At 34.1% G+C, this 57,671-nt stretch carries 47 protein-coding genes, 2 tRNA genes and 1 riboswitch (1 of these 50 running past the window's edge); of the genes, 8 read left to right on the forward strand and 41 right to left on the reverse strand.

Translation table 11 applies throughout. The features are described from left to right. Positions 1 to 67: 67 nt before the first annotated feature. The 13 genes from FC45_RS02650 to trpS all read right to left on the reverse strand — a co-directional run bounded on the left by FC45_RS02650 (position 68) and on the right by trpS (position 14,432). Positions 68 to 1,033, reverse strand: a complete 966-nt coding sequence (locus tag FC45_RS02650) for a ribose-phosphate diphosphokinase (protein ID WP_006588688.1) — start codon at positions 1,031 to 1,033, stop codon at positions 68 to 70. A gap of 82 nt (positions 1,034 to 1,115) precedes the next feature. Beyond that, positions 1,116 to 2,453 (reverse strand): CitMHS family transporter, encoded by a 1,338-nt coding sequence (locus FC45_RS02655; protein WP_006588229.1) that lies wholly within the window; start codon positions 2,451 to 2,453, stop codon positions 1,116 to 1,118. An 18-nt stretch (positions 2,454 to 2,471) separates the two neighbouring features. Next, complete coding sequence (gene glmU, locus FC45_RS02660; RefSeq protein ID WP_006585265.1) at positions 2,472 to 3,857, reverse strand: bifunctional UDP-N-acetylglucosamine diphosphorylase/glucosamine-1-phosphate N-acetyltransferase GlmU; 1,386 nt, start codon at positions 3,855 to 3,857, stop codon at positions 2,472 to 2,474. Positions 3,858 to 3,901: 44 nt separating this feature from the next. Further along, complete coding sequence (purR, locus tag FC45_RS02665; RefSeq protein WP_006585266.1) at positions 3,902 to 4,729, reverse strand: pur operon repressor; 828 nt, start codon at positions 4,727 to 4,729, stop codon at positions 3,902 to 3,904. A 124-nt stretch (positions 4,730 to 4,853) separates the two neighbouring features. Next, on the reverse strand, positions 4,854 to 5,087 hold the full coding sequence (locus FC45_RS02670; protein ID WP_006585267.1) for a Veg family protein: 234 nt from the start codon (positions 5,085 to 5,087) through the stop codon (positions 4,854 to 4,856). A 65-nt stretch (positions 5,088 to 5,152) separates the two neighbouring features. Then, entirely contained in the window at positions 5,153 to 6,037 is an 885-nt protein-coding gene (gene rsmA / locus FC45_RS02675; protein WP_006588228.1) for a 16S rRNA (adenine(1518)-N(6)/adenine(1519)-N(6))-dimethyltransferase RsmA, read from the reverse strand. Then, on the reverse strand, positions 6,027 to 6,590 hold the full coding sequence (gene rnmV / locus FC45_RS02680; protein WP_006588227.1) for a ribonuclease M5: 564 nt from the start codon (positions 6,588 to 6,590) through the stop codon (positions 6,027 to 6,029). The genes rsmA and rnmV overlap by 11 nt, the downstream gene beginning before the upstream one ends. Beyond that, entirely contained in the window at positions 6,577 to 7,347 is a 771-nt protein-coding gene (locus tag FC45_RS02685) for a TatD family hydrolase (protein ID WP_006585269.1), read from the reverse strand. The genes rnmV and FC45_RS02685 overlap by 14 nt, the downstream gene beginning before the upstream one ends. Beyond that, positions 7,347 to 9,335 carry a methionine--tRNA ligase gene (gene metG / locus FC45_RS02690; protein ID WP_006585270.1) on the reverse strand — a complete coding sequence of 663 codons (1,989 nt, stop codon included), beginning with the start codon at positions 9,333 to 9,335 and terminating at the stop codon, positions 7,347 to 7,349. Before metG ends, FC45_RS02685 begins: the two co-directional genes overlap by 1 nt. Positions 9,336 to 9,423: 88 nt before the next feature. Next, positions 9,424 to 12,108, reverse strand: coding sequence for a magnesium-translocating P-type ATPase (gene mgtA, locus FC45_RS02695; RefSeq protein ID WP_006588226.1), 2,685 nt, complete (start codon positions 12,106 to 12,108; stop codon positions 9,424 to 9,426). Between the two features lie 72 nt (positions 12,109 to 12,180). Further along, positions 12,181 to 12,344: riboswitch (M-box (ykoK) riboswitch) on the reverse strand. A 54-nt stretch (positions 12,345 to 12,398) separates the two neighbouring features. Then, positions 12,399 to 12,920 carry a hypothetical protein gene (locus tag FC45_RS02700; RefSeq protein WP_224783212.1) on the reverse strand — a complete coding sequence of 174 codons (522 nt, stop codon included), beginning with the start codon at positions 12,918 to 12,920 and terminating at the stop codon, positions 12,399 to 12,401. 4 nt (positions 12,921 to 12,924) lie between these two features. Then, positions 12,925 to 13,407 carry a ComE operon protein 2 gene (locus FC45_RS02705; protein ID WP_006585272.1) on the reverse strand — a complete coding sequence of 161 codons (483 nt, stop codon included), beginning with the start codon at positions 13,405 to 13,407 and terminating at the stop codon, positions 12,925 to 12,927. Further along, positions 13,407 to 14,432: a tryptophan--tRNA ligase gene (gene trpS / locus FC45_RS02710; protein ID WP_006588225.1), complete on the reverse strand. Its 1,026-nt coding sequence runs from the start codon at positions 14,430 to 14,432 to the stop codon at positions 13,407 to 13,409. Before trpS ends, FC45_RS02705 begins: the two co-directional genes overlap by 1 nt. 116 nt (positions 14,433 to 14,548) lie before the next feature. Between trpS and FC45_RS02715 the strand changes: the two genes are divergently transcribed. Continuing rightward, a tRNA-Gly gene (locus tag FC45_RS02715) sits at positions 14,549 to 14,619 on the forward strand. A gap of 39 nt (positions 14,620 to 14,658) precedes the next feature. Here FC45_RS02715 and FC45_RS02720 read toward each other — a convergent pair. From FC45_RS02720 to FC45_RS02740, 5 genes are all read right to left on the reverse strand, one after another. Further along, the gene (locus FC45_RS02720; protein ID WP_006585275.1) at positions 14,659 to 15,321 is read right to left on the reverse strand and encodes a CPBP family intramembrane glutamic endopeptidase; all 663 of its coding nucleotides are present in this window, start codon (positions 15,319 to 15,321) and stop codon (positions 14,659 to 14,661) included. Positions 15,322 to 15,395: 74 nt separating this feature from the next. Next, entirely contained in the window at positions 15,396 to 15,752 is a 357-nt protein-coding gene (locus FC45_RS02725) for a hypothetical protein (RefSeq protein ID WP_006588224.1), read from the reverse strand. Beyond that, positions 15,745 to 17,055: a Y-family DNA polymerase gene (locus FC45_RS02730; protein WP_006588684.1), complete on the reverse strand. Its 1,311-nt coding sequence runs from the start codon at positions 17,053 to 17,055 to the stop codon at positions 15,745 to 15,747. Before FC45_RS02730 ends, FC45_RS02725 begins: the two co-directional genes overlap by 8 nt. A 105-nt stretch (positions 17,056 to 17,160) precedes the next feature. Beyond that, complete coding sequence (gene greA, locus FC45_RS02735; RefSeq protein ID WP_006588223.1) at positions 17,161 to 17,622, reverse strand: transcription elongation factor GreA; 462 nt, start codon at positions 17,620 to 17,622, stop codon at positions 17,161 to 17,163. Next, a complete protein-coding gene (locus FC45_RS02740) occupies positions 17,622 to 18,209 on the reverse strand; it encodes a hypothetical protein (RefSeq protein ID WP_006585278.1) in 588 nt (195 codons plus the stop codon). The genes greA and FC45_RS02740 overlap by 1 nt, the downstream gene beginning before the upstream one ends. Positions 18,210 to 18,349: 140 nt before the next feature. Here FC45_RS02740 and FC45_RS02745 point away from each other — a divergent pair, with 140 nt between their 5' ends. Continuing rightward, positions 18,350 to 19,666 (forward strand): C1 family peptidase, encoded by a 1,317-nt coding sequence (locus tag FC45_RS02745; protein ID WP_006585279.1) that lies wholly within the window; start codon positions 18,350 to 18,352, stop codon positions 19,664 to 19,666. Positions 19,667 to 19,702: 36 nt separating this feature from the next. On the opposite strand, the gene FC45_RS02750 is transcribed toward FC45_RS02745, so the two are convergent. The 8 genes from FC45_RS02750 to FC45_RS02785 all read right to left on the reverse strand — a co-directional run bounded on the left by FC45_RS02750 (position 19,703) and on the right by FC45_RS02785 (position 29,290). Beyond that, entirely contained in the window at positions 19,703 to 21,394 is a 1,692-nt protein-coding gene (locus FC45_RS02750; RefSeq protein WP_006585280.1) for an oleate hydratase, read from the reverse strand. A gap of 144 nt (positions 21,395 to 21,538) precedes the next feature. Further along, positions 21,539 to 22,849: a C1 family peptidase gene (locus FC45_RS02755; RefSeq protein WP_006588222.1), complete on the reverse strand. Its 1,311-nt coding sequence runs from the start codon at positions 22,847 to 22,849 to the stop codon at positions 21,539 to 21,541. 66 nt (positions 22,850 to 22,915) lie between these two features. After that, positions 22,916 to 22,988 (reverse strand) — tRNA-Thr (locus FC45_RS02760). Positions 22,989 to 23,041: 53 nt separating this feature from the next. Continuing rightward, positions 23,042 to 24,283, reverse strand: a complete 1,242-nt coding sequence (gene tyrS, locus FC45_RS02765) for a tyrosine--tRNA ligase (protein ID WP_057706365.1) — start codon at positions 24,281 to 24,283, stop codon at positions 23,042 to 23,044. A gap of 360 nt (positions 24,284 to 24,643) precedes the next feature. Further along, on the reverse strand, positions 24,644 to 25,261 hold the full coding sequence (locus FC45_RS02770) for a glycerol-3-phosphate acyltransferase (RefSeq protein ID WP_006585283.1): 618 nt from the start codon (positions 25,259 to 25,261) through the stop codon (positions 24,644 to 24,646). Positions 25,262 to 25,263: 2 nt separating this feature from the next. Beyond that, positions 25,264 to 26,406, reverse strand: a complete 1,143-nt coding sequence (locus FC45_RS02775; RefSeq protein ID WP_006585284.1) for an LCP family protein — start codon at positions 26,404 to 26,406, stop codon at positions 25,264 to 25,266. A 151-nt stretch (positions 26,407 to 26,557) separates the two neighbouring features. Next, on the reverse strand, positions 26,558 to 27,250 hold the full coding sequence (locus tag FC45_RS02780; protein ID WP_006585285.1) for a 2,3-diphosphoglycerate-dependent phosphoglycerate mutase: 693 nt from the start codon (positions 27,248 to 27,250) through the stop codon (positions 26,558 to 26,560). A gap of 129 nt (positions 27,251 to 27,379) precedes the next feature. Beyond that, positions 27,380 to 29,290 carry a PTS sugar transporter subunit IIABC gene (locus FC45_RS02785; protein WP_006585286.1) on the reverse strand — a complete coding sequence of 637 codons (1,911 nt, stop codon included), beginning with the start codon at positions 29,288 to 29,290 and terminating at the stop codon, positions 27,380 to 27,382. Positions 29,291 to 29,465: 175 nt separating this feature from the next. Between FC45_RS02785 and treR the strand changes: the two genes are divergently transcribed. Continuing rightward, a complete protein-coding gene (treR, locus tag FC45_RS02790) occupies positions 29,466 to 30,179 on the forward strand; it encodes a trehalose operon repressor (RefSeq protein ID WP_006588288.1) in 714 nt (237 codons plus the stop codon). Between the two features lie 10 nt (positions 30,180 to 30,189). Continuing rightward, on the forward strand, positions 30,190 to 31,845 hold the full coding sequence (treC, locus tag FC45_RS02795; RefSeq protein WP_006585287.1) for an alpha,alpha-phosphotrehalase: 1,656 nt from the start codon (positions 30,190 to 30,192) through the stop codon (positions 31,843 to 31,845). 195 nt (positions 31,846 to 32,040) lie between these two features. Here the strand turns inward: treC and FC45_RS02800 are convergent, their stop codons facing one another. The 6 genes from FC45_RS02800 to FC45_RS02825 form a co-directional block, all read right to left on the reverse strand. Next, complete coding sequence (locus FC45_RS02800; RefSeq protein ID WP_006585288.1) at positions 32,041 to 34,584, reverse strand: ABC transporter permease; 2,544 nt, start codon at positions 34,582 to 34,584, stop codon at positions 32,041 to 32,043. Positions 34,585 to 34,601: 17 nt separating this feature from the next. Continuing rightward, positions 34,602 to 35,303, reverse strand: coding sequence for an ABC transporter ATP-binding protein (locus FC45_RS02805; protein ID WP_006585289.1), 702 nt, complete (start codon positions 35,301 to 35,303; stop codon positions 34,602 to 34,604). Between the two features lie 106 nt (positions 35,304 to 35,409). Next, positions 35,410 to 35,868, reverse strand: a complete 459-nt coding sequence (locus FC45_RS02810; protein WP_006585290.1) for a threonine/serine exporter family protein — start codon at positions 35,866 to 35,868, stop codon at positions 35,410 to 35,412. A gap of 1 nt (position 35,869) precedes the next feature. Further along, positions 35,870 to 36,637, reverse strand: a complete 768-nt coding sequence (locus tag FC45_RS02815) for a threonine/serine exporter family protein (RefSeq protein WP_006585291.1) — start codon at positions 36,635 to 36,637, stop codon at positions 35,870 to 35,872. Between the two features lie 11 nt (positions 36,638 to 36,648). After that, positions 36,649 to 38,190 carry an ABC-F family ATP-binding cassette domain-containing protein gene (locus FC45_RS02820; protein WP_006585292.1) on the reverse strand — a complete coding sequence of 514 codons (1,542 nt, stop codon included), beginning with the start codon at positions 38,188 to 38,190 and terminating at the stop codon, positions 36,649 to 36,651. Between the two features lie 58 nt (positions 38,191 to 38,248). Next, positions 38,249 to 38,617, reverse strand: a complete 369-nt coding sequence (locus tag FC45_RS02825) for a hypothetical protein (protein WP_006588289.1) — start codon at positions 38,615 to 38,617, stop codon at positions 38,249 to 38,251. A 207-nt stretch (positions 38,618 to 38,824) separates the two neighbouring features. Between FC45_RS02825 and FC45_RS02830 the strand changes: the two genes are divergently transcribed. Next, positions 38,825 to 39,427 carry an RlpA-like double-psi beta-barrel domain-containing protein gene (locus FC45_RS02830; RefSeq protein ID WP_006588290.1) on the forward strand — a complete coding sequence of 201 codons (603 nt, stop codon included), beginning with the start codon at positions 38,825 to 38,827 and terminating at the stop codon, positions 39,425 to 39,427. 69 nt (positions 39,428 to 39,496) lie between these two features. On the opposite strand, the gene FC45_RS02835 is transcribed toward FC45_RS02830, so the two are convergent. Together FC45_RS02835 and FC45_RS02840 are read right to left on the reverse strand one after the other, a co-directional pair. Then, complete coding sequence (locus FC45_RS02835; protein WP_006588291.1) at positions 39,497 to 41,284, reverse strand: cation:proton antiporter family protein; 1,788 nt, start codon at positions 41,282 to 41,284, stop codon at positions 39,497 to 39,499. A 79-nt stretch (positions 41,285 to 41,363) separates the two neighbouring features. Then, positions 41,364 to 43,517 carry a glycoside hydrolase family 73 protein gene (locus FC45_RS02840; protein WP_006588682.1) on the reverse strand — a complete coding sequence of 718 codons (2,154 nt, stop codon included), beginning with the start codon at positions 43,515 to 43,517 and terminating at the stop codon, positions 41,364 to 41,366. 247 nt (positions 43,518 to 43,764) lie between these two features. On the opposite strand from FC45_RS02840, the gene FC45_RS02845 reads away from it, so the two are divergent. The 3 genes from FC45_RS02845 to FC45_RS02855 all read left to right on the forward strand — a co-directional run bounded on the left by FC45_RS02845 (position 43,765) and on the right by FC45_RS02855 (position 47,292). Beyond that, a complete protein-coding gene (locus FC45_RS02845; protein WP_006588294.1) occupies positions 43,765 to 44,652 on the forward strand; it encodes a hypothetical protein in 888 nt (295 codons plus the stop codon). A gap of 62 nt (positions 44,653 to 44,714) precedes the next feature. Further along, a complete protein-coding gene (locus tag FC45_RS02850; RefSeq protein ID WP_006588681.1) occupies positions 44,715 to 45,146 on the forward strand; it encodes a hypothetical protein in 432 nt (143 codons plus the stop codon). 103 nt (positions 45,147 to 45,249) lie between these two features. After that, the gene (locus FC45_RS02855) at positions 45,250 to 47,292 is read left to right on the forward strand and encodes a KUP/HAK/KT family potassium transporter (protein ID WP_006585297.1); all 2,043 of its coding nucleotides are present in this window, start codon (positions 45,250 to 45,252) and stop codon (positions 47,290 to 47,292) included. Between the two features lie 43 nt (positions 47,293 to 47,335). Here FC45_RS02855 and FC45_RS02860 read toward each other — a convergent pair whose 3' ends face one another. From FC45_RS02860 to asnB, 7 genes are all read right to left on the reverse strand, one after another. Then, positions 47,336 to 49,279 (reverse strand): M13 family metallopeptidase, encoded by a 1,944-nt coding sequence (locus FC45_RS02860; RefSeq protein ID WP_006588296.1) that lies wholly within the window; start codon positions 49,277 to 49,279, stop codon positions 47,336 to 47,338. Positions 49,280 to 49,381: 102 nt separating this feature from the next. Further along, the gene (locus FC45_RS02865) at positions 49,382 to 50,596 is read right to left on the reverse strand and encodes an MDR family MFS transporter (protein ID WP_006585298.1); all 1,215 of its coding nucleotides are present in this window, start codon (positions 50,594 to 50,596) and stop codon (positions 49,382 to 49,384) included. 90 nt (positions 50,597 to 50,686) lie between these two features. Beyond that, positions 50,687 to 51,979 (reverse strand): ABC transporter substrate-binding protein, encoded by a 1,293-nt coding sequence (locus FC45_RS02870; RefSeq protein ID WP_006585299.1) that lies wholly within the window; start codon positions 51,977 to 51,979, stop codon positions 50,687 to 50,689. 171 nt (positions 51,980 to 52,150) lie between these two features. After that, positions 52,151 to 52,720, reverse strand: a complete 570-nt coding sequence (locus tag FC45_RS02875) for a metal-sulfur cluster assembly factor (RefSeq protein WP_006588297.1) — start codon at positions 52,718 to 52,720, stop codon at positions 52,151 to 52,153. An 8-nt stretch (positions 52,721 to 52,728) separates the two neighbouring features. Beyond that, entirely contained in the window at positions 52,729 to 53,445 is a 717-nt protein-coding gene (gene nrdG, locus FC45_RS02880) for an anaerobic ribonucleoside-triphosphate reductase activating protein (RefSeq protein WP_006585302.1), read from the reverse strand. After that, positions 53,435 to 55,645 (reverse strand): anaerobic ribonucleoside-triphosphate reductase, encoded by a 2,211-nt coding sequence (nrdD, locus tag FC45_RS02885; RefSeq protein ID WP_006585303.1) that lies wholly within the window; start codon positions 55,643 to 55,645, stop codon positions 53,435 to 53,437. Before nrdD ends, nrdG begins: the two co-directional genes overlap by 11 nt. Positions 55,646 to 55,863: 218 nt before the next feature. After that, positions 55,864 to 57,671: the 3' portion of an asparagine synthase (glutamine-hydrolyzing) gene (gene asnB / locus FC45_RS02890; protein ID WP_006585304.1), read on the reverse strand. The gene runs 142 nt beyond the window's last position; only the last 1,808 of its 1,950 coding nucleotides appear in the window; its start codon lies beyond the right edge, outside the window; it ends in the stop codon at positions 55,864 to 55,866.

Consider the following 57,671-nt stretch of genomic DNA (forward strand, 5'->3'; position numbering starts at 1 on the left):
ATAAACTATCAACAGGAAAAATTATAGAACCTAATTAAATAAAAGGACGGCTAAAGCCGCCCTTTTATTAGTTTTCACGATAACGAGTATTAAATAGTGGACTAACAGGTTGATGTTGTTCAATTAACTTAATTGCATCACCCATAAGTGGCCCAACTGAAACTAATTGTAATTTATCAATTTTCTTTTCTTCAGGTTGATTAATTGAATCTGTTAAAACTAAACTCTTAATTTTAGAATTGTTAAGACGATCAATTGCAGGACCAGAAAGAACTGCATGAGTTGCACTAGCATATACTTCTGTAGCACCTGCATCAATTAAGGCCTGCGCTGCTAATGTGATAGTACCTGCTGTATCAATCATGTCATCAATGATGATGGCACGCTTTCCACTAACATCACCAATAATATTCATAACTTCTGCAACATTAGCTTTCGGACGACGCTTATCGACAATTGCAATTGGAGCCTTTAAAAATTCAGCTAACTTTCTAGCACGAGTAACACCACCATGATCTGGTGAAACAACAACTGCACCCTTTTCTAAATGATTAGATAAGAAATAATCTGCTAATAAAGGTGCCCCCATTAAATTATCGACTGGGATATCAAAGAAGCCTTGAATTTGTGGTGCATGTAAATCAAGAGACAAAATTCTTGTAGCACCTGCTGCTTCAAGCATATTAGCAACTAATTTAGCAGTGATTGGTTCACGAGCACGAGTCTTTCTGTCTTGTCTTGCATAGCCATAGTATGGCAATACAATATTAATTGCTCGAGCACTTGCTCGCTTAACAGCATCAATCATAATCAAAAGTTCCATCAAATTGTCATTAACTGGAGCGCTTGTTGATTGAATTAAGTAAACATCCTTACCACGAACCGATTCATCAATATTAATTTGAATTTCTCCATCGCTAAAGCGTTGAACACTTGACTTAGCAAGGGGTACACCTATTCTATCAGCAATCTTTTGAGCTAATGGGGTATTTGAGTTGAGCGCAAAAAGTTTAATATCGTCTTTGTAAGACATTTTAATCCTCCATAAAATAACACTATCATACTCTATTTTAGCAAAATAAAAGACAAGCTCAAAGAAAAGCTTGTCTTTTTTATTAAAGAATTGGCAAATATCCCAAAATAAGGCCAACTACCATAAAACAAATAAATATTCCAATGCACCAACGGAAAATGTAACTTTGATATTCACCTAAAGTAATCTTGGTCTTGTCCATTAACAAATATATAAATGGTACCAAAGGGCTAAGGAAGTGGAATGCTTGTCCCATCAAAGCCGCAAAACCAATCTGCAAATTACTAAATCCATATGCTTTGGCAGTTGCAGCTAGTGGTGGCAAAACTCCATAGTAAAAAGCATCATTATTCAAAAGATAAGTACCTGGTGCTGAAATTACGGCAATAATAATTGCAAAGTATTTTCCAAATGAACTTGGAATCATCTGAGTTAATACAATGGCAATCGCATGTGACATCCCTGAAACATATTCGCCCTTTACATTTACAGGGCCATTTAATACCCCCATTAAGACACCAGCACCTAAAACCATAATAACCACACTAATCATTTCAGGAGCTAAAAGGCTAATCACGTGTCTTTGAACTTTTCCTTTTGGATAGTTAAATGCTAAGGCAATCGCTACACCAAAGCCAAATAAAATTGCACTATCAGCCTTACCTAAAACTAATGCTGCAACTAAAGCAATCGTTAAAATTAAGTTGAACCAAATTAAGTTAGGTCGCTTTAGATTTTCTTCCTCTTCTTCTGATTCGTAATGCTCTGCGACATGTTCAACATTTTCTTGAACACCTAGACGCCTACGTTCTTTTTTGCCCAAATAATAAGCCACACCAAGAGTATAAATAATTGAAAGAATCATTCCTGGTAAAAGTGGTGGCAAAATTTTACTTGCGTCTAAATGCATCACAGTCATTACTCGCGCAGTTGGACCACCCCAAGGAATCAGATTCATAACACCATTGGTTAAGATAATTAAAGTTGCAAGATAGATTTTTTTGATTTTTAACCGATCAAAAATTGGTATCATCGCAGTACATACGATCATAACAGTAGTCGTCCCATCACCATCTAATGAAACAAAAGCTGATAAAATTGCAGTTCCAACTAGAACTTTTAAAGGATCACCTTTTACCCATTTAACAACTTTATCAACCATTGGATCAAATAATCCTGTCAGTAGCATAATGCCAAAATACAAAATGGCAAAAGTCATCATTGCAAAAGTCGATGCTACTGACTTAATACCTGCCATTGCATAGGTCAAAGTATCAAAGAATCCATAGCCAGCTAAAACTCCAAATAAAATTGGGACTATTACTAAACTTGTAAAAGCGCTTAACTTCTTAGCCATAATTAAAGCCATGAATGTGACTATCATGGCTAAACCAAGAAACGCCATCAATGTGGTGTTCATATTTACTTATTCTCCTTGTTATTGCCAGTCCTTATCCTGGGCAAGAGGCAATTTATGCCAGTAATCTTCTTTATTTACTTGGCGACCTCTAGCAATTGCCATTTCATAGCGGGCAACATCTTTAGTAATTGTTGAATCAGCAGCAATAAATGAGTGATCTGCGACATTAATCGGATTGATAATTGTTGAACCGGCACCAATGAAGGCATGATCACCAACAGTTGAATGAAACTTCTTAACACCGTCATAGTTAGAGAAGATTACACCGCAACCTACGTTAATATCCTTACCTAAAGTTGCATCCCCAATATAAGTTAAGTGCCCTACTTTAGTATTTTCCCCAATTATAGCTTTCTTAATTTCAACAAAGTTACCAATATGAGCGCCAGACATAATCTCAGCTTTTGGTCGAAGATGAGAATTAGGGCCAATATCTGTATTATCATGCATAACCGCTTCTTGAATTGTTGAAGAAGTAACAGTTACATTATTACCAATTTCTGAATCAACGATTCTTGAGCCACTAGTTATTACACATTCACTACCAATAGTTGTTTTTCCTTTAATAACAACATTACCTTCAATAATAGTGTCATTGCCAATTTTTACATCACTGTCAATATAAGCAGTAGCGGGATCAATGAAAGTTACACCATTACGCATATGCTCTTCATTAATTCTCTTTTGCATAATTTTAGATGCATTTGCCAAGGCAACTCGATCATTAACACCTAAACTTTGGCTAAAGTCAGGCATCTTATATGCACCAACTCTCTCACCACTATTACGCAAGATTTCCAAAACATCTGTTAAATAATATTCGCCTTGGGCATTATCATTAGTAACTTTCTTTAATGCAGCAAAAAGTTTTTTATTATCAAAGCAGAATACACCTGTGTTAATTTCTTTAACTTTAAGTTCTTCAGGCTTTCCATCTTTTTGTTCGACAATCCGTAAAACATTGCCTTGTTCATCACGAATAATTCGACCATATCCAAATGGATTAGGTGCTTCAGCTGTTAAGACTGTTGCAGCATTTTCTTTTTCTTGGTGATAATTGAACAAGTTTTCAAATGTTTCTGTTGTAAACAATGGAGTATCACCAGTAACTACCAAAGTAGCACCGTCTTCATTTTTCAAAACTGGTGCAGCAGTTAGTACCGCATGACCTGTACCTAATTGTTTTTCTTGGAAGGCAAAATCACTTTTACCAGCTAAAACTTTTTTTACGTCTTCAGCTCCAGTACCTACAATAGTTACAATCTTTTCAGGTTTCATGCCGCTAGCGGCTTTAACAACATGTTCAACCATTGTCTTACCACAAACTTTGTGCAAAACCTTATAAAGCTTTGACTTCATTCTGGTACCTTTACCAGCAGCTAAAACAACTACAAATTTCTTCATAAACTTAATCCCTTTCGCATACTTATAGGCTCTAGTATACCATTTTAGAAGCGATTAAAATCAGTTTTCTCTAAGAAATTACCAAGAGAGGTTTTAATAACCATCTTTTCAGTATCTATCTCATCAATTTTTACTAAAGATAGATAATCATCAACCATTTTATCTGCATGAGTAGTTTCGCAAAGCACACAAATCCCACCAACTGTAGAATCGAACTCACGAACTAAGCCCTCCATACCAGTTAAGGTGCCTCCACCTTTCATAAAATCATCAATAATTAAAACATTTGAGCCTTTTGGTAAAACCTTAGTTGGTAATTCCATTTTTGCTACTCGAGAAGATGATGATGATAAATAATTTACAGAAACAGTTGCACCTTCAGTAACTTTTCCTCTTTTACGAGCAGTTACAAATGGAACATTTAAAAATCTAGATACTGCTTCAGCTAAAGGGATACCCTTAGTTTCGATAGTCATAACAGCGGTAATGTTTTTATAAGCATAGTGTGTAGCGACCATTTCACCAATTCTTTGCATATCGCTAGGTGATCCTAACACATCAGACAAATATACAAAGCCGCCTGGTAAAATTCGTTCGGTATCTTCAATTCTATCCGCCAATTCTTGTAAATATGCTTCTGAATGTTTTTTACCTAAAAAAGGAATATAGCGTACTCCTCCAGCAGCACCAGCCACAGTTTCTAATACACCATCTTCATTAGCAGCTAAAGTATGTTTAAGAATTGATAAGTCTTCTGAAATAGATGATTTGGCAGAACCATAACGCTTAGCAAAAAAAGGTAATGAAATAAGCGTATGCGGACGGGCCAAAAGATATTTGGTCATATCAACTAGTCTTTCTGAACGTTTCATGGTTATTCCTTCCTAATGTTTGTAAATAATCAACTTATAATATACATTAATGACAACAAAAAATCACTAGTGTTCTATAAAAAACACCAGTGATTGTTCGTAAAAAACAATGTTTTATTATATACTATTCAAATTTTAATTCAATATTTTTAGTTAACAAATCTGTATAACTGTAAGAAACTCTCTCAAAACTATTCTGATCTTGATCAAGGTCAACTACAAATACAGCAGGAAAGGTGCTTTTCAAGATACCTTTTCTTTTAGTTACCTTTTTTCTACCCGCTTGGGCTACAACAGTTAGATTCTCACCCACATGAGAATCTAATAACTTCTTAATTGATATGATTGATGTTGGCACTAGAAAACACTCCTTTGTGAAATAATTTTATCACAAATTTGTGATTTTTTCAACAAGCTTAAAAATCATTCAGCCTTCAATGCCTTAGCTAAGCCAATAAATTGATCAATTGATAACTCTTCTGGGCGTACTTTTTCTGGTAAATCCAACATTTGTAGAAGTTTTTTACGTTCTTCACTATCTTTAACTAAGGACTTTAAATTATTATTCAAAGTCTTTCTTCTTTGTGAAAAACACATTTTTACCACATGATCAAAATTATCAGTATCCCCAACATCAACTTTTTGTACAAGTGGTTTAAGAACAACAACTGCTGAATCAACTTTTGGCTGAGGATTAAAGTTTGTATGATCTACCATTACTGCCATTTTTACACTCATTTGCGTCTGAACAAAGATTGTTAAAGGACCATACTCTTTATTCCCACTACTTGCACATAGCCGTTCAGCTACTTCTTTTTGCATCATCAAAGTTAAGCTTTCAAAAGCCAAATCACTCTTAGCTAAAGCAAAAATAATTGGAGTTGTAATGTAATATGGTAAATTAGCTACAACTTTAACTGGCTTATTTAAATCAAAGAAGTTGCCAATATCTGCCTTAAAATCAGCTTTTAGAATGTCTTTCATTACCAATTTAAATACATCATCTAAATACTTGTCACCTATTTTTTGAGGCAATTCATTATGCAAAATTTCTGGCAAATCTTGGTCAATTTCGTAAGCTAAAACTTTAGCTCCACGTAAAAGCATTTGTTCTGTTAATGAACCAATTCCCGGGCCAATTTCTAAGACTTGATCATCACCATCTATTTCTGCAGCATCTAAAATGTCATTAATTTTATTTAAACTAATTAAAAAGTTCTGTCCCAAATTTTTCTTAGCGAAACCCAAATAACGATTCATTATCGCTTTGGTTCTAATTGGGTCACAAATTGGTAAATTATTTGCCATTTTCAACCTCACTTACCGTTTGCCTTAATTCAGAAAAGCCAATACCAAACATCACCAGACGCTTATAAAATTGCTTGCCATTTGCATAGCCAATACCTAATTTAACTCCAACAGCTTCGCGCAATTTGCGTGAACGAGAACTAGTAGCTAAGCCCAAACCACGATATTGATCAAAAGTTAAATCACTTATTTTTTTCATTTCATGTAAATCAACTAAAGCTCGCTCAAGTGCTTCTTTAGCGGCATGTTCAACACCTAAACTGCCACTAAATTCGGGTTCTGCTTCTTTTCTAGTTACAAAAGCTTGCTTAGCTGTTGGCACAGCTTGAGTCACAATCTTCCGAATCCGTTCTCCGTTAAAGTCAGGATCGGTAAACACAATGATGTCCCGTTTTTGGGCAACTTTTTTGATTAACGCCAAAGTTTCAGTACTGACTGCTGAACCATTTGTTTCAATCGTCTCAATTCCTGGAAAAAACTGCTTCAAACGTGCGGTATCATCTTTACCTTCAACTACTACAACGGCATCAAAGTTTTTATTATTTAATTCCATAAGCAGTCACCGTATTCTTGTAAGTAGCTTCAGCTACTTCTTCTAAGCTAACACCTTTTAACTCACTAATTGCTTTAGCAACATAATAAACATAGGCTGGTTCATTTTGCTTTCCGCGATATGGCTTAGGAGTCAAGTAAGGCGCATCAGTTTCTATTACTAATCGATCAAGTGGCACTAGTTTCACACTAGCATGAACGTCCACAGCTTTGGTAAATGAAGCAACCCCTGAAAATGAAAAAGTCACATTATCTAATGTCAAAAACTTCTTCGTCCACTTAGGTCCACCATTATAGCTATGTAAAACTGCGCCGTATTCTAAATTACTAGTTTTTAAAATCTCATAGCAATCCTTAAAAGCATCCCTAGTATGGATATTAACCGGTAATTTTAAATCATGAGCAATTTCAATTTGCCGTCTAAAGATTTCTTTTTGTAAATCACGTGGAGATTCATCCCAGTAGTAGTCAAGGCCTATTTCGCCTAGAGCAACTACCTTAGGCTCTTTTAATTGCTCAACAAGCAAGTCTTCCCATTCCTGGCAATAATCTTTGGCAACATCTGGGCAATAACCAACAATGGCATAAACGTTATCAAATTTTTTAGCTAAATCAAGAGCACGTTTGTTGTATTCTAAGTCCTGTCCAACACAAGCCATCTTAGTTACATGTAAATCTGCAGCTCTTTGCAGATATACTTCTTCTTTCCCTCTAAAAGGAGTGTCATTCAAATGTGTATGTGCGTCAAAAATCTCCATTAACCTAATAATGCCCCTAAATCATGTTCATCGCCAACAATTGCAAGCTTAACTTTCTTACCCTTTTCACTAGATAAAAGCATACCTTGGCTTTCAATTCCCATCATTTTACGTGGCTTTAAATTAGTTACAGCTAAAATCTTCTTACCAACTAACTCTTCAAAGTTAGGGTAGAATTTGTGCATCCCTGATAAGATTTGACGTTTTTCATCGCCAAAATCCATTTGAAATTTAAGCAACTTACTTGAACCTTCAACAGCTTCAACACTAACAACTTGACCAACTTTAATTTGAACTTTGTCAAAATCGTCAATAGAAATGTAGTTCTTTTCTTCTTCCATTTCTGCTGCCTTCTTTTCACTTCTAGTTTGCTTCTTGCTTACAGCTTTAGCCATTTCTTCTTTAATGTATGCTACCTCTTCATCCTTTTTTCTTCTTGGGAAAATTGGAGTTGGCTTTTCAGTAACCTTAATGTTCCAAGCAAATGCCCCAAATTCTAAGGCTTTTTGTGTTTCATCTTCAAAGTTCAAACCTAATTGGGTAAAAATCTTAGCTGGACTTTCAGTCATAATAGGGCTAATCATAATTGCAATTAAACGTAAGCTTTCAGCTAAGTTAGCCATTACTCGAGCTAATTCTTCAGTCTTACCTTCCTTGTTTAAAACCCAAGGAGTAGTTTCATCGATATACTTGTTAGCACGACCAACGAATTTCCAAATTGCATCTAAAGCCTGTGAGAAGTGGAGTGCATCCATTTGCTTTTGGTATTCAACTACTGTTTCATTAGCTGCTTTAGCTAAATCACTACCTAAGTCATCTTGACTAGCTGGCTTAGTTACAAGTCCTGCTTGGTATTGGTTAATCATAGAAACAGTTCTGTTAAGAAGGTTACCCAAGTCATTAGCTAAGTCAAAGTTAACTCTTTCAACAAAGTCTTCAGGTGAAAAACTACCATCACTACCAAATGGAATAGCTCTCATTAAGTAGTAACGTAATGCATCTAGACCAAATCGATCAACAATTGATTCTGGATAAACAGCATTCCCCTTAGACTTACTCATCTTATCCTTGTAAATTAAGACCCAACCGTGACCAAAAATTTGCTTAGGAAGTGGTAAATCAAGGGCCATCAACATAATTGGCCAGTAAATTGTGTGGAAACGAACAATTTCTTTACCAACTAAATGAACATCAGCTGGCCAGAACTTCTTAAATAAGCTGTCATCATCTGAGCCATAACCTAAAGCAGTAATATAGTTTGATAAGGCATCAATCCAAACATAAACCACGTGCTTTGGATCACTTGGTACTGGAATACCCCAGTCAATAGTAGTTCTAGTTACAGATAAGTCTTCAAGACCAGGCTTAATAAAGTTATTAACCATTTCCTTTTCACGTGAATGTGGCAAGATGAAGTCTGGATTTTCCTTGTAGTACTTAAGTAAACGATCAGCATACTTACTCATTCTGAAGAAGTATGATGGCTCTTTAACTAGTTGCACCTTGTGACCAGATGGAGCAATACCACCGATAACTTTACCGTTATCATCTTTAAATACTTCTTTTAATTGTGATTCAGTAAAATATTCTTCATCTTCAACACTGTACCAACCAGTATATTCGCCTAAGTAGATGTCGCCTTGCTTTAAAAGTTTTTCAAAAATCTTTTGTACACTCTTAACGTGGTCAGCATCTGTCGTACGAATGAACTTATCATAAGAAATATCAAGCTTTTTCCAAAGTTCTTTATATTGCTTAGCCATGTTATCAACATATTCTTGTGGCTTAATACCAGCTTTTTCAGCCTTTTGTTCAATCTTTAAGCCGTGTTCATCAGTTCCAGTTAAAAAGAAAGTGTCATAACCTTGGCTACGCTTATAACGAGCCATACTATCAGCTGCAATTGTTGTATAAGCATTACCGATAGTTAATCGGCCTGATGGATAATAAATTGGAGTTGTAATATAAAAAGTCTTTTTGTCAGCCATAATTTGTCTCCTTCACATTTTTACTAATTTAATCATACACCATGAAAAAAGGGATTTCCCTATGAGAATCCCTTCTATTGTATCAAATTTAAATCAAAAATTTTTCTTTTCTGAGATAAAGTCTCTTAACTAAACTTGTTAATAAAATATAAAGTATTAATAAACCAACTACTATTTCAATAAAAGTCCCTGGCATTGAGCCGAATTTCAAACTTGTAGCAACACGTGAATATGGTAAGTAACTACCTATTACCGCTGCACCAAAAGTTGCAAGCATTACTGGGGCTGTAGCATGTTGCTTAATTAATGGTAATTTTCTATCTCTTAAAGCATGAATTACCATTTCTTGAGTCCAAAGCGATTCAATGAACCAGCCTGTGTGGAATACTGCTATGAAAATAGCCTTTCCTGCCAAACTTAAACTTGTAAAACCGCCACCTGCAACGCTAGGACAAATCACAAAGTAAAGTAAGGCGAAAGTGATAATATCGAAGACTGATGATGTGGGGCCAAAATAAAACATAAACTTAGGTAATTTCTTAGTTGACCAAGTTCTTGGTTGTGAAAGATATTCTGCATCCATACTATCAAAAGGAATTGCCAAACAACTAGTACCATATAGTAAATCCAAAATTAATAGCTGCAAGGGTAACATTGGCAAAAATGGTAAGAAGCTTGAAGCAACTAAAATTGATAAAATATTTCCAAAATTAGATGAAAGAGTTATCTTGATATATTTCATCGTATTTCCAAAAATTTTTCGTCCAATTCTTACTCCATTTTCCAAAATTCTCAAATCTTTATGAAGTAAGATGATATCGGCACTTTCTTTGGCAATATCAACTGCAGTATCAACAGAAATAGAAACATCTGCTGCTTTCATAGCTGGAGCATCATTAATTCCATCTCCCATATAACCAACTGTATGGCCATCTTTTTTCAAAATTTCAATAATTCTAGTTTTTAGTTCTGGTGATAATTTTACAAAAATATCACTTTCTTCAATCATCTTACTTAATTCAGCATCTGTTTTTCCTTCTAAATCATTACCAGAATATATTTTAGAAACATCTAATCCGACTTGCTTTCCTACCGCTCTAGTTACGGCTGCATTGTCTCCTGTTAAAATTTTAACAGTAATACCGTCTTCTTTAAGATGGTGCAAAGCCTCTTTAGCAGTTTCTTTTGGTGGATCAAGAAAAGCTAAAAAGCCCACAATTGTTAATTCTGACTCATCTTTTACGGAAAACTCACCAACTGGTGCTGGATTTTTCTTATATCCAAGCAAAATGACACGAAGACCATCATTATTCATATCATTAATATTAGATAAAACTTTTTCTTCTTGTTCTTTAGTTAGTGGAAGTCTTTGACCATTAAATTCAACGAAATCACTTGCCTCAAGCATTTCCTCAGCGGCACCTTTAGTTACAAGTAAATGTTCGCCAGCCTTATTTTGGACAACAACACTCATCCGCCGCCGCTTGAAATCAAAAGGAATTTCATCGATTTTTTCATAATCTTGCTTAATTTTCTTAGTATCAAGTTCATTTTCAGCTGCATCAATAACAGCCTTATCAATTAAATCTTTCATCCCCGTTTGATAAAAGCTGTTCAAATAAGACAATTCTAAAACTTTTGGTTTTTCAACCATATTTAAGTCATAGTGCCGTTCTAAAACAACCTTATCTTGCGTTAAAGTTCCAGTCTTATCAGTACACAAAATATCAGCTGATCCAAAATTTTGAATTGAATTCATCTTTTTGACAATTGTGCCATGCTTAGACATTTCTACTGATCCCTTAACTAAGTTACTAGTAACAATAACCGGTAACATTTCTGGCGTTAAACCTACTGCGGTTGCTATAGCAAAAATTAAGGCATCTAACCAATTCCCTTTAGTTAAACCATTAATCAAAAAAACTAACGGTGCAATAACAGCAGTCATTGTAATTAATAGTTTAGAAATATCTTTAATCCCTGTATCAAAACTAGTTTGTTTAATTTTAGTCTGAGAAATTTGCCGAGCTAACTTTCCAAAAACAGTTTGACTTCCCGTCGCAAATACAATCCCTGTTCCTGAACCAGAAACAATTGTTGTTCCTTCATAAACTACATTTGGATAATCAATATATTCATTTAACTGATTCTTATCAGGCTTTTGCCCTGCAATCTTTTCAACAGGATTGGATTCACCATTTAGTGAACTAGAAGAACAAAACAAGTCCTTACTCTTGATTAATTTCATATCGGCTGGAACCATATCCCCAGCTGCTAAATTAACAATATCTCCTGGTACAACTTCACTTGTTGCTAGTTCTTGGTCTTTACCATCTCGGCGAATATTAGTCGTAACAGAAACCATTTTAAGCAAAGATTGAACAGCATCATTAGTTTTTACATTTTGAATAAAACTAGTTAATCCCGATATCAATACCATAGTAATCATAATAATTACTGTACTTAAGTCCTTATCACTAGCTGGAACAAGGATATAGTTAGTAAATAAAGATAAAGTAGCCAAAATGAGTAACACTACCGTAAATGGCGTCATAAAGGCCTCAAATAAAAAATGGGCTTTAGTATTATGCTCATTTTTAGCAATTTCATTTCTACCATATTTTTCACGCATTTGTTCAGCTTGGGATGTACTTAGCCCTTTACCAGAACTATCATATCGCTCAAAAGTGGTGGTTAATTCTTCCATCGCAACTTCTTGCAAAAACTTGCGATTAGTTGCATTACTGCTAGTTTTCTTTTTGATTTTAATCATCGAAAACCCCTCCTCTTTTTTGAGCAAACAAACAAAAAGAGCCCACCAAAAGGAAGGCTCTTTAAAAGGCTGCGTTATAACCAATCGTTCAGTTTTAACACTACGTGACGTAAGCACATGCTAGCTATCTGGATAGTGCCTTAACTCGACAATACCTGTTTAACCCGTTGGCATCTCTGGATGTTCCTGGGCGATAGCGTGTGTTCACGTAGGAGTCTCACCTAACAGTTTATTTGCTGTATTAAATTTACAAATTGAGTATAAACTCATAATTTCGAAGGCGTCAAGAATTATCTCTTAAATATAAATTTTCGGTAAAGGTATGTACCAGACATAAATATTAATCCAAACATAATTGCTACTGGTAAGGATAAACTTCTTGGCTTTAACATTTTGTCTAATTCAAATTGAGCTAAGTCATATTTACTCGTAATACCTTGACTTTGGTCAATTAAGGTAAAAACTGCACGCAATAATCGCTTGACTCCTTGGCTAAACTGATTTTTATTAGTGGACTTTAATAATTCTGCTTGACTGGTTAATAAGGCTGATTTTTTATTTGAAGTAATAATCTTTTGCCAGCTTTTACCAACGTACAATTGTATATTATTTCTTTTATTACTACATTTAACCAAAAGATAAATCTCTTTTGGCGCTACTTTTGCAGGCCTAGTATTAACAACTTTAATTTTAACTTCAATATTTTTTTGCTCATAAAACTGATTTTGTCTTTGAATTAATTGCTCAGTTGTTAAATCATTGGAACTAAAAGCTGTTACTATTGGAAAAAATAACAATAAAAAGAAAATCAAACATTTAGACTTCATTTTGACCAATTTCCTCAACTAGATTCTGGACATAACTAGAATCTAACTTAATTTGATTAACTTCAACACCAGTTTTCTTTAACAAATCTACTGCTAATGGGTTATCACGGTAATCAAAAAAGTAATTTACTCTTTTGATACCAGCTTGAATCAAGGCTTTTGTACAATTATAACAAGGAAAATGAGTTACATATATTTCAGTATTTAAAGTTGAAACGCCATTTTTGGCACATTGAATCAGAGTATTCATCTCTGAGTGAATCGTGCGAACGCAATGTCCATCGACCATTTGATGCCCAACATCATCACAATGTGCTTGACCCGTTACAGAGCCGTTATATCCTGTGCCAATAATTCTTTTATCTTTAACTAACACACTACCAACTAGAGCGCGATTACAAGTCGAGCGTTGACTAATAACTAGCGCTTGCATCATAAAATATTGTTCCCAAGGAATACGATGATTAGCCATTATCTTTGTCCTTTGAAGTAGTTAAATCCAATTGCATCACGAACCTCTTGCAAAGTTTCATTAGCAACTTCGTTAGCTTTTTTTGATCCTTCTAAAAGCATTTCATAAACAGCATCTTTATCTTGGGCAAACTTTTCTCTACGTTCTCTAATTGGTGCAAGTTCTTCTTCCAAAACTTCGTTTAAGTAACGCTTGATCTTCACATCACCTAAACCACCTTTTTGGTATTGCGCCTTTAAGTCCACAACTTTATCTTGATCTTTAGCAAAAACATCAAGGTAAGTAAAGACCGTATTTCCTTCAACTTGGCCTGGATCTTCTACGTGGATATGGTTAGGGTCAGTATACATTGACATTACTTTTTTGGTTAAAGTCTTAGCATCATCAGCTAAATAAATTGCATTGCCTAATGATTTACTCATCTTGGCATTACCATCAAGTCCTGGTAATCTACCTTGTCCCTTTGGTGGGAAGTAACCCTTAGGTTCTTTCAAAATATCTGTATTGTACAAGCGGTTAAAGGTTCTAACAATTTCTCTTGTTTGTTCCATCATTGGTTCTTGGTCATCCCCAACAGGAATTAAAGTTGCCTTGAAAGCAGTAATATCTGCTGCTTGTGATACTGGATAAGTCAAAAAGCCAGCTGGAATACTTTCATTAAAGTTCTTTTGCTTAATTTCAGTCTTAACAGTTGGATTTCTTTCGAGTCTTGCGACTGTAACTAAGTCTAAGTAGTAAGCTGTTAATTCAAATAAAGCTGGAATTTGTGATTGGACAAAAATTGTTGATTTTTCAGGATCAATTCCTACCGCTAAATAATCAAGTGCAACTTCAATTAAGCTGTTACGAATCTTTTCAGGATTACGTGCATTATCCGTTAAAGCTTGAGTATCAGCAATCATGATATATGGGTCGTATTTACCTTCATTTTGTAAAATTACCCGATTTTTTAATGACCCAATATAGTGTCCAATATGTAAACGTCCAGTAGGACGATCTCCCGTCAAAAGTACTTCTTTAGCCATAGTTATCTCCTTAAATTCAAATTTTCTAAACTTCAAAATTATTACCTTTATTTTAACATATCTCGCAATTTTCTCTTGGACAAAGGAAATATTCATGATAAACTTATCATGTACTTGCGGGTATAGTTTAATGGTAAAACACCAGCTTCCCAAGCTGGGGATGCGGGTTCGATTCACGCTATCCGCTCAACAAAAAAGGAATTCCAATTGGAATTCCTTTTTATTTTTATACTAGCATTACCATCAACAAGCCATTCAAAATCGCTAAGTAAAGTGGCATAACAATATTTTGACTATATAAATATGCCCAAGCAAAGATCAAGCCGAAAACCATATCAAACAAAAATACAGGTACGTTCAACTGAAAGTTAACTAAGCTAAATATCAGGCCTGAAAATACTATACCAAAAATTGCTACTGACCCCACATTATCTCTAAATAAATAATTAAATAAAAATCCTTCAGCTAAAAACACTTGTAAAAAAGGTAATACTAAGCCTTGTGCAAAAATTAAGAACCAAAACATTGATACTGATTCATGTTTAGCATAAGTTAATTGAAAGGTATAGGAGTTTATATATTGATTTACTTGTAAATAAGATACTAATCCACGTAAAAAGAAAATTAAAAACGATAACCAAAGAGTCACTTTGATATTATCTAATAAACTTACTTTATTTACTTTTTCAAAATATCTTTGTTCTCTCTTAAAACGATATACATATAATAAAAAGGTCATAACAGTTACAACAGCAAATAGAATTAAATCCCAAATATGCAACTTTGAGCTATTAGCACATAACTCTTTGGCTCCTATAACCATTAAGTACCCTACAATAAAGACCGCATATCTAATTAGATTTCCTTGTACAGATTTTGGCGAATTCAAGTGCCACACTCCTATCCTAAACCATATCTTGTTAAATTATAACAAAAATTGGTCTACATGGCTCTAATATCTAATTACAGTTCTTTAACAATCTCAAGACAATTTATTTCTGATATATTAATTATCTGTCGATTAATAACTACTTGATTATCAATCCAGCCTTCAATAATTCCTTTAATTTCAGGAAAAGGGGCTCCATCTAGGTCCACTGCTTTTAATTGTATCTGAACTATTTTTCCCTGAGTGGTTGCTTCTAACAATACTTTCTTTATCTTTTCTAAATCTAAAGCTTTTTTCAATCTATTATTTTCACATTTTTTACTTTGAGATATTTTGGCAGTATGAGCACTCAAGAAAAAGCCAGTCCATTTCTTCATTCCTCGATCTTGATAGTTTTTAAAGAAATCATATATCTGCTTATCACTAGTCATAAATCTTCCCACCATTATGTCCACCAACCAAATTTGCTCGTCTAATTGCAGTTGCTCCCGGCAAAAGACTAGATGCTTTAACTAAACTAGTTGGACCATACTTTTCTCTGAGAGAATCAATAACATAATCAAAATTTTTACGCTTTATTTGCTTAGCTGGATCTGAAAACAAATCAAGCTGTTGCTCTATATCTGGCAATAAATCCGAATAACTAATACTAATAGTTCTGACTGCTTCGCCATTCCAATATTTTCGAAATAAACTTCTTAATTCCGTAGTTAAAGCAATGTTATCATTTGTCGCTGTGATTTTTTTGCTTGCATTAATACCATTTCTCTTGTTATTTTTCAGTTTTGAAAATCCTATATGTAAAGAAATACAACTAGTAAGCAATTTATGTTTTCTAATTCTAGCTGCCACTTGTTCTGCTATTTCTCTAATTACAATCTCAATTTCTCGTTGGCCCAAATAGTCCCTCATTAAGATTTGCGAATTTCCAAAACTTTTTCGCTTAGGCTTATATTTATACCTGATAATACTCCGATCAACACCCCAACTTATTGCAAAAAGTTGCTCACCAATTATTCCAAATTCAGATTTTAACTTTTCAGGATTACAATGAGCTAATTCATTCATATCATTAATCCCTAATTTTTTTAATCGCTGAGCTGTTGATTTATTAATACCCCAAACATCTTCTAAGTTTTTTATTTGCCAAATTGTATCAGGGACATCAATATAATGCCAAAACGCAATCATTGACCATCTCTTTTTTGCATCAATATCCATAGCAAGTTTAGCAAGTAATGGGTTTTCTCCTATACCACATGTAGTATATAATCCTAGTTTTTCCTTAATTTCTTTTTGAATTTTTCTGCCAACTAAATATGGATCTGTGCCAAACAAATGCCATGATTCAGTCATATCAATCATACTTTCATCAATAGAATAAGTATGTATATCTTCTTCAGCTGCATATTTTCGAAAAATATCTAATACTTCCATACTTTTTTCGATATACAAATTCATATGTGGTTCCACTAAAAGCAAATCTTCTCTTTGAGATTTTGGCGGTAGATCTCTCGCTCTCATAACATTTGTTAAGCCATATTTTTTCTTAGCTAAAGGAGATGCGGCCATGATTAAGCTGGATTGTTCATCACTATCTGGTTGATGAGAAAGAACTGCTAAAGCTGTCGTCATCGGATTTAAGCCTAATCTCAAACACTCGCAACTAGCATAAAATGACTTATTATCAATCATAAATATTAATCTATGAGGTTCATACCTATAATCATACATTCGCTCTTCTTCCTTTTGCAAACATAAGTTCGTAATTATAATCTACACAGGTTCCATAAAAAATGCAATCTTTTTATAAAAAAAGATCAAGTTAAAAACTTGATCTCACAAAACCTCTTCAATTGTAACTTCATATGAACCAGCAGGAGCTTCAACAGTGACGCAACTACCTGCTTCTTTTTTCATGATAGCAACACCTAATGGAGAATCAAATGAAATTTTACCCGCTTCTAAATCCGCTTCCAATCTTCCCACAATTTCATAGGTATCACTTGTCTCATCATCTTCAAAACGCAGTTTAACTTTCTTACCTAAATCAACTTTTTTATCGTCATTCGGGGTTATAATTTCAGCATATTTTAATTGCTTATCTAAATAGCGAAGTCTACTTTCCAGATGACGTAACTCTTTTTTAGCTTCTGTGTATTCACTATTTTCAGATAAATCTCCCAAACTTCTCGCTTCTTGAAGTGCTTTAATTTTTATTGGGCGACTTTTCTTTAAATTCTTGATTTCTTCCTCAATCAATTTATAACCTTGAGGCGTCATTTTTTGAAAATAAACCATTAATTTACCTTAATCAGTGTATTGTTAACAATATCATAGTAGTATAGTCCATTTGCTTTTGCTACATAATTAGCCACAATATGGCCACTAGCTTTTTCAGCTACAGAAATCTGGGTTTCACTTGATGAAGAAGAAATATATGCTACTAAATCTTTATCAGTAAAACTAGCTGGGTAACCTCCACGTTTAAGCCAATCATTTACCGCAGCATTAGCAATTGATTCAGTACTGTTTGAGTTATTAGCTCTACCAGTATTTGTTTGACTGTTATTCGTTGCACCTTGAGTATTCGTTGAATTTGAATTGTTTGAATTATTTAGACTACCAGTATTTTGCCCATTAGCATTCGAAGAAGCAGTTTCATTTGCATTACTTTGACTGCTAGTTTCGGTTGAACTATTTTGATTCTCAGTTTCATCTATACGTGTTGACTTACGCTTTTTAGATTTCTTCGCCTTTTTATGATGTTTTTCTACAATTTGACTTTGCTTAGTAGAAGAAGTCGTCGATTTCTTTTGTGAACACCCTGCTACCGCTCCTGCCAAAACCAATATTAAAGCTACTGAAGTAATTATTTTTTTATACATAAATACTACCCCTTTTTCTAACTTCTATTATAAGACAATTTGACATATAAAATTAATTTTTTTAAGCATAAGACTAGCAATTAAGAAAGTTTTTGAGTTATATTAGTAATTATTATAATAGAATTAAAGGAGATTTAATTATGGCTAATGAATTAACTTTACAAGAATTAGAAGATTTTAGTCGTGAATTTAATGCTGATCCTACTAGCCAAGTTGTAGCTCGAGCTGCCAAAAGAAGCGGTGTATTAGAAGCATCATATAACGATGCTGTATCACATCGTTTAACTCACGTATTTTCAACTGAATTAGATACTGATAATGTAACTAATCAACTTCAATCTGGTCGTTGCTGGTTATTTGCCACTTTAAACGTCTTACGTCATCATTTTGGCAAAGAATACAAGGCTAAGAATTTCACTTTTTCACAAGCTTATAACTTTTTCTGGGATAAAGTAGAACGTGCTAATAACTTCTATAATTATGTTTTAGAAAATGCGGACAAGCCATTGGATGACCGTGAAGTTAAAGCTTACTTTGACTTCGCTGGTCATGATGGTGGTCAATGGCACATGGCAATTTCATTAGTTGAAAAATATGGCGTTGTTCCTACTTATGCTATGCCTGAAACTGCCAACACTAACAACACTGCCGCATTAGCTGAAGCGTTGGCACAAAAAGAAAAGAAAGATGCTTTAGTTCTTAGAAAATTGGTGCAAGCTGGTGACTTAGAAGCTGCACAAAAGGCTCGCAAAAAGTTTTTAAGCGAAGTTTACCGCATGACTGCAATCGCTGTTGGTGAACCACCTAAGAAATTTGACTTAGAATATCGTGATGATGATAAGAAGTATCACTTAGAAAAGAACTTAACTCCTGTCGAATTTTATAACAAGTACTTCAAAGATGTTGATTTGAGTGATTATGTTGTTTTAACCAACGCACCTGATCATGAATACAATAAGCTTTTTGCATTACCATCTGAAGACAATGTTCAAGGCAAGTACCCTATTAAGCTTTTGAACGTTCCAATGGAATTTCTAACTAGTGCTGCAATTGCCCAATTAAAAGATGGTGAAGCAGTTTGGTTTGGTAATGATGTTGGTAAGCAAAAAGAAAACAAGACTGGCTTTTTAGCAACTGACTTATACAAGTTAGATGACTTGTTTGGCGTTGACCTGACTATGACTAAGAAAGAACGGCTTGAAACTGGTATGGGTGAAGTTTCTCACGCTATGACTTTAGTTGGTGTTGATGAAGATAACGGTGATGTTCGTCAATGGAAAGTTGAAAATTCATGGGGCGAAAAAGTTGCAAAGAAGGGCTACTACGTTATGAGTCAAGATTGGTTTGAAGAATATGTTTATGAAGTAGTTGTCCACAAAAAGTATTTGACTAGCGAACAACAAAAATTAGCTGAAGGTCCTGCTCAACAGCTTCCTGCTTGGGATTCATTAGCATAATAAAAATGGTTCAGAATTTTCTGAACCATTTTTTCTTTAACTAAACATTCTCTTAGTTGCCTTCATCAAGGTCTTTGGATCTTTATCATATCTTGGAGTTGAAACCAATTTACTCATTGGCACACCTGCAAAGTGAAAAGCTGCCACTTCACCAGAACGAACAGCACTTTCTTCAGTAAAGATCATTTGGTAAGGTTGTTCAACAAATTCACCCGTAAAGGCCAAGTTAGTTGAATGTTTAGGAATGATTTCTGGACGATCACTCTTAGCACGGTTGTTAAACAAGGCTGAAGCATATGGCATATAACATGGGATACAGTTAATTACGCTAGCTAAGATTTTATCTTCTAGATCCTTAATATTGTGTGGTCCTGGATCAACCTTAGAAAGTTGTCCTATCAACTCTTGTAACATTTCCTTACCAGTCATCTTGATATATTGCTTGTCAATAAATTCACCCTTGCGTCTTGGATATAAGAAGTAACCCCAAATGACCGTTTCATTATGCTTTTGCGTAGTGAAGTGAGGTTGATGGTGAACTACAATTGACATATTTACATCTTTTTGTCCTAGAGGCGTAATTGGACTAGTTGAAATGAATGAGTTAAGAGCATTTCCTGGAACTTGTGTGGTAATTCTAGTAATTTCATTTAACAAAGTATGATCTTTAGTGGTTAAAGTAAAACTTACCCATTCTGAATCATTACGATCATTAAAGAACTTATCTGGACTACCTAAATTGTAGAAGTGCTCACAAGCCTTCTTCCATAATGAAGATGCTGCACCATAATCCATATTTTCAGGTGCTGGAGTGTTAAAATCACCTAAAGTTGCTGAATCAGTAATTGATCCGTTCGTAAAGAAGACCGCAGTTTGATTATCAACCTCAACTTTTTCCTCCTTACCAATCTCGGTATTTTCCATCTTAAGTGCTGTTACTGTAATTTCATCTTGCATTGGAGTGTCTTTAAATTCAAAGTCTGTAACTCTCCGATTCATTACAAATTTACAACCTTGTTTTTGCAAATACTTAATTAATGGAAGCATAATACTTTCATATTGGTTATAACGTGTCCGGTTAACACCAACTAAGTGCTCAATTTGAGTAAATTCGTAAATCATCTGATGCATATAACGGCGTAATTCTTGCGCAGATGATTGAACTCTAAAGGCAAAAGTAGTTTCCCACATGTACCAGAAGTTCGTTTGGAACATATGAGGATCATCCTTAAAGTATTCTGCAATTGTGACATTATCAAGTTTTTCTTCTTGATTATCTGGCATCATAACTAGACGACTTAAGAGGATTCTATCCATGTTATTCAGACCCAGTTTATGGCCATCAACAATACCGATGCCACCTTCAAGTAAGCGAGCTTTATCATAAGTTCTGTGCTTACTATCAAAGTCCCGTGTATCTTCTTCTGCACTCATACCTGATTCTGTCACAGAAGGAATTCTTGACAACAAATCCATTAAATCAACATAAGTACGGTAGTTAAGCATTCTACCGCCCCGGGCAATAAACCCTTTAGTGTTTTCCATTGGATGATTTTGATTCCAATATTCTTCACTAGCTTCATTTGCTGCACTACCATCATTTGACCCATGTTTATCTAATGCATAAAAAGTGATATTACTTCCAGACCATTTACCTTCTTGAATTAAATAGACTGCGGCTGCCATATTAGCAAGACCTGCTCCAATCATAATAGCTTTCTTTTTCATATTTATCGGCCTCCTTAAACCGCTTACATTTTTAATTATAAAAAGCTATAAATATTTTAAAAGTCTTAAGTAACAATATCTGAAAATCTGTATTAACTAAAAAAACTAGTTCATTTAGAACTAGTTTAATATATCAAATTTAACTTATGCCATTGAATCCCAAGGTTTAACGGCAGTTGCTGGACCTTCCCAAATCTTAACTAATTTTTCTGGAAGATATTGTTTTTTAACGACTACCTTAAATAAGTATTCATCAAACCAAGCATCATCCATGACAAAGTAGCCATTTTTACCTGCTTTTTCACCCCAAGAGTTTTCAACCTTCCATTGTCTTGGGTTGTCATTAACTAAATCCACACCAACTAAAGTCATAGCGTGAGTTGAACCAGAAGCCCTAGTTAATAACCGTTCTTTTTTAGAAAGATTAGTTTTAATACCCAAAACTAAGTCAGTTAAGTATAAATCTCTACTCAAAATACCATTTTGACGATCACTTGCTTTGCCAACATCGCAACCAAACCAAATAGTCTCTCCAGCTTTAAGTTGAGCAATAGCTGCTGCTTTTAAGTTATCAATTTTAGTATTTAAGAACTTAACAGGACTGCCACCTACAACATTATCTTCAAATGGCAAGCTGTATAGCTTATCGAATTCATGATCAGGGGCATTAAATAAAACTACATAATCATCTAAGTCATCTTCAAAATAGTTATGGAAGAAATCCAATGGGCTTAGGTTAGCATCCATATGATACTTACCTTCATCATCACGAAACTCTAAGTCAAACTTTTGCACTGGTTCACCAAAAGCAATAACTGCCATTTGATAAACTGCACTCAAGAATTCTTGACGTTTTTCTTCAGCCTCATCTAATTTATTATTTTTTACCAAGTTCCGTAAAATTAAGGCATCTTGACGTAATTTCATATTCAAAGCTTGATTAAAAGCTGAAGTGTTATTAGCTGTAAAGCTTTCTGCTTGAGCATAACTAGGTACTAAACCATATTTTCTAATAAGTGAAACCGCCATTGCCCATTGACCGCCATCAGTATCCGGTGCTGCCATATAAGATTGAACTACTCGATCATCAAGTGGCTGAGTTGCAGTTTCAATAATATTTTCAAAAAAGATATTGGCACGCTCAATTCGATCCCAGAAAAACAAATAACTTTGTGACAAGGTAAAGTTCTTCGCCTTATTAGTTTGAGCAAATTTATGGCGCAAAGTGTTCAAAGCAGCGAACAACCAACAGCGTCCAGATTGTTTTTGATTGGTTACATTATCAGTTGGAACTTCAATTGAAAAAGTACGATTAAGCTTATTTGCACCTTCATGGTTATAACTAGCGTTGAGCAAACCATTATTTACAACAGCTAATTTAGCAACATTATTTTGGGCCTTTTCATGATAATCTTTTTGAAATTTGGCAATTTCTGCCATTGTAAGTTTATGCATCTCATCTCTTCTTTCACTTTTATTTAAGATAATTTTATCATTATGAAATAAAAAAGAGTAACAATAAGCCGTTTGCCAGATTTGAACTGGCGACCTCCTCCTTACCACGGCGGTGCTCTACCTCCTGAGCTAAAACGGCATAATACCTAGCCAAATGCTAGGTATTTTTTATTACTTAATAGTAACTAAAGTTTATTTTCTCTTACCCTTACGGATAATTACATATTTACCTTCAAATGAAGCACTTGGATCAACTTCAAATTCTAGGTCTTGAATCTTGTCACCATTGACATAAATTGCCCCATTTTGAATATCTTCACGTGCTTGACGCTTTGAAGATTCAATCTTAGTATCTACTAAAAATTCTACCAAGTTCTGCTTTTCATTGGTACTTTCTGCACTTGGTGCATTCTTAAGTGCTTGTTCAATTTGCTTAACTGACAAATCCTTCACATTGCCTGAGAATAAAGCATCAGTAATCATTTGAGCTTCCTTAAGTCCTGCTTCACCATGAACAAACTTAGTAACTTCAGCAGCTAAAGTCTTTTGAGCTTCACGTTTCCAAGGTTCAGTCTTAACTTTTTCAGCTAACGCTTCAATTTCTTCATGACTTAAGAAAGTAAAGTACTTGAGGTATTTAACAACATCACGGTCATCTTGATTTATCCAGAATTGGTAAAATTCGTAAGGACTAGTCTTTTCAGGATCAAGCCAAACAGCTCCACCAGCAGACTTACCAAACTTAGTACCATCAGCCTTAAGCATCAATGGAATAGTCAAACCAAAGGCTGGACGGTCATTACCTTCTAAACGGTGAATTAAGTCGATACCTGAGGTAATGTTACCCCATTGATCACTACCACCAATTTGCATTTGTACACCATAGTCACGGTTTAAGATGTAGAAGTCGATACCTTGTAAAATTTGGTAAGTAAATTCAGTAAAGCTAATACCATTTTCAAGACGGCTAGCAACTACATCCTTAGCAAGCATGTTATTAATTTGGAACAATTTACCGTAATCACGTAAAAATTCAAGTAAGCTCATCTTACCAAGCCAGTCACGGTTATTAACGATTTGGAAGTTCTCAGTACCAAATAGCTTTTTCATTTGGTTAGTTAAAGCAACTTCATTATGATGCACTTGTTCATCGCTTTGAAGGACACGTTCAGTCTTTCTACCTGATGGGTCACCAATTGAACCAGTACCTCCACCGATAATAATTACTGGATGATAACCAGCAAGTTGGAATCTCTTCAAAATCATAAATGGAATCAAGTGTCCAATATGAAGTGAGTCTCCTGTGGGGTCAGTACCGCAGTAAAGTGCCAAATCATCATGTTCAGCTAAGTACTTCTTTAAACCTTCTTCATCAGTTTGTTGGTTAATGGCGCCACGCCATTTAAGATCTTCTAAGATATCAAACTTTGCCATAATTTCCTCCATCAAATAAAAAACGCCCCTTGATTAAATCAAGGGACGACTAATAATCATTAGATAGCCGTGGTACCACCCACGTTTGCGCTATGCGCGCCTTTATAGTTGCTAACGAGGAATTTCGCCCCGTACACTGTACTTCGTCACACCTTAACCTGCCTAGCTCTCACCACAATGCTAGTTCTCTGAACACTGAATTAAGAGACTACTATCTTTTTGTGTTATCAATATCATATAAGTTAAACAAGTTTTAGTCAATTCAGACATCAAGAAAATACCTAATTTTTAAATGACACTATTATTTAATTCTCCTAAATATTAATAATAGTCTGTTAGAAATATATCTAACTTACCTTTTTATATCTTTATTCCAAGCTTTTTCTTGATACTGAATAAAATATCAACCTTCTTACCATTGCCCTGAACAAAATCAATAATATCTTTCCAAAAGCGAATAGTCATAATAATTCCTATTAAAAGAAAAATCAAACCTCGATCAACTTTACCTAATAACAAATTAACTACTCCAAAACAATAAGTGAAAAATAAAGGGGGAATAGTCAAATTTTTCATGACAATGGTTAATACTAGTGCAATTAACAAAATAATCAAAGCTATTTTAAAGTTAACAGCCAATATTGTAATTCCTACAACTGCTACCCCTTTACCGCCTTTAAAACGATTAGTAATTGGATAACAATGACCTAACATTAAGCCCAAGCCACAATATGTCATAGCTAGTTGACTTTTAAATAGAAGCCAAGTAATAGTTAAAGCAAGTATACTTTTTACAGCATCCCCTATTAAGGTTAAAATACCCCATTTTTTCCCAAAAACGGCCCCCATATTAGCTGTACCAGGATTACCTGACCCATTTTGTGTAGGATCCGCATGGAGGAAATACTTTCCAACAATTAGAGCAAACAAAAAATTGCCTAAAATATATCCAATTATAAATGAACTAAAATGTATCAAGGTTAATAATCTCCTGTATCATCATCTTGATCATTATCACTATTTGTATCTGAACTAGTGTAACTTCCGTAATCATATACGGTATATTCTTGAGTTTCAGTACTATTAAAACTAAAACCATTTTGTTCATTTAATTTATTTTCATAAGTTTCAAAATTACTAATTTTTTCTTTTTCAAGTCCTAGTTCACTGCGAATATAGTCTGATACTCGTTGAAGTTCACTATCTGACATCACTTGATAAGAAGCTCCATCAATGGTAACACTTAAGCCATGTAAATAATCACTCTTTGAAGTTGCAGTACTGCTCTTATAATTCTGGAAAATAGCCATTAAATTATTAAATGTTAAATTAGTTTTTATATTTTCAGAAACTGAATTTAAAATTGATTCTAAGTTAGCCAAAGTTGAAATTGAAGAAGCATTTTCAACCAATGACATAATAACCTGTCTTTGCCGCAATTGGCGTCCATAATCACCAGTTGGATCATCATAACGCATTCTTGCATAAGCTAAAGCTTGTGCCCCATTTAATTTAGTCTTTTTACCTTTTTTAAAACTGTAGCCACCATATGAAAAACTCAGAGGTGGTGTAACTGTGACGCCACCAACACCATTAACCATTTTACGTAGGCCACCCATATTTATTACAGCATAGTATTTAATTGGAACATTTATTAACTTAGAAACAGTGTTCATCGCCATCTTTGCTCCACCAATTGAATAAGCAGCATTAATTTTTTCAGCAGTTAATGATTTGGCACCAACCATCTGTGCCATTGTATCTCGTGGAATAGACATGAGCGTATAACGCTTCTTAGTTGGGTTTACTACCGCTACAATCATCGTATCAGTATTTCCCATTTTATCAGTTCTGTTGAAAGCTCCAGTATCTGTCCCCATCAATAAGACAGCAAAACTCTTTTTTCCATTAAAAGTTGAACTATTCGTAGCAACAGCAGTCTTAGGATCATAAGTCTTATCAATTGCACCCTTTGTTCTAAAGAAGATATAACTAAAATAGGAACCTATCCCAAGTAATAAAATCATAATAATTCCAATAATTAAGCGAATTTTTTTATTTCTTTTTCGTTTATTACTTTCATAAAGCGCTACTCGAGAATTACCTGGATAATTATTCTGCATATACTTTTTCCTTTATATTGTTATTTTTTAATTTTATCTTTTTTATTTTATCGAAAAATTTTTAAAATATCACTCAAAAGGAACTTTCATAACCAAATTGTAAAAAAATAAAAAGACTATCCTTAACAGGATAGTCTTTTTAATGGAAAAATTAGTCGTCTAACTTAACCTTGTCAGTTACGTTCAACTTGTCATCGAAAGTGTAAACAACTGGTTCACCAGTCTTCATTTCAACGTCCATAATGTCTTCATCAGAAATACGTTCAATGTACTTAGTTAAAGCACGAAGTGAGTTACCGTGAGCTGCGATGATAACATTCTTACCTGCTAATAAGTCAGGAGCAATGTGATCTTCCCAGAATGGCATTACACGATCTAAACATACGTGTAAGTTTTCTGCCTTTGGAACGATGTTAGGGTCTAAGTTTGAATAACGACGATCATGTGCTTGACTGTATTCGTTGTCATCATCAATTGCTGGTGGCAAAACATCGTATGAACGACGCCAAATGTGAACTTGTTCATCGCCATACTTTTCAGCAGTAGCCTTCTTGTTTAAGCCTTGAAGAGCACCGTAGTGACGTTCGTTAAGTCTCCAAGTCTTAGTTTCAGGAATCCAAAGTTGGTCACTTTCTTCAAGTGCAAAGTGCAAAGTCTTGATAGCACGCTTCAATACTGAAGTGTAAGCTTGATCAAACTTCAAGCCGTGTTCCTTAATTAAACGACCAGCTTTTTTAGCTTCTTCAACACCTTTATCTGAAAGGTTTACATCTACCCAACCAGTGAATTGGTTTGAAAGGTTCCATTCACTTTGACCGTGACGGATTAAAACTAATTTTGACATGAAATATCTCCTTTAATAATTCAATGTTTCACCAACTATTTTACAACGGATAAACTTGTTTGCATAGGTTAAAAAGGTATAAAAAGACCACTTCTCATGGAAAGAAGTGGTCACTTTAATTTAATTCAATTACTTATTAAGTTTTCTTTTCTCTACTTTTTTGCCTTGAGCCATGGAATCATTATAACCCCAAACCCATGTAAGAATAAAGCTAACTAAAATTGCAGCAATACTTGAGAATAGAAATGCATAAAAGCTAGTTAAATCTGTTGCATGTTTTGGATTAAAGAATGACGAAAATCCAATTAATGATCCAGTAAAACCATACATACTACCATGCATCAATCCAGTAATAAAACCACCAACAGCAGAACCAATCAATCCTGAAACAAAGACTTTTCTATAACGTAAGTTAATCCCATAAATTGCAGGTTCAGTCACACCACAAAAAGCAGAAATTGCCGCTGCAATACCTAAAGACTTTAAGTCATTCTTTCTAGTCTTAATAGCAGCTGCTAAAACAGCTGCACCTTGAGATACCATAGTTACTGAGATGATAGCATTCAATGCACTTTCGCCAGAGCCGGCAATTTGTTGCGCAACAAGTGGAACGACTCCCCAATGTAAGCCAAAAATTACTAGTAATTGATAAAATCCACCAATAATTAATCCACCAATCCAACCTGATGAGTGAACTACGACATTAATCAAATCAGCAATTCCATTAGCTAATCCCTGAATTACTGGACCAGTTATAAGTAAAGTAATGCTTGATACTACAAGAATCGTAAACATCGGAATGAAAATCATCTGCAAAAAGCTTGGCAAAATCTTCTTAAGATAATCCTCTAACTTCTTAGCAAACCAAGCTGCCAAAATCATTGGGAAAATCGAGTAAGTGTAATTTAAGAATTGGAAGTGCACATTTCCAATTACGAAAATATCTTTAAACGCCTTACCCCAAGCAATCATTTGCGGATAAGTTAAGAATCCACCAATCACAGCCACAGTGATTGGATTGCCACCTAATCTCTTAGCAGCAGAAAAGCCAACTAAAATTGGTAAGAAGAAAAACGCCGCATCAGCCATAGCGCTGATTGTGATATACATTTCACTTTTAACATTAAGTAGATTTCCAAGTTGTGGCAAAGTCAACAGTGCTAAAATTCCTTTGATAATACCGCTTGCTGCAATAACACCAACAACAGGACTCATTGAACCAGTTATGATGCCAATAAGCTGGTTGAAAGCTCCACTAATGCCTTTACTTTCTGAAGTTTCTTCTTCAGCTTCGTCATTATCTGATAAGTTAGGCAGCTTCTTCATCACAGCATCATAAACCGCTGTAACTTCGTTACCAATAACCACCTGATATTGACCAGAAGCATGAATAACATCAATCACTCCGTCTGTATCTTGCAGAACTTCGTCATTAGCTTTTTGTTCATCTTTCAAACCAAAACGCAATCTGGTAATACAGTGAATTAAGGACTTAATGTTGTCTTCTCCACCAACATTTTCAATAATTACATCAGCTAAAGCGTCGTAATCCAGTTTTCCATCTTTTACGACAGCACTTTTTACATAAGCTGCAGCAACGGAAGCTTTTTCATTAGTTTCTACTTCTTCTAAGTCAAGTCCCTCAAGCTTAGCAGTCGAATTAGTCACAATAACCATCACTGTCGTGGCAAGATTATGCAATTTAATTGTTTCTAAAGACATAGTAGCAATCTTTTGACCAGCTGCTACTTTATCTCCTTGCTTAACAAAAACCTCAAATCCTTCTCCATTAAGACCAACTGTATCAATTCCCATATGAACTAACACTTCAAGTTCATCTTCAGTCTTAATTCCAATCGCATGCTTTGAATCGGCTACCATGGTAATTATTCCACTAACTGGAGCATAAATTGTACCTTCAAGTGGTTCTAATCCAAAACCTTCTCCCATAATTCCGGAAGAAAAGACTTCATCATTCACTTTATTTAATGCCAGCACTTGGCCTTTAGCTGGAGCCAGAATATTTATTTTTTTACTCATTTTCGACCTCCGAAAGCCCTTACATGTTTTTCTTACTTCAATATTAATCTTGTATATACAAGTTGTCAATAAAAATGTTTATCTTTTTTACTAGGCTAAAATTAAAGATTATATTTGTTGATACTTGTATATACATGCTATAAAATAAAAGAAAAGATGATAAGGGTGTGAGTTTATGAGTACTAGTAAATATGAAATTATTGCAAGTGATTTAGCAAAAAAAATTAAGTATAAAATTTACGAACCTGGCTCCTTTTTACCAAGCGAAAATCAATTGACAGATTTATACGGCACTTCAAGAGAAACTATTCGTAAAGTTTTAAAGATGATGCAAGAGCTTGGTTTAATTCAAAAAATTAGAGGAAAAGGTTCTTTAGTTTTAGATTTAGGTAGATATAGCTTCCCGATTTCCGGGCTAACTTCATTTAAAGAATTAAATCGCAGTTTAGGAATGAATGCAGAAACGATTCTTTTAGAAAACAGTGAAAAGTCTTTCCCTTCGACTTTCATGGGAAAAAGAATTGCTCCTGAAGATGCTATCTTTTTGAAGCGATTAAGAAAAATTGATGGTGAGCCAGCTGTAGTTGATGTTGACTACTTAATCAAAAAGTTGGTTCCTTCTATCAGCAATCAAGTAGCTCAAGATTCTATCTATGACTACTTAGAAAATAAACTTTCATTGAAGATTTCTTATGCTACTAAGGTTATTACTGTTGAAAAAGCTGATGAAAGCATCGCCAAGACTCTGAACTTAGCTCAAAATAGTAATGTCGTAATCGTCAGAAGTATGGTCTATCTAGACGACACCAGTTTACTTCAGCTAACCATTTCTTATCATAGACCTGATAAGTTTGAATTTACTGATTTTGCACGTAGACAAAAGATTTAGGAGAAAAATTATGACAAAACTCGGAAAAAAAGTAATTTATCAAATTTACCCAAAATCATTTTTTGATTCCAACAACGATGGAGTTGGCGACATTCCTGGCATTATCGAAAAAATCGATTATCTTGCAAAATTAAATATTGATATGATTTGGTTTAATCCATTCTACGTTTCTCCGCAAAAAGATAACGGCTATGATATTGCTAATTACCGTGAAATTGACCCGCATTTTGGAACCATGGCTGATTTTGAAAAATTAGTTGCCGAATTAAAAAAGCACAATATCGGTATCATGATGGATATGGTATTTAACCATTGCTCAACTGAACATGAATGGTTCAAAAAGGCTTTAGCTGGCGACAAGTATTATCAAGATTATTTTTACATCCGTGATGGCAAAAATGGTGGTTTCCCTAATAATTGGCGGTCAAAATTTGGTGGTCCTGCCTGGGAAAAATTCGGTGATACTGGTAAATATTATCTTCACCTATACGATCCAAGCCAAGCTGATCTTGATTGGCACAATCCAAATGTGCGCCAGGAATGTTTTGATATTGTTAATTTCTGGCGTCAAAAAGGGGTAACTGGTTTTAGATTTGATGTCTTGAATGTAATTGGAAAAGATAGGGTGTTAGTTGATTCAAAAGATCCAGCTCAAGAAAAAAGTCTTTATACTGATACGCCAGTTGTTCATACTTACATTAAAGAACTTAATCAGAACACTTTTGGTCAAGACCCAGATTGCATAACAGTCGGAGAAATGTCATCTACCACCTTGAAGAATTCAATCGGCTATACTAAACCAGACAATCATGAGCTATCTATGGTCTTTAGTTTCCATCATTTAAAGGTCGATTACCTAAATGGTGAAAAATGGAGTATCACCCATTTTGATTTTAAAAAGTTAAAAGATTTACTTTTAACTTGGCAAGAGGAACTAGATAAAGCAGATGGCTGGCAAGCACTTTTTTGGAATAATCACGACCAACCTTGGGCACTCAATCGTTTTGGCAATACTGGAAAATACCGGATTCAATCTGCACAGATGCTGGCGACAACGATTCATCTCATGCGAGGAACTCCTTATATCTACATGGGAGAAGAATTAGGTATGAAAGATCCAGCTTATCATTCAATTGATCAATATGTTGATGTCGAAGCAAAAAATGCCTATCGAGAATTACTAAAGAAATATCCTGAACCAAAAGCATTTGAAATCGTACACAGTAAAGCACGCGACAATTCTCGTGGGCCAATGCATTGGGATAATTCAGAATACGCCGGTTTTTCTAAGATAAAACCATGGTTAATGCCAACAGATCAGGAAGAAATTAACGTCAGAAAAGAACTGAATGATGGGCAAATTTTTAATTATTATCAAGAATTAATCAAACTTCGTAAAAATGAGCGATTAGTCTATGAAGGCCATATTCATGGCCTATTAAAAGATAATTCACATGTTCTTGCCTATGAGCGCTTCTTAGATGATACAAAAGAGAAAATCCTTGTCTTGAATAATTTTTCTGATAGAAAAGTTAAACTCAATTTACCAACAGAATGGCTAAATAAAGATGGTAATACCATAATTAGCAACTACAATAGAAAGCTTACACATTTAAATTCAGAATTAACACTAGAACCATATGAAAGTTTAGCCTTTAAATGCTAAAAATTTATATAAAAAAACTGTTAGCTCTTAATGAACTAACAGTTTTTTCTTTTTGGGCAAAGTTGGAATTCCACGTTCACAATAGGTCTTCCAAAACATCAACACTTCCCGTGCCTTGCTATTAAAAGCAGATGTCCCCTGATAAATATACGCATCTCGCGTTCTTTATCGACTCGTCGCTAATGATTATATCATCTATTCAACTGACTTTAAAGCATCTAGCATATCAACGTCTTTAATCTTCTTGTGCATAATAAATGCTAAGACAGTAGTCAGTACTGCTGGAATGAGGGCTGAGTAAATAAAGTTAGATATGTACATATTAGGATCAAACATAGCATTAACGGGTGGTAAGGTGGTAATAATAAAGCTATGTAACCAAATACCGACTAAATATCCAGCTAAGATACCTAGAATTGAAAGAATAATTGTTTCCCTATAAATGTACATCGTAACTTCTTTATCAAAGAATCCCAATACTTTAATAGTTGAAAGTTCACGCATTCTTTCGTCAACATTAATATTAGTTAAATTATAGATAACAACCAATGCCAAAATTGTAGAAATCGCAATCAAAATCAAAATAACTTTATTAAGTGAATTAATCAAGTTATCAATTGTTTTCTTATTGTTAACATTTTGATTAATACCTTTAATTGCGCCAGTAGCCATCAGTTTTTCAGAAACTGTTTGTAATTTACCTGACTTAGTAGTTATCAAATAACCATTAGTCTTATATTCTTTATCAAAGTAATGCTTATAAGCTTGTTTATTCATTACCATGTAGTGACCCATATACATTTCACAAATGCCACTAACTTTGAATTTTTTCCACTTATCGTTAGTATCTTTTAACTTAATATAATGTCCAACCTTAGCATTGGTTAATTGAGCCAACTTTTCAGAAATAATTACACCGTTATTGGTTAATTTTAATTTCTTTCCAGTAGAACTGCTCATTAAATTAATATACTTAGATAAGTCAGTATTCGCTTTAGGAACAATCACATTAATAGTTTGCTTAGTCTTGTCTTCCCCAAGATTACGATTCAAAGTAGTAAAGTGAATCTGTTTATAGCGTTTAACACTATTTGAATCTAGTTCATCCAATAAGTCAGTGTTTTGTTTAGAACTAGGATTTGAGTTTTTAACCGCAATCATGTCATATTTGATAATGTTGGTATATTGATTCTTACTAATTCCTGAAAGTGAATCTCGAATACCAAAAGCCATTACTAATAATCCTGTACAACCAGCAACCCCAAAGATTGTCATTAACATTCTTGTCTTATATCTAAAGAGGTTTCTGAAGGTAACCTTATGGTTAAAGCTTAATCTACTCCAAAATGGTGTGATTCTTTCAAGGAAAATTTTTGAGCCTTTTTTAGGTGGTTTAGGTAGTAATAATTGAGCTGGGCGGTCTTTAAGATCTTTCTTTAAGGCGTAAAGTGCTGCTAAAGTCGTACATGCCCATGCAACAACTAGTCCTAATATTAGCCAAACTAAAGAGAATTGACTTCTAAAGCCAGTCATAGTTGAATTGGCTGCATAAGCTTCAAAGATAATGCCAGGTAAAACTCTAAATCCACCCCAAGCTCCTAAAATAACTCCTAGTGTACTTGAAAGCATACTATAAACGATAAACTTCTTAGCTACATCAAAATTACTATATCCAATCGCCTTCATAGTACCAATATTAATTCTTTCTTCTTCCACAAATCTAGTCATTGTAGTTAAAGAAACTAAGGCAGAAATTGCAAATAAGAATACTGGGAAGATATTAGATAAAACGTCAATTCTTTCTGCATTTGAACGATAATTTTCATAACCTGGGAATTCATCACGAGTATTAACTGTGTAGCTAGGTTTATTCAAATGTTCAAGCTTCGCTTTAGCACTTTCAAGTTGCTTAATCTGACTTTGATATTCAGGTTTAACCGCTACAATTACATTTAACTTAGTTAAACTATCATTAATTTCAGCAATTTTATTTTTAGTTTTATTTTCTTTAGCTGAAATATTCTTATCTAATTCCTTCTTTAAATCTTTTTCCTTATCATTAATATAGTTAGAATACTTAGTTGAATATGGATTCATCTTAGCAGTCTTTTTATAAGTAATTCTAGCTATTCCAGTTGTTGTACCAGATTTAAAAGCCGACTTCTTTATAAAAGCAAATCCAGATAGTTGGCCTGTACCTACATTTGTTTGTCCCGTATCCAATTTATCTAAATATTCACTTGAACGGACATAACCAACAACTGTAAACTTTTTATGCTTTAAACTACTATGATTGTCTAAAGTTAACTTTTGGCCAAGTTTATACTTATCTTGCAATAAATAAGAAATAACTATTTCATTGTTAGCTTTAGGTAGATTCCCTTTAGTAAGCATGGCTTTTGAAATCTTCTTACTTTCAGAATATATTCTCAAGCTTCTTCTACTATTGTTAACAGTAGAATCCATAAGATAGCTGTATTCAACTAATTTTATATCTGATTGTTTTTCAATTTTCTGCTTGTCCTTTTGATTTAAACCATGATTTGAAAGAACTGTAATATCAGCTAAATTATTATTTTTAAATAAGTTAATAGCACTACTTCTCATATCTGGGCCCGTCATTTTAAGCCCAATAAAAGTAAATACAGCCACTATCATCAACATCAAAATTGCAATGAACCTACCTAATGAGTCAGTTATTGCCTGCCAAGCATCCTTCCATAGAATCCTTTTTCTCATTCAAATTCTCCTAGCTCTTACCATTCAATTTCGGAAATAGCTGTTGGATGTTCATTCTTTTCAATCTTCTTAACTTGACCATCATGAACATGAATTACTTGATTGGCAATCGGTGCGATTGTTGCATTATGCGTAACAATAACAACTGTTGAACCCTTCTTGATGCTCATTTCTTGTAAAATTTTCAAAACATGCTTACCTGTTTGATAGTCAAGCGCACCAGTTGGCTCATCACACAATAAAATAGCTGGATTCTTAGCTATTGCCCGGGCAATAGCAACACGTTGCTGCTCACCACCAGATAGTTGCGCAGGGAAGTTATTCATTCTATTCCCTAACCCCACTGCATTTAATGCTTCACTCGCTTCCATAGCATTAGGAACTATTTCAGCTGCTAATTCAACATTTTCTTTAGCAGTTAGATTAGGAACTAAGTTATAAAATTGGAAGACAAAGCCAACATCTTCTCTACGATAAGCTGTTAATTCTTTTCTAGAATAATTAGCAATATTATTTCCATTGACTATCACGTCACCGCTTGTTGAAGTATCCATTCCACCCAAAATATTAAGCAAAGTAGATTTACCTGCGCCTGAAGGACCTAGAATGACAACTAATTGTCCCTTTTCAATTGAAAATGTAATTGCTTTATTAGCAAAAATTGTTGTATTTCCATTTTTATATTCTTTTGAAATGTTTTTTACATCAATTATTGGCATAGTCTTCACTCTCCTAAGTATCAAGCTCCTTTAAGCTAATTTTATCATTGCTTAATTAGTTACAAATAATAAAATGACTTATATCACAAGATACAAGTCACCTTTATTATTTATTCTTATAATGCATTTTTAAACGATAAATAAACTCACTTTGCAAAGTTGATAATAAAAATCCCAAAGCAATGGCAACTGTAATGATTCCTACTCTCAGCATTAAGTCTTCGGCCAAATCATATTTGCCTTGTACCAATGCGCGTACAGCCATGTAAGCTGGTGCTCCAGGTACAAGAGGGACTAACGCTGGAATATTAAAAACAGATACAGGGCATTTTTTTATTCTTGCAAAATATAGGCCCAACATTCCAATTACAAAGGCACCAACTAAGTTAGCAATCATTCTTCCTGAATGTAGCCTAATTAGCACCCAATAGGTCATCCAACCGCAAGCCCCACTAATCCCAGTCAGAAAAAGCGCTCGTCTTGGAACATTAATTGTCAATGCAAAACCTATTGAACCAATTATTGAAAACACAATATTAATTAAAATCTGTAGCCATATTGTCATCTTAAGCACCTAAAAATCGCATAATAATACCTACTCCACCACCTAAAGCAAGTGCCGTCATCACCGCTTCAACAAAGCGTCCAATTCCACTCATTAAATCTCCTGCGAATAAATCACGCAGCGCATTAGTCAGAGCTAAGCCAGGAACCAGTGTCATTAAAGCACCAACTAATACTTTATCAATTGAACACTCTGGAACTAGCAAACGAATTAAGTAAGTTAATAATGCCATAAACATAGCTGCTATTAGCTCAGATAAGAATCTGATTCTAGTATATTTTTGAATAAAATAATAAACTAAGAATCCCAAGCAACCCACTATTGCAGCAGCTGGGAAATCAAGCCAGTCATAGCTATCAAAAAATAAAATCATTAAAGTTGAAGATAAGCTAGCAGCACCAATCAATTGAAGCCATAGAGGAAAAGCTGCTGTATTAGTTGCTACATCATGTAACTTCTCATCTAATTCTTGCAAATTAATTTCTTTATTAGCAAATTGACGAGATAAATTATTTACCCGATCAACTAGTTCTAAATTAATGTTTCGCTCACGCACTTGTTCTATTTGTGATAACTGACCTGAATCTAAAGTTAAAAAGACTCCAGTTGGAGTAGCAAAAACTTGTGGATCTGATACTCCGGCATTACGAGCTATTCTAAGCATTGTATCCTCAACTCTGCTCATTTCACTGCCGCCTTCAATCATCAGATGTCCCGCTAATAAACAAATCCGTTGTATTTCTTTTAAGCGTTCTTTATCTTCAAACATAATGACCTCAATTAGTTCATTTTTTCAATATCAATCGTCTTATCAACCCAATTTCCTCTAAAGAAATCACGTTCGTGACTAACAATGATAACAGCTCCTGGAAAATTTACAATTGCTTTTCTTAATGCATCCTTAGTTTCATTATCTAAGTGATTGGTTGGTTCATCAAGAAAAAGAATATTAGCTGGCTCAAATTGCATCTTAGCTAATTTTACTTTTTCTTGTTCACCACCTGATAATTCTCCTAGAGGACTCATAGCTTGTTGTGCTGTTAATCCCATTCTTGCCAAAGCTTGACGTAATTCTTTAGGTTTTATCTTTTCATAACACTCAGCTAGATATTGTAATGGGGTCATATTTTTATTAGGCCAAGCTAAATCCTGCTTAAAGTATGCTAATTTTGCTGTAGCAGATAATTCAAAATTACCATAAACTGGCTTTAATTTTCCTAGTAAGGTCTTCAATAAAGTAGTCTTCCCAATACCATTAAAACCAGTAACAGCTACTTTCTCGTTTCCACCCACACTAAAATTAAAGGCATGCTTCACTAATGCTCTATCATATCCAATAACTAAATCTTGAGTTTGTAATAATAAATTAGAAGCCGTAGCTACATATGGAAAGTCAAATTTTGCCCGCTTATTATTTTGTGGTGGGGTTAATTTTTCCATCCGATCAAGTTGCTTTTGCCTTGAACGTGCACTTTTAGCACGAGTACCGGCTTTATTTTTACGGATATAAGCTTCAGTTTTAGCTATCTTTCGCTGTTGATTTTGATATGCTTTTAAATAAGTTTCTCTATCTTGAGCTTTTTGACGCATTGCGTGCTTCAAATCACCTGTATAACGAGTAATAGTTCCAAAATCAATATCAATAATACAATTAGTAATTCGTCCTAAAAAATCATAGTCGTGGCTAACAACAATAAAAGCTCCTTCAAAATCATTTAAATAAGTAACTAGCCAATCTATGTGGTTAACATCAAGATAATTAGTCGGTTCATCTAGTACTAGTACTTGTGGCTTCTCTAAAAGTAATTTAGCTAAAATCAGCTTTGATCTTTGACCACCAGACATTTCACTGACATCTTTACCATAGCCTAATTCAAGCAGTCCTAGTCCACTTGCTACTTGATCAATGGCAGTATCAATATCATAAAAGCCCACTTCTTCTAAGTGAGTTTGAATCTTTCCTGCCTTATCCAGTAATGCTTGGTCACCTTTTTCACTATATTCAACATATAAGCTATTTAATTTTTCTTCTTGAGCAAATAAATCTGCGAATGCTGTTTTTAAAAAAGCTTTTAGAGTCATACCTGGAGTTAATTTGGCATATTGATCAAGATATCCTACCTTTATGTTTTTTTGCCATTTAACTTGTCCATCATCAGGCACAATTTCACCCGTTAAGATTTTTATCAAAGTAGATTTACCAACACCATTTTGACCAGTAACTCCCATATGATCTTCTTTGTTTAATACAAAGTTTGCATCTTCATATAAAGTCTTATCAATAAAGCTCTGACTTAAACCTTTAACTGTTAATAAACTCACTTTCTTCTCCCTTTTTGTTAGTTAAAAATCCATTATATACCACTAGGTATATTTTTACTTATTCTTTACTCTGTTGCTTTTGTTCATATTCTTGTAAAACATGCAAAACACGAGGCCACATTCTTTTAGGTAAAATTAATTGTAATTTATCCTGATAAATTGGAAAATCTGATTTTTTTAGCCCCGTCATCTTAGCTAATTCTGCATCATTAAGACCATACTGATATACAATTCGCTTAATTTCTGCGGAAGCATGAGCTCTAAAATATGAATAGACATAAGAAATAACCGCTATTAATGCTGCCCCAAAAATTGTAAAACTCAAATTTATATGAAATGTATTGAATAAAATAAAAAATACAGCAATAAAAGTTAATATAGCAGAAATAATTGCATAAATAATAGGAAAAATATTACTTTTTTTCATATAGCACCTCTTTTTTACATTTATATTTATATTTGTAACAAAAATGTAACTTTTATTTCAAATCACTAATATTTGTAATTTTACTATTAAAGTTCTGAAATATTCCACTTATATAATATTACCTATAAGAAATAAAAAGTTATCAATTTAAATTTTAGAGGGAGTAGATTTTTTATTTTATTAACTAAGCGTTTTGCTGCTATCGTTGTGGCTATTTCATTATTAATTGTAAACTTTATTGAAGTAAATCCAACACAAGCAGCTTCAGAAGAAACAAATTATAACGTATCAACCAGTTTGGTTAATGATACCATTAAGCCCGTAAAAATGCGCGCTAAATTAATTAAAGATAGACAAAAAGCTGCTATTGCAGAATTAACAAAAAATGCTAAAGCTGAACAAGCTAAGATGGATGCTCAAGCTAAGGCAGAAGCAGAAGCCAAAGCTCAAGAAGAACAAAAGCAAGCTCAACAAGCAGTTACTCAAGCACCAACAACTACTAGTGCTACAACTCAAACAGCTAATCAAAATGTATCTGGTGTAAACAAAGGTACTTTCAAACTTAGCTTTTATGATCCTGCCGCTTTAGGTTCAAATATGGGATACGATGGAGTTGCTGCTAACTTATCAGTTTTCCCTAAGGGTACTAAACTTAAGATTACTCTTTCAGATGGTACTGTTTGGTATCGAGTAGTTAATGATACTGGTGGCTTTGCCGCTGCTAATCCTAATCAATTAGATGTAGCTATGCCAAATAGCCAAGTTCCTGCTGCTGGAATCTTATATGCTACAGTTGAAGTTATTGGTTAATTATCTCAATTAAAATTCATAAATTTATATCCTAAAAAAGAGGGATGTGCGTAAAGCACGTCCCTCTTTTTAATTTTCTTTAGTCAATAACTCTCTGATCATGTCAGCATCTTCAACTTTTCCGGTATAAACTATTTCATCGCCCACTTCTAAAACAGTAGTACCATGAGGAGCTAACCATTCACCATCACGCTTAATACGGCTAACTGTAATTTTATCAATAAAAGATAAATCCATTAATTGGTGACCCGCATAGCGATGATTGCGAATCTTAACATCGTAAAGAATATTGTCTGAATCTGTCAAAATCTCATAAAAAGCTGGCGATTCTATCAATGCCCTCATTGCCGAAGTTCTAGCACTATAACCGTTAAATACTTCAATATCTAATTGAGTTAATTCGGCAATTCGATTTGCCTCAGGTTGCTTTTGTCTAACAATAACTCTTGAGACACCAGCTTGTTTAGCTTTTTTAGCAAACTCATAATTTCTTTCATCATCTGAGCCTGAACTTGCGACAATATCATAATTAAACTCGTTAATAGCTAGAACATTATTACAATATTTCAATGACTTTACACGACTTTTATAAGTATTATAGGCTTCTTGGTCATCAGTAATCATTTCAACTGAATACCATTTATCATGGAGTTCTTGAGCTACTGCAACTGAAAAAACATTAGCTCCATATATCAGAACTTTTTCTTTAATTTTATCTTCTGGTGCTAATTTGAACAACGAGTTAAAAATAATAGGACCTGCAATACAAGTAATGATAGCTGCCAAAGTAAAAGCATCTGATTGAGTTTTACTAATTGCATTCAATTTTCGAGCGACCTGTAAAGTCGGCAAAACAATTGTAATTGTTGTAGCGGTTAATAATCCACCAGCTAATGCGTTCCTCTTAGTAAAATATTTTAAGTATGTTAAGACAGCAGGCACTTTAGACACAAAAAATGCTAACACTAAAATCGGCAACAGCAACAACGCTGATTGATTAGTAAATAAGCTCTTCAAATTGAGTTTAGCACCTGTCATTATAAAGAAAAATGGAATAAAAAATCCATAACCAATAGATGTCAGCTTGTCCTTAGTGGCTTCACTAGGCTCTAATAGCTTCATTACCATACCAGCTAAAAACGCACCTAAAATATTTTCTGCACCTACTTTTTCAGCAATTGATACCAAAACAAAAATTAAGAAAAATGCTAAGCGTATATCTATTTGTGTGGTTTGCTTGGTAATTTTATTAAACCAAAGATATGGTCTCTTAAATCTAATTAATAATACAATAGCAGCTACAAATAAGAGAATAATCAACCATAGTTTTTCAGCATCACCACCATGAATTGAAGCATAAATTGTTAATCCCAATAATGGAACTACTTCCCCTAATACTGCCGTTAACAAAATACTTTGGCCTATGCTCTTACTCAAAATTTCTTTTTCTTTCAAAGTAGCAATAACCACTCCCAAAGCAACTGTCATAAAAATAATGCTTGCTAAAAGCATATCTTTAAATAGGCCTAAAATTGATAATATCCAGCCTAAAAAGATTGAAAAAGCAGCGATTCCTAAAAAAGATAATAAAGCTATTTTTACAGGATTTATTTGTGAATCTTGTTTTTTCTTAAAAAGGTCAAATTCTATCTCCATTCCTGATAAGAAAATCAGAATAATAACCCCTAAATTAGATAAAAAACTTAATTGACTATTACTAGTATCAACCCAATTAAATCCACTAACACCTAAAACAATTCCTACAATAATTTCAGCAACAGCTGTCGGAATATTGTGTAGATTAAACTTAGCCATCCAAATTGGAATAACTAAGGCCATTAAAATTACTAGAAGCATAATATCTCCCCTCTTTTTTATCTTAAGAAAAGGATAACAAAAAGAGCTCTCTAATCAAAGAGAACTCTTTTTAAAAAAATTAATTTACACTAACATATTGTGCTGGTACCCATTGGTTTTCACCTATTTTATACCATGTTTGGCCATTGTAATTTTGGGTCTCAAAATATTTTACTGTTGTGCCATTCTCCAGATACTTTCCTGTTGAATTTCTGCCTGGATTTGACCATATTGCTATACCATATCCGGATATGTATTTTACTGTCACGCTTCCACTATTATTTGATGCATTTACTTTTACATATTGACCTGGTACCCATTGGTTTTCACCTATCTTATACCATGTTTGACCATTATAATTTGCGGTTGCGTAATATTTTACACTTGTTCCATCCGATATGTACTTTCCTGTTGAGTTTCTGCCTGGTTCACTCCATACTACTATGCTATAGCCTGGATAATTTACTGTTACTGTATTATTTCCGCTAGTAGTATCCGTTGAACTTACTGCTTTCGTATATTCTGCTGGTATCCACGTATTATCTGCTAGCTTATACCATTTCTTGCCATTTACTGTGGTATAACCTACTGTTTGGACTTTTGTTCCATCTGATAAGTACTTTCCTGTTGAGTTTTTACCTGGTTCACCCCATACAGCTATGCTGTAGTGCGGATAATTTATCGCTACTGTATTACTTTCATTAGTAATATTCGTTACTACTGTTGATGAACTTACTACTTTAGTATACTCTGCCGGTATCCACGTATTATCTGCTAGCTTATACCATTTCTTACCATTTACTGTGGTATAACCTACTGTTTGGACTTTTGTCCCATCTGATAAGTACTTTCCTGTTGAGTTTCTACCTGGTTCACTCCATACAGCTATACTGTAGTGCGGATAATTTATCGCTACTGTATTACTTTCATTAGTAATATTCGTTACCACTGTTGATGAACTTACTACTTCAGTATATTCTGCTGGTATCCACGTATTATTCGCTAATTTATACCATTTCTTGCCATTAGCTGTAGTATATCCAATCGTTTGTACTTCTGTTCCGTCTTTTAAATATTGGCCTGTTGTTCCTATTGCTGGATTTGACCATACTGCTATGCTATAGCCTGATATATATTTTATTTTTACTTTTGTATTTTGATTTACTACATTGTTATCAATTGTTGGTATTCTTGATGCACCTGTGACATATACATATTCCCCTGGTACCCAATTACCTGATGATAGCTTATACCACCATGCTCCATTTACTTGGATTTTTCCAACTACTGTTTGGGTCGTTCCCTTTTGTAAGTAGCCTACTACTCCACTACCTGGATTTTTCCATTCTGCAATTGCACTCGTGTATACTACCTTAATTGCTGCATTACCTGCATCGGTTGTTGTTCCTGCTTTTTCTGTTGTGGTAGCTTGAGTTGAACTTCCGGTTAACAATGAACCATTAATCCAACCATTGCTAATATGCATATAACTTAGTCCATTTTTATAAGTAACTGTTTTATCAACAGTAACCACTTGACCAGCAGTAATATTACCAGTTGCACTAACTACACTAGAATCGGCTGGACCGGAATAAACTGTTCCATTTGATAAAACTCTCATTGTTTTAGTTGTGGTATCTACAGACGGATCGTATTGATTAAGACCGTAAGAAGAAATTACTCTATTTAACGATTGAGGATAAGTTGGTGAAGTAGCATAACCCCCATCTTTCAAGCCCTGTGTAGCCACTTGATAGTTTGCAGCATTTTCAATCCAAGCCATTCTATAACGACTTGGATTATCGGTAGTACCTGTTCTTAATTTGTAACCATTATCTTCAAAAGATGCTGCCCAAGAAGGATATTTTCTAAAACCAGCATTTATATTGTAATAACCTGTTCCAGAGGCCCATTCTGAAGTATTAGTATAATAAGTTTGTCCATTATATGAACCTTTCATACCAAATAGGTTATTAGCCTGTGTGGCGAGAAGTGAAGCGCCCCAACCAGATTCAAGTATTGATTGTGCAAGCATGACGGAAGTATACGTTCCATACCTAGCAGAAGCTGCTTCAGCATTAGGTATAGCTGTATTTAAAAATGCTTGCTGTTGACCAGTGACTGCTTTAGCAGTATAGGAAGTCTGAATATTAGCTAAATTGTTGGTAACTGGCACAGCAACGGAGGCTAGTAAAGCTGCGGTAGCAACGCCAGTGATTTTTTTAGTTTTCATATTATAATTCCCTCCAATATAATCCAATTATATTGTACGTTGGCAATCGTCGCCATTCAACCGAACTAGAGTTTTGCAACAAAACAGTAATATTTATACACTTTTTTAACAAAAATGTTAATTTCAGTCATTAAATAAATATATCTCCATAATATTTTTGCTACTGTTTGGGACTCTGAGTTTTCTTTTGTTATAATGTGGGTATAAATTGAGAGTTTATATCTCTAATTTTTGGAGGTTACATTTAATGAAGAAAATTAACTTATTTATTTCCATTGTTGCTGTAATAATCGTTGCAGCAGGTGGCTTTCTTTTTTATTCAAATAAAAGCCAAAGCACTAATACAAGTATTAGTGCTAGCTCCCCCTACACTCAAGCAATGGCAAGTGGGAAAGAAAATGTCAAAAATGAAAAATACGACGCTGCAGCTAGTGACTTTAATAAAGCCTACGATTTAAAGCATACAGCTAAAGCTAAAGCTTACGCTAATCAAGCTGAAAATATGTCAGATGCTATAACTTATGGTAAACGTGCCAAATACACTGCATCTTTAAATTCCATTAATAAAGTTATTAATGAAGAAAATGGTTATGATGTTTTAATTTCAAAGGCTCAAACTTTAAAGAAAGTTATAAAGACCGCTTATAACAATTACAAAACCACTATCCAGCCTTTACTTGAAGCCGCTCAAGAAGCAGAACGTAAGCAGAACTTCCAATTAGCTATTAATAATTATGAACAAGTTCTAGAACTTCCATATATTAATGATAGATATTACCAAGCAATTAAATCAAATACTGAAGATAAATTAAACAAAGACAAAGCTTTACTTAAGAAGCAATCATCCTCATCATCTTCTTCAAGTTCAATGCAGTCTTCTAGTTCTTCAAGCTCAAATTCTAATTCCAAAATGAATGGCGAATTTTCTGGTAATCGAACTGTTGATGGCAAAAATGTTTCTAGTGCAACTCAATCAGAAATTCGTAATCGTTTAAATTCTCTTGGATATAATGCTAGTCCATGGAGCCCTCAAGATATCATTAATTTATACAGATATGCATTTGCCCAAGGTCATAAGACCCCTGATTCAATTACTAAAAGTGACGTAGAAAACTACTTAAAGCCTTCAAACTAGTTGATTTTAAGTTGATTTCTGGGTAAAATTACAAGTGATTTATTTTAATTTAGTTAATTAATCTGGACATTTTTAAAGGAGTTCTTACCTTGACTGAAGAATTAAACAAAAATAATGACGAATTTGAAGTTGTTGTACCAGAAGCTAATCGCGAAGAAATGCCTAAAGCTGAATTTAAGGAACAACCTGCTTACCTTGTAAACTTCGCCAACTTCTACATTGCTAAGTACAATCAAAATGACCTTGAAATTATGGGGTCATTCGATAAAAAAGGTAATATTTTAGATATCAATACCTATTTGCTTAATAACATCAACTTTTCAAGAAAAGAATTAGTAAAGCATGTATTAAATGTTCACGACTACAACTTTAAGAGCTTGCTTGATGAAGTTGTTGCCAAAAGTAACATTGATCCAGAAAGCTTCGCTACTTTTGAAGATTGGGATAAGTGGTATGAAGCTGAACGTAATCAAATTCCTGGAAGTTTATCATAATCGATATTTATTCCTTGATTTGAAAAAATGGGACAGTCAAAAAGAATGTCGATTGGCATTCTTTTTTTGATTAAAGTTTTTTCTTACATAAAAGAGGTTCATGATGAAATTAAAAAAGCGTGATCGACTAACAGCTGCTGGTTTATTAATCTCAATCGGTATTGTTTATGGAGATATCGGAACCAGTCCCCTTTATGTTATGAAATCAATTGTAGCTGGAAATGGAGGAATGACTAATATTAGTCGCGAACTAATATTAGGAGCTATCTCTTTAATTTTTTGGACAGTTACACTATTAACTACCGTAAAATACGTTGCTATTGCATTAAAAGCTACTAACCATGGGGAAGGTGGTATCTTTGCTCTCTATGCTTTAGTTAGAAAGAGAGCTAAGTGGTTAGTCATTCCAGCCTTAGTTGGTGGAGCTGCTTTACTAGCAGATGGGGCATTAACTCCTGCAGTTACAGTTACTACGGCTATTGAAGGACTTAAAGGAATGAACTTTGGTGGAAATGTGTTAGTTTCTACCCAAGGAATGGTAATTCTAATTACTGTTTGCATCCTCCTTTTATTATTTGCCATCCAACGAATGGGAACTAGCCTTATTGGTAAGGCATTTGGTCCAATTATGTTAATTTGGTTTACCTTCCTTGGTGTAATCGGCTTAATTAATATGGCAAATGATTGGTCGATTTTACAAGCTTTAAATCCAATTTATGCCGTAAAAATACTGTTTAGCCCAGTAAATAAAGTAGGTATTTTTATACTAGGTTCTATTTTCCTAGCTACTACTGGGGCAGAAGCCTTATATTCAGATGTTGGACATGTTGGTAAGGCAAATATCAAAGGCTCTTGGCCATATGTATTCATTTGCTTAGTTTTAAATTACCTTGGCCAAGGTGTTTGGATTTTACAAAATCCGGGCTTTAAAACTAGTGGAGACTTTAATCCTTTTTATCAAATCGTTCCTGAAAATATCAGAGTCTATGCAATCATTCTAGCTACAATGGCTGCTATTATTGCTTCTCAAGCCTTGATTACAGGATCATTTACTCTTGTTTCTGAAGCCAGCCAACTAAAATTTTTGCCACGAATGAATATTGTTTATCCAACTACAGAACAAGGACAAATTTATATTCCTTCTGTTAATAAGATGCTTGGGGCAACTACTTTAGCTGTAGTTTTCTTCTTCCAAACTTCTGAACATATGGAATCAGCATATGGGTTGGCAATTACAGCCACTATGTTAATGACAACTATTTTATTATCCGAATATCTAGCAAAAAAAGGAGTACACTTTATCTGGCGCATCCTATTCCTAGCTTTCTTTGCTGCAATAGAAATGATGTTCTTAATCTCCAGCTTAGTTAAATTTGTTCACGGTGGTTATGTAACTGTAATCATCGCCGGATTAATTGGAATAGTTATGTACATTTGGTACTTTGGTAATAAAGTACGTGATAAAAGAGAATCACGTAATTCTTATGTTCGTTTAGATGAATATACTAGTATGCTAACCAACTTAAGTCACGATGAAAATTATCCGACTTATGCCACCAACTTAGTTTATATGGCAAAAGTTAAGTATAATAAATTCATCAAACGTGAAGTTCTTTATTCTATCTTGGATAAACGACCAAAGAGAGCTCAAGCATACTGGTTTGTTACGGTTAATGTAACTAATGAACCTTTTACTGCAGAATATGCTGTAAATACCTATGGAACAAAAAATGTTATCAATATCCAGCTTTATCTAGGGTTCAAAAAGCAAACTAGTGTTAATGTGTACTTACGACAAATAATTCATGACTTGATTGCTGACGGAACAATTGAATCTCAGCCTCAAGAATATACAACTACACCAGGTAGAGATGTCGGTGACTTTAGCTTCGTTATTGTTCAAGACGTAGTAAGTCCACAAACAGAATTGACAACTTACGAAAAATGGATTATCCAAGCTCGAGTTGGTCTACAAAACTCATCTTCTAATCCCGCTAGTTGGTTCGGACTTGACTATGCAGATACAGTAGTTGAACGAGTCCCTTTAATTTTAGGAAAACCAACTCCTTCATACATTAAGCGAGTTGAACCAATTAACTATGCTAACTTAAAAAAGAAGCTAAAGGGGGATGGAACCCGAGCATAATAAAAACGACTTCATATGATATGAAGTCGTTTTTATTTACACTTTACCAGATTTCAACCCGCTTTTCTGGTTCTAGATACATACCATCACCAGGCTTAACATCAAAAGCCTTGTAAAATTCTTCTTGGCATTGACTTTGGACGTTAGCACGAAGTGGACCTGGAGCATGAACATCAATAGCAGTAATACTCTTGATTGCTTCTTCTTTTTGCTTAATTGCCCATACACGAGCAAAGTTTTCGAAGAGTTCTTGCATACTTGCATCCCCTTCGCCTTTTGCTGCATGAACAGCAGCGGTTAATCCACCTTGATCGGCAATGTTTTCTGAAACAATTTGTTTTCCATTAAGCTTAACTGGACCATATTGAATTCCATCAAACAATTTAATTTCAGCTTGAATCCGCTTCTTAAATTCAGCATAGTCTTCATCTTGCCACCAGTTAACCATGTTACCAAACTCGTCAAACTGAGAACCATTGTTATCAAAGGCGTGAGAAATTTCATGAGCTATAACTACTCCAATACCACCGTAGTTTTCGCTTCTAGTTTGATTCAAATCGTAGAATGGCTTTTGTAAAATTGCAGCTGGGAAAGTTAAGTCATTTCTTTGTGGATCATAGCATGCATTGACTAAGTTACCAGGCATTGCCCAAACGCTCCGATCAACTGGCTTAGGAAGTTGTTCATATTCATATGCTTGTGAAATCTTACTATTTTCAGCTAAGTTTTCATATAAGCTAGCACTTTCATCAACCTTGAATCGGTTATATACTTCCTCACTTTTTTCTGGGTAGCCAATCTTAAGTTCCAAAGCTTGTAACTTAACAATAGCCTTATCACGAGTAGCCTTTGAAAGCCAAGAATTTTCTGATAAACGCTTTTCATAGACTTTAATCATCTTATGAATCATGTCGATAACATCGGCCTTAGCGTCTTTACCAAAGTAAGTTTGACCATAGTAAATACCAACTACTTCACTAAATTGACTATTAGCAAGTCGATAAGCTTGCTTTTCACCACTTGAAAGTTCTGCTTGACCATATAAAGCCTGACTAAATGGGAAAGCAGCTTGACGGAAATCAGCTGATAAACTTGCTGCGGCATTATTGATAAAGCGAGCTAACATCCAGCCTTTAATTTCTTCAAAAACACTTTCATTAAATAATTCTTCTGCATGATCTAAGTAACCTGGATCTGCTTCAATTACTCGGTCCGGTTTCATTCCAACTAAGCCTTCAATATGACTAACAATATCATAGCTCTTAAACTTAGCTGCAAAGTCAGCTAAACTCATTGGGTTATAGCTTGCTGGATAATCAGCCCATTCTTCACTAGACTTAACTACCTTGGCAATTCTAGCATCGTATGCAAGCGCCTTTTCAACATATTTTTCTGCTTCAGCTGAACTCAAGCCAGCCATCTCTAGCAAGTTAATAGTTTGCTTTTGATAAATTGGAAGCAATTGGTCTTTAGCTTCTGTTTGATAAGTTACTGTATCTGGCAAAATAGTGCTTGGACCAACATTATTCAAAATGTTAACCTTAGTATTCTTCATGTCTGGTTCAACACCAAAAAATAAAGGCACTGGAAGACCTTCTTTATCAAGTTCTAAGGCCTTTTCTTTTAAATCAGCAAAATCTTTTAAATCAAGTAATTGCTTAAGTCTTGCCTTAATTGGTTCGGCACCTTCACTATTACGCTTATCAAAATCGCGAGCAACTTTATATAGCGCAACAGCCTTATCTAAGTTAGGAACATTTGGAATCGCCTTTTTACCATCAGCAAAATCAGCAAAATCTTGCATCAATTGCTTTTCTACATTTTCATCGATTTTACCAAAGCTTCCCATACTTGAACGGTCAGCTGGAATTTCAATTGTCTTAAGCCAATCAGAGTTAACAGCTAAATATAAGTTATCTTGAGGGCGAACGCCAGATTTAGGACTAGTAATATCTCCTGCGCCACCACGTACAGCTTGTTTATTCATAATTAACCTCCTTAAGATATGTTATTCTAATGATACCATTATTAAAATTAACTTGTCTATTATTAAATTTATTAAAAAAGGCACCGATATTGGTACCTTAATTTATTTGAATAACTTAATTTTTGATTTTACATGAGTATGCATGGGTACAAGAATGGCTAAACACAAAAAGATGACAATTGCTGCAAAAATAAAGAAAGGAATATAACTAAATTGGTCAATAATCAATCCTCCAATTAATGGACCAATTGCCCGGCCAGCCGAGCTTGCAACAATAGTGAGTCCCTGATATTCTCCCTTTACTTCGATAGGTGTTAAATCATTGACATATGAGGGAATAGCAGGAAAAGCTGTCGCCTCTCCGAATGTTAAAATTACCATTGATAATAAAAAATGCCCAAAATCTCTAGCAAAAATTAATGTTACAAATGATAATGAAAACATTAAAATTCCAAACACAACCTGTTGAAAAGTTGTTTTAAAAATATGTTCAAAGCGAGCTAAAACGGCTTGAATTATTACAATTATTAACGCATTGACAGTCCAAAGTAAGCTATACATATGAAATGGAATCTTAAAAGAAACAATATAAACTGACAAGTTTGATTCCCAGTTCATATACATCAACCATGTTATCCCTAAAGTAATGAACAAACCATAATTCATCAATAAATTTGCTTTAGGTAATTTGACCTTTTTCTTTTCTTTTTTCACTTTATTTTTGAGTAATTCTTTATGATAAGCAATAATTGGCCGATAATTAATTGCCGCATTTATCGTTGCTAATAAATACAAAATTGCTGCCAATACAAATAAAAAAATTACTGAAAAGTCATATAAATATCCTACCGCTAGTGTACCAGTTACTACACCAATATTTTGAGCAAAATAAATTAAGTTAAATACCTTTTTACTAGGGATTTTCTTAATACTAGTTGCCATAGAGTTGATTAAGGCACCATCCCAACCAGCAAAAAAGCCTGCTAAAGTCAACCACAACCAATATTCGGGCCAACCTGGAAATAAGGCCAATAAGAACAATACTACCGCATCTAAAAATAAACCAGCAACTACTAAGGGATATGGATTAATTCGATCGTAGAGTCGCCCAGCAATCATTGAGCCAAACATATTAGCCATACAATTAAAAAATAGGACAACTCCAATCATTGCCAAACTAACATGCAATTCCTTATTTAAATAAACTGATGTTAAAGGCCAGATAAAACTTGACCCTAACCAAGTAATTAGCTCGCCTAATAGAAGTGAGTGAATATTTACTTCTTTGACTTGAGTGGCACCATGCGCCGTTTTCATAATTTCTCCTCCAAACTTATTATCCTAAGTTTAGCAAGAAAAAGATGACTAATCAAAAAAAGATAGACATTGTCTATCTTTTTTAATTATCTATTGTTTCCAATCACTATCAAATTTAGCTTTACCTGTTTTAATCAAGCTATCAACATTTTTAGTCTTAGTTTGAGATAAAATACCTGATAAAATTGATGAAACATCATTAAAGGTTGTTTCAGAATTTTTAGTTACAGGGAAGTTATATAATCTCTTTATTGCCTGCTCTAAAATAGCTGGTGATTTAATTGAAGTAGAATTCTTATAAGCAGCTGAATTTACAGTTTCATTATTTACAGGAATATATCCTGTTGCATTAGCCCACTTAAGTTGACTTGATTTAGAAGTTAAAAACTTAATATATTTAAATGCCGCAGCTTTTTGCATTGAACTAGCATGTTTAAACATATAGATATCGCTACCACGTGCCATATTATATTTAGATGGTCTATTAGCGACTCCATATTCAAATTTACCATTTAAGCCCTTTTTCACATAAGCTTCACCAGCACTAGCACTAACATACATAGCAACTTGTTCGTTTGCAAATGGGACTGATAAATACTTTTGTGAACCTGCTATCATAAAATATCCACGCTTTATTCCATCTGCATAGTACTTAATAACATTCTTAGAAGCAGTACCCGTAAAGTTAATCTTACTATTAAAGTTGTAGCCTTCTTCTTTCATTCCATCAGTATAATAAGCACTCAGATTATCAAAACCTGCACCAACAACTTTATGATTAGTTTTATCATAAATCTTCTTAGCAGCAGTCTTTAATTCAGACATTGTCTTAGGTACTGAAATACCATATTTATCTAACAAAGTTTTGTTATAATAAAGTACTTCTACAGATTTATTGAAGGGAATACCATATTGTGTACCTTTAATTTGAGCACCTTCAAGTAATGTTTTATTAATGTTAGACTTACTTACACTTCCCCAACCTACATTAGTATCATTAATGTATGGTGTCATATCTTGTAAATAACCACCTTGTGCAGCAGTATATAGATAACCAGCATAAGACTGGGCAATAGTAGGTAAATTATTAGGAGATTGTAAGGTATTTTGGACCTTAGACTTTATATCTTCGTACGAACCTTGGTATTCTAACTTGACTTTGATGTTAGGATTTTGCTTTTCAAATTCCTTAGTTAACTCTTGCAAATTAGTTTGCAAAGGGCCAACCATCGCATTCCAGAAAGTTATCGTAGTTTTTTTGGTAATATTTTTAGGAATATTAACTGAAGAAGTTGTATTCTTTTTATTATTTGAACATGCTGCAACTGTTAGCATAGTTATAGCCATTATTACTAATGCAGCTATTTTCTTTAATACTTTCATAAATCCTCCTAAAACAAAAAACTTTAATATTTCATCGTGTATCATTTTATCATCTTACCTTTTGAATAAAAGCCTTATTTTAGTTTTTTTCATGATACAATTGATAGTAAGTTATTAATTTATGCGTTAATTCAACAAAAAAGAGTGTTAGTAACAAACTAACACTCTTTTTCATCCCACTACTTGATAACCCGCAGATTCTAATCGCTCTTTAACAACAGGCAAACTAACTTTCATTGCTTGAGCAGCCTGCTTTAAAGTCATTACTCTACCTACAGTTTCTATCATATTAGGGATTTTAAAATGATCAAATCCTAATTCTAATAACAAATCTAAAAAATCATCGTATCTATCAATATATTTTTTTACCGGAGTAGAAAAATCTATCTTTTTATTCGAACTATCATAACTAGATAAGTCCTTAGACCATACATTTAGCTGAGTTTTTGCAGCATCTGACATTCTTTCCACACTCCAAGCAGGAGACCATACAAGTTTAATTTCACAAGATTTAATTTCAGGTATCGACAAAACGGCTTCTTTAATTGCATTATCCAAAACGCCACTTAAAGGACACCCCATAACAGTTAAAGTCATCGTAACTATACAATCATTATTATCATTTAAATCTATGCCATAAATTAATCCTAAATTTACAATATCAACATATAACTCCGGATCAATTACAGTTTGAAGTTTTTGAATTACTTCGTCCACTAATTTTAATTGCTTTTCTTCCATACTCCCACCTAGTGAACCAAGTTTTTCCAAATAACAACTTTTCCTGCCTTGAAAGAAGCCGGCACATCAATAATTCTTTGATTAGACGAACCTCTAAATTGTAAGGTTAAATCCTTTAAATCTTCTTCAAATCGGCCATCAACTAAAATGTCTATTTTAGACAATAGTTCCAACTTATCTTCTGATTCTTGCATCAGTTCATCCCAAGTATATCCAGACCAAGACCAAATATCTTTTGTGTGGCCAAATTCTTTTCTAACTCGGTTAACAATTTTTAAACAAACCTGCGTATTTAAAAATGGTTCTCCGCCGAGCAAGGTAAGACCTTGAACGTAATCTTCAGACATATCCCTGATGATTCGGTCTTCTAATTCTTGGGTATATGGACGGCCATAATTAAAGTTCTGAGCAACTAAGTTGTAGCATCCTGGGCAGTCAAATAAACAACCTGAAACATATAAACTACAGCGAACCCCCTCACCATCAACAAAGTTAAACGGTTTATAATCAGCAATCTTTTGTAAAGAATGCTCACTAGCTAGCCATTCCTTAGGTTTAGGGTCCTTAGGTCGATGCTTACGTAATTTTCTTGCTGCACGATCCTTTTGAATATTAGGCAAATATTGGTTACTATCAACAAAAATAGTATCCCCACCAACGTTTACTTTAATATAATTATGGCGAATATCAGGGCCTTCTTGCGCATTATGATCTTTACTTGGCATCTTGAATTTTTTCCTCTTCTTGTGCTTGATCTCTTACCATACCTAAACTCATGTGCTTAGCTCTATGGGCAATTTCTTCATGACGACCGTGAACCATTGGACGCTTAAGTGGGTTACCTAAGTAGCCACAAGTACGCTTGACACAGTCACAAGTTTCAGGATCATGATTGCCACATACTGGGCATTCAAATCCTTTAGCAGTTGCTTTAAATTCGCCAGCAAAACCACACTTAAAGCAGCGGTCAATTGGGGTGTTAGTACCAAGATAACCAACTTTATCGTACCCAAAGTCCCATACAGCTTCCAAGGCTTTAGGGTTTTGCTTTAAGTTAGGATATTCACAGTAATGAATAAAGCCACCAGCTGCGTATGGAGGGTAATCCTTTTCAAATTCAAGCTTTTCAAATGGAGTTGGGTGCTTACGAACATCATAGTGGAAACTGTTAGTGTAGTATTCTTTATCAGTAATATCTTTTACCTTACCGAATTTTTCAGTATCAAGTACACAGAATCTATCTGTTAAACTTTCTGATGGAGTTGAGTAAACAGAGTAGTGATAGTGATACTTTTCAGTCTTTTCCCAGTATGCACACCAATCATGCATCCGTTTAACAATTTCTACTGTAAAGTCATGAGCTTCTTTATTGTGTTCCCAGTTAGGCCCATAGAAGACAGTACCAACTTCGTACAAGCCAATGTAACCAAATGAAACAGTACAACGACCATTTTCAAATAATTGATTTACATCTTCGTCTGGCTTAAGTCGCTTACCAAATGCCCCATTTTCATATAATACAGGTGCATTTTCTGGTTTAGCTTCACGACATCTTGCAGCCTTAATATTCATTGCATCATGAACTAATTGAACCTTGTCCTCAAAAATTTTCCAGAATAAGTCCTTGTCGCCACGAGATTCCATAGCAATTCTTGGTAAGTTTAAGGTAATAACACCTAAATTCATTCGTCCAGAATTTACTTCTTTGCCATTCTTGTCTTTCCAACCTTGCAAGAATGAACGACAACCCATAGGTGCTTTAAATGATCCAGTTAGACGCTTAATAGTGTCGTAACTTACAACGTCTGGATACATACGATAAGTAGCACATTCCAAAGCAATTTCCTTAACATCATAATTAGGATCACCTGGATTTAAGTTTAAGCCCTTCTTTAAAGTGAAGACTAACTTAGGGAAAATAGCTGTCCGCTTATCTTTACCTAAACCAGCTAAACGAATTTTCAAGATATCTTTTTGAATTTCTTTTTCAATCCAATTTGTACCTAAACCAAAACCTAAAGTAGTAAATGGAGTTTGACCTTGGCTTGAGAACATGGTGTTAATTTCATATTCAAGACTTTGCATTGCATCATAAATATCTTTTTGAGTACGCTTTTTAGCAAAAGCCTTAGCCTTTTCTTCGTCATCAATAAATTCTTTGGCTTCTTCCAAGTGGTGATCATAATTCTTTTGAGCAAATGGTGCTAAAACTTCATCAGCTCTATCGAATGAACAGCCACCATATTGACTTGAGGCAACTTGGGTAATAATTTGTGCAACTTGGCTTGTAGCAACACCAATTGAATTAGGGCTAGTCATAAAGGCATTTCCAACCTTAAATCCATTAGTAAGCATTTCTTTAAAGTCAATTAAACAGCAGTTAGTCATTGGTGAAAGTGGAGTGTAATCCAAATCATGCCAGTGAATATCACCACGTAAGTGAGCTTTAGCAATATGTTCGGGCATCATTGTTAGACCTACAGTTTTACCAACAGTACCAGCAGTCAAATCACGTTGAGTTGAAAAGATTTCACTATCTTTATTGGCATTTTCGTTAACAATTGAAGGATCGCCTTCAATCATTCTCTTTAAACGTGCTTTAGTATCAATTTGTTTCTTCCAGTCAGCATCGTCTTTTTTACGATATTCAATATATGCTTTAGCTTCATCTACAAAACCTAATTTAGTTAAACTATCAACAAAGCTTTCTGCAACTTCTGCAGCTGAAACCGTATATTTCATTGCTAAATCAGAAAAGATCGCCTTTAAAATTTCAACTTCATGATCTTCAAGCTTTAAATTATGAATTACTAAATCTAATTTATAAGTTTCAAAATTAGTTTTGGTTGAATCTCTTTTTACAAGATATTGTGGCTTCTTCATAGCCTCAACAATCATCTTTTTACTAGGCGTTTCTTTAAGCATATGTCCGGTTCCTCTCATAAATTATAATCATTATAGATACATAATAGCACGAAAACACAATATATTGTATTACAATTTTTAGGCACTAATATATATTGTAGTTAGCAAAAACCAGTATTACCATGCTTTTTGCATCTAGCAAAATAAATTTTAAAATTTTTTGTATAGAAAAAACCACACTGTTTAGTGTGGTTTTATACTAGATATAGATATGACAACTATACCAACTTACCCTGTTCAATTAATGCAGCAACTTCAGGTTGTACATGTTGATATTTCTTAACTGTTTCTTCGTAGTCAATAAAGTAAAGTTTGTACCAAACAAGGAAAGTATAAATTGCCCAAATTTGACGGCGATGAGAACCATCACCCTTAAAGTTTTTATCTAACAAGTCAATAATCTTTTCTTGTTCAAAAATCTCATTAACAAAGTCTTCACAGAATAGTTGTCGAACTTGCTTGTAAAATCTCTCTTCTTTAAGCCACTGTTTAATAGGTGTTGGAAATCCCAACTTAGGTCTTTTAGCCCATTCTTCAGGCAGAACTCGTTCACTTGCCTTTCTTAGAGCATACTTAGTATCATGTTTATTTACTAAATATTTAGTAGGAATAGAGTTAGCTAGTTCTGCAATCTTTTTATCAAGATATGGTACTCTTAATTCAAGTGAGTGAGCCATTGAAATCTTATCAGCTTTTTGCAAAATATCATTTAACATAAAGTGATGTAAATCAATATATTGCATTTGCTTAACATTATCTAAATCCTTAACTTTCTTAAAGTCTTCTTGATAAAGGCCATTTGTTGTTAGTTCATTACGATAAGTTGGTTGAAGCATACTGTTAGCATCATCACTTGAGAAAATTGTTGGATGATCCATATCATAAATTACAGATTGACCAACGTAAAATTCACTCGGTTTAGCTAAATTAGTGTACATATGTACCTTACCTGGGAAGTTAGGCATTTTTTTAATTCCTTTAGCTAAGCTAAATTTTACTCCCTTAGGTAACTTTTTAAGTCCTGAAGTAAAGACCTTAATGACATTGTTATGGGTATGCATACCATAATTTACATAACCAGCAAACAATTCATCAGCACCTTCACCAGAAAGTGCAACAGTAACGTGTTTACGTGCCAATTTGGAAAGGTACCATAAAGGAATAATAGATGGATTAGCATCTGGTTCATCCATATGATATTGCATTTCAGGGAAATCTCTCATAGCTTCATCAGCATCTACTTTATCTGCAAAGAAGTGCCAGCCTTTAATATCAGCTAAAGCTTTAGCTTTTGAAGCTTCATCATACGTAGAATCATCAAAACTAATTGAGAATACATCATCTGGGTTAAGTAAGCTAGTTACAAAACTTGAATCCACACCTTCAGATAAGAAAGCACCTACTGGAACATCTGCATTATGATATAGTTCAACAGTTTCCTTCAAATCTTCGTTGATTTTGTCTAAAGTTTCTTCAAAACTTAAATTATTTTCTTTATATTCTGCATCCCAGTATTGCTTAATGTCCATTTGACCATCTTTAAACTTAAAATAATGACCTGCTGGGAAACGATATACGCCTTTAAAGAAGGTTTCTTTTAAATCATTATATTGATTCATTAAATATGGCTTAACAGCTTCTACATTAAGTTCCTTTTTAAAATCAGGGTATGCCAAAAAGCTCTTTAATTCACTACCTACTAAAAGCTTTCCATCCTTATTTTGATAGTACATTGGCTTAATACCGAAGAAATCACGAGCACCATACATCGCCTTTTCTTCATCATCCCAAATGATAAAAGCAAACATACCTCTTACTTTTTTAAGTAGGCCAGCCATTCCCCATTCTTCATATCCATGAAGTAATACTTCAGTATCTGCCTTAGTAGTAAAGGTATGACCTGCTTTTATTAAATCTTCTCTAATTGGCTTATAGTTATAAATTTCACCATTAAAAATAATTGCCTTAGACTTATCTTCATTAAAAATCGGCTGGGTTCCACCACGAAGATCAATAATTGATAATC

Source organism: Lactobacillus jensenii DSM 20557 (assembly GCF_001436455.1).
Taxonomy (GTDB): Bacteria; Bacillota; Bacilli; order Lactobacillales; family Lactobacillaceae; genus Lactobacillus; species Lactobacillus jensenii.

What these genes read in the sequence shown, in the direction of transcription:
- FC45_RS02705 (WP_006585272.1), bottom strand. Translation starts at nt 13,407, where the DNA reads ATGGCTAATCATCGTATTCCTTGGGAACAATATTTTATGATGCAAGCG.
- FC45_RS02860 (WP_006588296.1), bottom strand. Translation starts at nt 49,279, where the DNA reads ATGAATAAACAAGCTGTACGTGGTGGCGCAGGAGATATTACTAGTCCT.
- FC45_RS02815 (WP_006585291.1), bottom strand. Translation starts at nt 36,637, where the DNA reads ATGTTTGAAGATAAAGAACGCTTAAAAGAAATACAACGGATTTGTTTA.
- nrdG (WP_006585302.1), bottom strand. Translation starts at nt 53,445, where the DNA reads ATGCCAAGTAAAGATCATAATGCGCAAGAAGGCCCTGATATTCGCCAT.
- FC45_RS02870 (WP_006585299.1), bottom strand. Translation starts at nt 51,979, where the DNA reads ATGAAAGTATTAAAGAAAATAGCTGCATTAGTAATAATGGCTATAACT.
- FC45_RS02725 (WP_006588224.1), bottom strand. Translation starts at nt 15,752, where the DNA reads ATGACTAGTGATAAGCAGATATATGATTTCTTTAAAAACTATCAAGAT.
- FC45_RS02840 (WP_006588682.1), bottom strand. Translation starts at nt 43,517, where the DNA reads ATGAAAACTAAAAAAATCACTGGCGTTGCTACCGCAGCTTTACTAGCC.
- tyrS (WP_057706365.1), bottom strand. Translation starts at nt 24,283, where the DNA reads ATGGCAAAGTTTGATATCTTAGAAGATCTTAAATGGCGTGGCGCCATT.
- treC (WP_006585287.1), top strand. Translation starts at nt 30,190, where the DNA reads ATGACAAAACTCGGAAAAAAAGTAATTTATCAAATTTACCCAAAATCA.
- FC45_RS02775 (WP_006585284.1), bottom strand. Translation starts at nt 26,406, where the DNA reads ATGCAGAATAATTATCCAGGTAATTCTCGAGTAGCGCTTTATGAAAGT.
- FC45_RS02865 (WP_006585298.1), bottom strand. Translation starts at nt 50,596, where the DNA reads ATGAAAACGGCGCATGGTGCCACTCAAGTCAAAGAAGTAAATATTCAC.
- rnmV (WP_006588227.1), bottom strand. Translation starts at nt 6,590, where the DNA reads ATGGAATTAAATAATAAAAACTTTGATGCCGTTGTAGTAGTTGAAGGT.
- FC45_RS02655 (WP_006588229.1), bottom strand. Translation starts at nt 2,453, where the DNA reads ATGAACACCACATTGATGGCGTTTCTTGGTTTAGCCATGATAGTCACA.
- FC45_RS02755 (WP_006588222.1), bottom strand. Translation starts at nt 22,849, where the DNA reads ATGCATAAACTTACAATGGCAGAAATTGCCAAATTTCAAAAAGATTAT.
- FC45_RS02650 (WP_006588688.1), bottom strand. Translation starts at nt 1,033, where the DNA reads ATGTCTTACAAAGACGATATTAAACTTTTTGCGCTCAACTCAAATACC.
- FC45_RS02805 (WP_006585289.1), bottom strand. Translation starts at nt 35,303, where the DNA reads ATGCCAATAATTGATGTAAAAAACATTTCAAAAGAATATAAAAATGGA.
- FC45_RS02875 (WP_006588297.1), bottom strand. Translation starts at nt 52,720, where the DNA reads ATGGAAGAAAAGCAATTAAAATTAGTGGACGAAGTAATTCAAAAACTT.
- trpS (WP_006588225.1), bottom strand. Translation starts at nt 14,432, where the DNA reads ATGGCTAAAGAAGTACTTTTGACGGGAGATCGTCCTACTGGACGTTTA.
- FC45_RS02810 (WP_006585290.1), bottom strand. Translation starts at nt 35,868, where the DNA reads ATGACAATATGGCTACAGATTTTAATTAATATTGTGTTTTCAATAATT.
- FC45_RS02730 (WP_006588684.1), bottom strand. Translation starts at nt 17,055, where the DNA reads ATGTATGATTATAGGTATGAACCTCATAGATTAATATTTATGATTGAT.
- metG (WP_006585270.1), bottom strand. Translation starts at nt 9,335, where the DNA reads ATGGCTGACAAAAAGACTTTTTATATTACAACTCCAATTTATTATCCA.
- treR (WP_006588288.1), top strand. Translation starts at nt 29,466, where the DNA reads ATGAGTACTAGTAAATATGAAATTATTGCAAGTGATTTAGCAAAAAAA.
- FC45_RS02800 (WP_006585288.1), bottom strand. Translation starts at nt 34,584, where the DNA reads ATGAGAAAAAGGATTCTATGGAAGGATGCTTGGCAGGCAATAACTGAC.
- FC45_RS02825 (WP_006588289.1), bottom strand. Translation starts at nt 38,617, where the DNA reads ATGAAAAAAAGTAATATTTTTCCTATTATTTATGCAATTATTTCTGCT.
- FC45_RS02855 (WP_006585297.1), top strand. Translation starts at nt 45,250, where the DNA reads ATGAAATTAAAAAAGCGTGATCGACTAACAGCTGCTGGTTTATTAATC.
- FC45_RS02785 (WP_006585286.1), bottom strand. Translation starts at nt 29,290, where the DNA reads ATGAGTAAAAAAATAAATATTCTGGCTCCAGCTAAAGGCCAAGTGCTG.
- rsmA (WP_006588228.1), bottom strand. Translation starts at nt 6,037, where the DNA reads ATGGCAAATAATTTACCAATTTGTGACCCAATTAGAACCAAAGCGATA.
- glmU (WP_006585265.1), bottom strand. Translation starts at nt 3,857, where the DNA reads ATGAAGAAATTTGTAGTTGTTTTAGCTGCTGGTAAAGGTACCAGAATG.
- greA (WP_006588223.1), bottom strand. Translation starts at nt 17,622, where the DNA reads ATGGTTTATTTTCAAAAAATGACGCCTCAAGGTTATAAATTGATTGAG.
- nrdD (WP_006585303.1), bottom strand. Translation starts at nt 55,645, where the DNA reads ATGCTTAAAGAAACGCCTAGTAAAAAGATGATTGTTGAGGCTATGAAG.
- FC45_RS02745 (WP_006585279.1), top strand. Translation starts at nt 18,350, where the DNA reads ATGGCTAATGAATTAACTTTACAAGAATTAGAAGATTTTAGTCGTGAA.
- FC45_RS02685 (WP_006585269.1), bottom strand. Translation starts at nt 7,347, where the DNA reads ATGGAGATTTTTGACGCACATACACATTTGAATGACACTCCTTTTAGA.
- FC45_RS02750 (WP_006585280.1), bottom strand. Translation starts at nt 21,394, where the DNA reads ATGAAAAAGAAAGCTATTATGATTGGAGCAGGTCTTGCTAATATGGCA.
- FC45_RS02845 (WP_006588294.1), top strand. Translation starts at nt 43,765, where the DNA reads ATGAAGAAAATTAACTTATTTATTTCCATTGTTGCTGTAATAATCGTT.
- mgtA (WP_006588226.1), bottom strand. Translation starts at nt 12,108, where the DNA reads ATGATTAAAATCAAAAAGAAAACTAGCAGTAATGCAACTAATCGCAAG.
- FC45_RS02780 (WP_006585285.1), bottom strand. Translation starts at nt 27,250, where the DNA reads ATGTCAAAATTAGTTTTAATCCGTCACGGTCAAAGTGAATGGAACCTT.
- FC45_RS02740 (WP_006585278.1), bottom strand. Translation starts at nt 18,209, where the DNA reads ATGTATAAAAAAATAATTACTTCAGTAGCTTTAATATTGGTTTTGGCA.
- purR (WP_006585266.1), bottom strand. Translation starts at nt 4,729, where the DNA reads ATGAAACGTTCAGAAAGACTAGTTGATATGACCAAATATCTTTTGGCC.
- FC45_RS02835 (WP_006588291.1), bottom strand. Translation starts at nt 41,284, where the DNA reads ATGCTTCTAGTAATTTTAATGGCCTTAGTTATTCCAATTTGGATGGCT.